Below are 57,671 nucleotides of genomic sequence, written 5' to 3'. Positions count from 1 at the left end.
CGCGCAGCCTGCGCCGCAGCCTGCCGACCACCACCCGCACCTCGCGGGAGGCGCGCACCGCCGAATCGTCGTTCCCGGTTCCCGTCATGCCCCCACGGTAATTTCGACAGCCTGAACTGTCCAGTCCAGACTGTTCAGTTTCGGCTGCGCGACATGCGCGATCAGCCCGAACCGAAACCGACCGCCGCGCGAACTGGTAGAAGGGCGGTATGAGCGAACAGCAGGTGCGGGTGGCCGACCACCCCGAACGCGACCGGTTCGAGATCACCGTCGACGGCGAGCTCGCCGGATTCGCCGACTACCGGCGCACCCCCGGGCACGTCGACCTGGTGCACACCGAGATCGACCCCGCCCACCAGGGAGCCGGGCTCGCCGGGACGCTCGCGAAGACCGCGCTCGACTCGCTGCGCGCCGAAGGGGTCCAGGTCACGCCGTCCTGCTCCTACATCGCCGCCTACATCCGCAAGCACCCCGACTACCTCGACCTGGTGCCCGAATCCGCCCGCGCCGACCTCTGATCGCGCGGGCTACCGTCGTGCCGTGAGCAACACCGAACCGGACCCCGCCGAACGCACCGTCTGCGACGGCCCGCCCACCGGCGCCGCCGAACCCCGCGCGGACCTGCTCGAACCGCGCGACGTGCCGCTGGGCGGGCCGCGGGCGATGCGGGTCCGGCGCACCCTGCCGCACCGGGACCTGCGCATGGTCGGCGCCTGGTGCTTCGTGGACTCCTACGGGCCCACCGACCTCGGCGGCGGGCCCGGCATGCAGGTGCCCCCGCACCCGCACATCGGGTTGCAGACCGTCAGCTGGCTGCTCGACGGCGAGATCCTGCACCAGGACAGCCTCGGCAACGCGCGGCTGGTGCGGCCCGGGCAGCTGAACCTGATGACCGCGGGCCGCGGCATCGCCCACTCCGAACAGACCCCCGTCGAGCACTCCCCGGTGCTGCACGGCGTGCAGCTGTGGATCGCCCAGCCCGAACGGGACCGGCACGGGCCCGCCCACTTCGAGCAGCACGCCGACCTGCCGGTGCTCACCGAGGACGGCGGCCGCATCACCGTGATCAACGGTGAGCTCGGCGGCGCCACCTCACCGGCCCGCGCCTACACCCCGCTGGTCGGCGCCGAGATCGCGCTGCGCCCCGGCGGGCGGATCCGGCTGCCACTGCGCCCGGACTTCGAGCACGCGGTGCTGGCGCTGTCCGACCCGGTCGAGGTCGACGGCACCCGCCTCACCACCGGCGCGCTGCTGCACCTCGGCGACGGGCGCCGCGACGTGCTGCTGACCGCGGAGTCCGCGAGCCGGGCGCTGCTGATCGGCGGGACGCCGTTCGACGAGGAACTGGTCATGTGGTGGAACTTCGTCCCCCGCACCCACGAGGAGGTCCTCGAAGCCCGCCGCGACTGGGAGGCCGAGCGCACCGGCGGCGCCTCAGATCGGTTCGGCTCCGCCGACCGGTTCGGACTCGTGCCCGGCTACGACGGCGCCGCGCTGCCCGCACCCGAACCGCCCCGCGCGCGGCTGCGCGCCCGCCCCAGGTCCCGGCGCCTGGAGCGCTGACCGGCTCATCGATCCCGGTCGGACCAGACGATCTCACCGTCGACGATCGCCGACGTCGGGGACAGGCCCACCGCGCGGGCGACCGCGCTGGACCGCCGGTGCCCGGGATGGATGTGCGCGGTCAGCTCGCCGACGCCCTGCTCGTGCAGCCAGCCGGTCATGGCCAGCGCCGCCTCCCGCGCGTACCCGTGTCCCTGGTGCTCGGTGCCGACGACCCAGGCGAGCGCGGCCCGCAGCAGCTCCGGCTCCGGTCGGGTGAGCGTGGCCTGCACCGTGCCGCGGACCCGCCCGTCGCCGCGGTCGCGCAGGATCCAGTTCAGCCAGCCCTGCTCGCCGTCCGGGGAACGCCCCGCCACCTGCCAGCGGTAGCGCGCCGCGAGCTCGTCGGGGGAACGCGGCGCACCACCGGTCCACTCGTGCAGCCGCACGTCGTCGAGGACCGGCGCGGTCTCCCGCGCGTGCTCGACCCGCAGCGGTTCCAGCCGCAAGCGGACCGTCAGCAGCGGCGCGGCGGCCGGCCAGGCCGCGAGATCGGACACGCCGCGGATCGTAGCCGCGCACGCCACCTCCGGCCGCGCACCCGTCACCAGGGCCCGTCGACCACCGGCTCGGGCCCGGCGGTGCACACGTGGCCGTCGCCGTGCTCGGGCCAGCCCGGATCGCCGGTGGTCGCGAACGACACCCACGCCCCGTGCAGCCGATCCGCCAGCTCCCGGTCCGGAGCCTCGCCCAGCAGCCCGGCCGGGCCGGTGGCGACCGCCAGGTTGTGGAACACGAACGGCAGTTCCAAGCCGTGGCAGGCGCCCAACCGGCCGTCGAACCGCGGGGAGCGCCAGGTGAACTCGGCGACGTGGGTGCGCCCACCGGAATCGCGGTGGCGCGCGGCGAACTCCCGGGCGGGCAGCCGGAACACCAGGTCGGTGAGCGCCGCCGACAGCGCCTCGCCCGCCGGGCGGCTGCCCAGCCCGTAGTCCGCCAGCACCCCCGCCGCATCCGGGTGCGAAGCCGCGAGCACGGCGACGGCCTGCTCATCGGTGGTCGTGTCGACGACGCCGGTGGCGACCAGGTACAGCGCCATCTCCTCCCGGCAGGTGCTCACCAGCACGTCGATCCCGGCCGCGCTGCCCGCGGCGACCGCCTCGCCCGGCGGCACCGGCAGCACGTCGTCGCCGTGCACCGGCAGGAACGCGCTGAGCCCGAACGACGGGTCGTGGCCGTGCTCGTCGCGCAGGTCCGGGCCACCGCCGGGAGCCATGACCGCTGCTTGCGCGGCCAGCAGCTCCCGGGATCCGACCCGCCGGAACGCCTCCGCCGTCGCGGCGATGCCCAGCTGCCGCGCCAGCGCCTCGACCAGCACCCGGCCGAGCCGCCGCTCGCGGGTCATGCCGGGGTGCCCGCTTTGCACGATCGCCCGGTCCACCACGCCGTCCAACAGCGGCGAGCCGAGCAGGTCCGCGATGCTCATCGCCCCGGAGGACTGCCCGCACACGGTCACGTTGCCCGGGTCGCCGCCGAACGCGGCCGCGTTGTCCCGCACCCAGCGCAGCGCGGCGAGCTGGTCGCGCAACCCCACGTTGGTCTCGCCGATCGGCGCGAAGCCCTCCGCACCCAACCGGTGGTTGATCGCGATCAGCACCACCCCGGAGCGGGCGAACGCGGCCCCGTCGTAGAGCGGCGCCGCACCGCTGCCGCTGACGAACGCGCCGCCGTGCACGAACACCAGCACCGGTAGCCCGCCGCCGTCCTGGTCCGGCCGGGTGATCTCGGCGGTCAGGTAGTCCGCGCCGCCGGACCACTCCGGACCGCGCAGCACCGAGGTGTCCAATCCCGGCAGCTCCCGGCTCGCCTGCTGCGGCGCCACCGGCCCGACCCGGTCCGCCGCCCGCACCCCGTCCCAGCGCGGAGCCGGTCGCGGTGCCGCGAACCGCAGGTCACCGGTGGGCGCGGCCGCGTAGGGCACCGCGCGGAAGCGCACCACCCCGTCGCCGCGGATCCCGCGCACGCGGCCCGAAGTGGTGCCGGCGATCGGTTCTCCCACGTCCTGCTCCTGTTCCCGCTCGCCCGATCGAGTCGGACGGATCACGCCTCGATCACCGGCCGTCCCGGCGAGGCCCGCTGATCGAGTCGGTGGACCTCGATACCGTGGCGATCATGACCAACCCCACGTCGTCCTGGGCGGACGGGCCGCTGCTGGCGTTCGACCTCGAAACCACCGGAACCGACACCGGGACCGACCGGATCGTCACCGGCACCCTGATCTCCATCGTGCCCGGCCGCGACCCGCAGGTCCGCACCTGGCTGGCCGACCCCGGCGTGGAGATCCCCGCCGAGGCCGCCGAGGTGCACGGCATCAGCACCGAGCACGCCCGCGAGCACGGCCGCCCCGCCGCGGAGGTCGCCGCCGAGATCGCCGAGTTCCTCACCGACGCCTGGCACCCGACCCGGCCGCTGTGCGTGTTCAACGCACCGTTCGACCTGTCGCTGCTGGACGCCGAGCTGCGCCGCCACCACGGGCGGAAGCTGGAGGTCACCGGGCCGGTGGTCGATCCGCGCTGCCTGGACAAGCACTTCGACCGCTACCGCAAGGGCAAGCGCACCCTCGGCGCCCTGTGCGAGCACTACCGGGTGCGGCTGGATTCCGCGCACGACGCCACCGCCGACGCGCTGGCCTGCGCCCGCCTGGCGTGGCGCCTGGCCAAGAACCACCCGGACGAGATCGGCACCCGCGTCCTCACCGCCCTGCACGAGGACCAGACCGGTTGGCACCGCGACCAGCAGCACGACTTCGCCGGATTCCTGGACCGGCAGGCCGACCGCGCCACCGATACCGCCGAAGCCGACGGGCTCCGCGCCCGCGCGGCCGACGTGCGCGCCCGCGCCGAGCACTGGCCGCTGGCACCGGCCCCCGAACCGGCCTGACGGCGAGTGGGGGAACGGGTGCGGCGGCGGTTGCTGCGCCCGGAGCAGCCGCGCTGTCGGGATCTCGACATCGGGGCCGGGCCGGTTCGGCGCACTCCTACGGTGAGCGCTTTCCCGCAGGTGACGCGGCCGAACGGGCCGCCGAACCGGCTCGCTCCCCGACTCCGAAGGACGTGCTGTGCCAAGCCCCGAGCTCCCCGACACCGACCGCGATCCGCGGTGGCGCCGCCGCGCCGTGATGGCCGCGGCCGCACTCCTGGCCGCGGGCACCGTCGCCGCGGCCACCCCGACCGCCGCGGCCGCGGCGCCCGACGCGCCCGCGGGCGCGCAAACCCCGTTCACTTCGCTGGAAGCCGAGGACGCCGAGACCAACGGCACCGTCCTGGGCCCGGACCTCACCCAGGGCAGCCTCGCCTCCGAGGCGTCCGGGCGGCGGGCGGTGGCCCTGGACGGTCCCGGCCGGTACGTCGAGTTCACCCTCGGCGCCGACGCGAACGCGCTGACCGTCTCCGGCAACGTCCCGGACGGCGTCGAGGGCACGGTGGCGGTCTCGGTCAACGGCGAACGCCTCGACACCCCGCTGCGGGTCACCAGCGAGTACTCCTACCTCGACACCCCGGACATCGACGGGTCGCAGACCCACCACCTGTTCGACCACGCTCGTCTGCTGCTGGACCGCGATCTGCACGCCGGGGACGTGGTGCGGCTCGAACCGGACACGGTGCCGTCCTACGCGGTCGACGTCGCCGACTTCGAACAGGTCGCCCCCGCCCCCGAGGCGCCGCAGGGCTCGGTGTCGGTGCTCGACACCGGCGCCGACCCGACCGGCGCCGAGGACTCCGCGGCCGCGTTCACCACCGCGATCGAGCAGGCCAGGTCCGCGGGCACCGAGGTGTGGGTGCCCGAAGGCCGGTTCCGCGTCGACTCGCCGCTGGCCGTCGAACAGGTCTCGATCATCGGAGCGGGGCCGTGGCGCTCGGTGCTGCTGAGCTCGCACCTGATCGACCAGACGGTGTCCGCCGGCGGGGTGCGGCTGCGCGACTTCGCCGTGCTCGGCGACGTCACCGACCGGGTGGACGACTCCCCGGACAACTTCGCCACCGGCAGCCTCGGCGCGGGCTCCGAGGTCACCGGGCTGTGGCTGCAGCACCTCAAGGTCGGCATGTGGCTGACCGGGAACAACGACGACCTGCTCGTCGAGGGCAACCGCATCCTCGACACCACTGCCGACGGCATCAACCTCAACGGTTCCGCTCGCGGAGTGCGGGTGCGGGACAACTTCCTGCGCAACACCGGCGACGACGCGCTGGCCATGTGGTCGCTGAACGCACCCGACATCGGCAGCTCCTTCACCGGCAACACCGTGATCGCCCCGAACCTCGCCAACGGCATCGCCGTCTACGGCGGCACCGACCTGCAGGTGCGGGACAACCTGGTCGCCGACACCAACGCGCTGGGCAGCGGCATCGCGATCTCCAACCAGGCGTTCGCGGAACCGTTCTTCCCGCTCAGCGGCACGATCGAGGTGACCGGCAACGAGCTGGTGCGCACCGGGGCGATGAACCCGAACCTGCGACACCCGATGGGGGCGCTGCGGGTGGACGCGTACGACTCGCCGATCGAGGCCGAGGTCCGGATCGCGGACACGACCGCCGTCGACAGCCCCTACTCGGTGTTCGAGTTCCTCTCCGGCGGCGGGCAGGGCCACGAGGTCCGCGGCGTCACCGTCGAGGGCGCCGCGCTGCGCGGCGTCGGCACCGTCGTCGTGCAGGCCGAGACCGGCGGCGCCGCCCGGTTCGAGCAGGTCACCGCGGAGTCCGTGGGCGCGGCCGGGGTCTACAACTGTCCGGAGCAGGGGACGTTCACCGTCGACCTGGGCGCGGGCAACAGCGGCTGGGACGGCACCTGGCCGTGCGGGACGTGGCCCGAACCGTGATCCGCGGCGGGGCTCCCCGGACCGGTTTCCGGGGAGACCCGCACACGCAGCGAACAGGGCGGGCCCCTCGCGACGACCGAAACCCCGGGTCATCGACACGGACCGTGAGCACGAAGGTGCCCGATCCGTCCCGCAATGTCGGCACGACCGCTCACGGTCGGCGACCAGTCGCGGGGGTGTGGCGGGGAACGCATCCCGCTTCTGGCCCTAGCTCCCGCACTGATCGCCGCAGCTGAGGACGATGTTCGGCACTGGCCGTGACAGTCCGCGGCGGATCACCCACATTTCGCGCCCACTCGGGTGGTGCTTTACCGGTCCGTTACCGGTAGGGTCTGATCCGCCGGTGGGTCACCCACTGGTGGTACTGGCCGTTTGCTCCCCGCAGAGTCGATACGGATGACACTTCAAGACGATCTAGTTCGCCCCTGGTTCCAGCCGGCGGTCCCGCCCGAGCAGCAGGACCGTTCGCGGCCCGATGCCGGACCGGTGACCACTCGCTTCGTCGGAGAACTGCCCCTCGATGCGGCACCGGCACCGTCCGCCTCCTCCGGCACCGCCCGCCCGGCGGCGCGCCCGGAGGACTTCCTGCCCCGCCCGGACGCACCGGCGCCGCGGCCGGATCGAGTCGAGGTGACCCAGCCCTACATCCCGGCGATCCGGGACGAGCGGCCGGAGTTCGCCAAGCGGCTCAACCCGGACCCGCCGACCGCGCGGGCGGGCACCACCGAGGAGGTGCCCCCGAAGACCCCGTCCGGCACGCTCGCCGACCTCATCCCGGTGACCCCGCCGGAGGCCCCCGCGGCCCCGCCGGTCCCGGACACCGCGGCCGCGCCGCCCGCGAAGGCCCCGGCTCGGCAGCAGCCCGCGAAGCGCCGCAGCCTCGCGCGCAGAGTGGTGCGCCGCATCATCGGTCCGGACCTGTTGCGCAAGGACCCGCCGAAGAAGCGCCGCTGACGCTTTCCCGACGACGCGGCGGCCGAGCCCGATCCCGGTGCTCGGCCGCCGCGTCGTCGCATGTGCGGCCACCGGTCGCCCCCGCTCCCCCGGGACCCGTCCCGCCGCGCACCGCCGGAGGTCACCGTTGAACCAGCCGTCCCCCGCAGACCGGTTCGACCGGGTCGTGGCCCGGTTGCGGGCGGCGGGCTGCGTGTTCGCCGAGGACGAGGCGCGGCTGCTGCTCGCGGCGACCGGCGACCCGGCCGAGCTCGCGGAACTGGTGCGGCGACGCGTCGACGGCCTGCCGTTGGAGCAGGTGCTGGGCTGGGCGGAGTTCCTCGGGCTGCGCATCGTGGTCGAGCCGGGCGTGTTCGTGCCGCGGCGGCGCACCGAACTCCTCGCCCGCGAGGCCATCGCCGCCGCCCGCGAGTCCGGGCCGCGGCCGCTGGTGGTGGACCTGTGCTGCGGTTCCGGCGCGGTGGGTGCGGCCGTGCTGGCCGCCGTGCCCGCCGCGCAGGTGCACGCCGCCGACGTCGACGCGGCCGCGGTGCGCTGCGCCCGGCGCAACCTGCCCGCCGACCGGGTGCACGCCGGGGACCTGGACGAGGCGCTGCCCGCCGCGCTGCGCGGCCGGGTCGACGTGCTGGCCGTCAACGCCCCGTACGTGCCGACCGAGCGGATCCCGCTGATGCCGCCGGAGGCCCGCGAGCACGAGCCGGCGACCGCCCTCGACGGTGGCGCCGACGGGCTCGCCCTGCACCGGCGGGTCGCCGCGGTGGCGCCGGGACTGCTCGCCCCCGGCGGGGTGCTGCTGATCGAGACGAGCACCGAACAGGCCGCCGGGACCGCCGCTGCGCTGCGCGCGCACGGGCTGCTCCCGCGCACCGTCGATGACCCGGACGTGGCGGGCACCGTGGTCCGCGGCACCACCCGCTGACCTCGCCCGATGCGGAAACGCATGCGCATCCGGCAGTCCCGGAATCTGGAAGATGTTGCGCCCCAGGGGGGTCGGCTCAGTAATCTGATCCGATCTTCCCACCGGTCGACGACTATCCACAGAGGACACAGATGCCGTTGATCACCGACCCGGCGACGACGCCGGTGCTCGCCGACAGCGTTCGGCTCGCCGACGACGGTGTGCACCTGCTGGACCGCCGGGTGTTCCCGTTCGAACGCACCTGGGTGCACGCCCGCGACGTCGAGCAGGTCGCCCGCGCCATCGAGGACATGGTCACCCAGTCCAGCGGCCCCTACTTCGCCGCGCTGTGGGGCATGGCGCTGGCCGCCCGCCACGCCGCCGCCGACGCCCCCGACCAGGTCGCCGAACGGGTGCGGGCTGCCGCGGACCGGCTCATCGCCACCCGGCCCACCAACGACCACCAGCGGCTCGCCGCGGACTTCGTCCTCGACGCCGTCGCCGCGGCCCGCGCCCGCGGCGAGGACTCCCCGGACGCGCTCGCCGCCGCCGCGCTCGCCGGAGCCCGCGCGGGCGACGCCGACTACAGGGGGCGCAGCCGCGCCATGGGCGAAGCCGCCGCGCGGCTGCTGCCCGACGGCGCCCGGGTGCTCACCCACTGCTGGGGCGACCTGTACCTGACCGAGACCGTCGCCGCCGCCCAGCGGGCCGGCAAGGAACTCACCTTCTACTGCACCGAGACCCGCCCCTACCTGCAGGGCGCGCGGCTCACCGCCGAGACCCTCGCCGAGATGGGCGTGCCCACCACGCTGATCACCGACGGCATGGGCGCGTCGCTGTTCAGCCGCGGCGAGGTCGACGCGCTGATCACCGCCAGCGACCGGGTCACCCTCGACGGGCACGTCATCAACAAAGTCGGCACCCTGCAGCTCGCCGTCGCCGCGCACGCCTTCGGCGTGCCGTACCACGCGCTGTGCCACGAACCGGACCCGAAGTCCCCCACCGCCGCCGACGTGCCCATCGAGCACCGCGACGGCGACGAAGTGCTGCACACCCTCGGGCAGCGCACCGCCAGCGAACGCGTCCAGGGCCACTACCCCGCGTTCGACGTGACCCCGCCGCGGTTCGTCACCACCGTCGTCACCGACCAGGGCCCGTTCGCCCCCGGCGAGCTCATCGCCTACCAGCACACCAGTCCCGACCAGGGGGAACAGGCATGACCGACCCGGTAACGGCCCGCTGGGTCGTCATCGACATCGAAGGCACGGTCACCCCGACCAGCCAGGTCCACGAGGTCCTCTACGACTACGCCCGGCCTCGGCTCGGCCCGTGGATCGACACCCACCCCGACGACCCCGAGGTCGGGGACGCCGTGGCCGCGGTGCGCGCCGAAGCGGACCTGCCCGCCGACGCCGGAACCGACGCCGTGGTGGCCGTGCTGCACGAGTGGATGGACGCCGACCGCAAGGCCACCCCGCTGAAAACCCTGCAAGGGCTCATCTGGCGGCAGGGCTACGCCGACGCCGAACTGACCACCCAGCTGTTCCCCGACGTCGTCGGCGCCCTGCTGCACTTCCAGGACCAGGGCGCGGGGCTCACGGTGTTCTCCTCCGGATCGGTCGCCGCGCAGATCGCGTCGTTCTCGCACACCGGCGACGGGGACCTGCGGCACCTGTTCCGCCACCACTTCGACACCGCCAACGCCGGGCCCAAGCGGGAGGCGCGGTCCTACCGGGCGATGACCGAAGTCCTCGGCGCCGACCCCGGCGACGTGCTGTTCGCCTCCGACGTGCCCGCCGAGCTCGACGCCGCCGCCGAAGCCGGGTGGCGCACCGTCGGCCTCGCCCGCCCCGGCGAACCGTTCGCCGACGCCGACTTCGGCGACCACCGCAGCGTCACCACCTTCGACGACATCAGCATCGAGGTGCCCGCATGAGCACCCCCGTCACCACCGCCGAACTCGACACCGCCGGAGCGGCGCTCGCCGCCGAATCCGCGCGCTTCGCCGCGCTCGGCTGGATGCGCGGCACCTCCGGGAACCTGTCGGTCACCCTGCGCACCGACCCGCTGCGGCTCGCGGTCACCACCAGCGGCCGCGACAAGGGCGAGCTCACCCCGCAGGACGTGGTCGTCGTCGACGCCGCGGGAGCTGCCGTGCCCGACCAGCCGCGCCCGGACCAGCGGCCCTCCGCCGAAGCGGGCCTGCACGCACGCGTCGCCGCCCGCTCCGGCGCCGGAGCCGTGGTGCACGTGCACATCACCGCCCCGGTCCTCGCCGCCGAGCGCTGGCCCGGCGGGATCGTGCTGCGCGACCTGGAAATGCTCAAAGGACTCGGCCGCGGCGCCCACGACGACGAGGTCACCGTGCCCGTCGTGCCCAACGGCCAGGACATGGCCTGGCTCGGCGACCGCTTCGAGGAGGTCTTCGACCCGGCCACCCCCGCGCTGGTCGTCGCCGGGCACGGCGTGTACGTGTGGGGCGACGACCTCGCCCAGGCGCGGCACCGCACCGAATGCCTGGAATGGCTGACCTCGTACGCCCTCGCCGCGGATCAGCCGCACCACGTGAACAGGAGAACCGCATGACCCTGCTGACCGTCTGGGACGACACCGACCCGAGCACCGCCACCCTGCGCACCGAAGACCCCGCCGAGATCGGTGGCGTCCTCAAGGAGTTCGGCGTCCGCTTCGAACGCTGGCCGCTGCGGGAACTGCCCGCCGAAGCCACCTCCGAGCAGGTCCTCGACGCCTACCGGTCCGAAGTGGACCAGGTCATCGACAGCGAGGGCTACATCAAGGTCGACGCGATCGCGATGAAGCCCTCCGCCGACCCGGAGTGGCCCGCGCAGGCCAAGGCCGCCCGCGAGAAGTTCCTGTCGGAGCACACCCACGACGACGACGAGGACCGGTTCTTCGCCCGCGGCGCCGGGGTGTTCTACCTGCACCTCGACGGCAAGGTGTACGGCGTGCTGTGCGAAGCCGGGGACCTGCTCAGCGTGCCCGCCAACACCACGCACTGGTTCGACATGGGCACCAGCCCCGACTTCGTGTCGATCCGCTTCTTCCACGACGACGACGGGTGGATCGGGGAGTTCCTGAACACCGACACCGCGGAGAAGTTCCCCACCTTCGACGAGCTGATGGCTACCCGCTGAGGAGCGGTTCTCCCGGTTCCTGCTGGGAAGTGGGTCGGGTGGCGGAACCTCAGCGGCGTTCTCGCTGCGGGATCGTTTTCACCGGTGGCTCCGCCACAGGCGAAAACGCTGTCCTCGCGAGAACGCCGCTGAGAACCCGCAGGTGGTCCGGCTGCGTGCGTGGTCTCCGCTCAGCGGCTTCGCCGCTGACAGGAAAGAACGGGGCCGACGGTGCGGAGGTTTCGTGGTGAATGGCCCGGTCGGCCGGGTTTCGGTGGTCTGGTGGGCCATTCACCTCGGGCTCAGCTGCAGGCGTTCTCGATGACGTCCGCTCCTGCGACGGGGCCGCCGGCGGCGGCGATGTCGGCGCGCATGCCGACCAGGTTGGCGCGGATGTCCTCGTCGTCGGCGACGGCCTCCACCGCGGCGAACACGCCCTGCGCGGTCAGCTCCTCCTCGGCCAGCCGACGGCCCAGGCCCAGCTCGGCGACGCGGTCGGCGTTGGCGGCCTGCTCCATCATCTGCGGGACGCCCACCATCGGGACCCCGTAGGTCAGGGCCTCCATCGTCGACCCCATCCCGTTGTGCGTGACGAACGCCGAGGCGCGCCGCAGCACCCCCAGCTGCGGGAACGTGGGCCGCACGTCGAAGTTCGCGGGGATCTCCCCGAGGTCGGCCACGTCCACCACGTCACCGATGGACATCGCGACCTGCCAGCGGGTGCCGCCGAAGGCCTCCAGGAACGTGCGGTACAGGTCGGGCCGGTCGTTGAACCCGGTGCCCAGCGAGATGAACAGCAGCGGCGCCTGCTCGTCGGCCGGGGTGTAGTCCTCCTGCGCGCGGCTGCCCAGGCACGGGCCGACGAAGTGGAAGTTGTCGCCGAAGGTCTCGCCACCGAACTGGAACGACTTCGGCAGGAACACCACGCTGTCCGCCCCGGGGACCGGGCGCATCGGGAATTGGTCGCCGGAGAGCCCGTACTCCTCGCCGAGTTCCTGGAACAGCGCCGCCGCCTTCGCCAGCGACGGGTGCTGCGGGTCGAAGTCCGCCGGCATCGACCGCTGCTGCAGCGACACCTGGTCGTTGCCCGCGAAGCTGGGCAGCAGCGACACCACCGGCACGTCCAGCTTCTGCGCGAGCATCCGTCCCACCGGGGTGAGCATGTCGAAGCACACCACGTCGGGCCGGTCCTGCTCGAACCGCTCCAGCAGCACCGGCAGCGCGTTGCGGGCCTCCCCGTGCAGGTACTCCAGCATCCCGGCCATCACGTCGACGGTCATCTGCATGCCGGGCTTGACCGTCGGCAGCGTCGAGGGGAGTTCGACCCCGGCGGCTCCGGCGGCCTCGACCTTCTCCATCATGATCTGCCCGGTGGCGTAGCTGACCCGGTTGCCGCGCCGCGTGAGTTCCTCCACCAGCGGCAGGGTCGGATTGATGTGCCCGTGTCCCGGCACGGTGACCACGGCGATGTGCTTGTTCACGATTCCCCTAGCTATCGGTATCGGCCGTTCGGCCCACACCCGTCCAGTCTGCCCCTCCCCGTTCGGCGAGGTGCGCGCGGAGGCGTGCGGTGATCCTCACACCGCCCGTGCCCTGGACAGCACCCACGGTCACTGCTCCGCCGGTCAGCCCTTGACGCAGACGACCTGCTTGAGGTGGGCGACGACCTCGACGAGGTCGGTCTGGGCTCGGATCACCTCGTTGATGTCCTTGTACGCGGACGGGATCTCGTCGACCACGCCCGCGTCCTTGCGGCACTCCACCCCTGCGGTCTGCGTGGCGAGGTCGGCGGCGGTGAACGTCTTGCGCGCCTTCGACCGGGACATCGCCCGCCCGGCGCCGTGCGAGGCGGAGGTGAACGATTCCGGGTTGCCGAGGCCGCGCACGATGAACGATCCGGTGCCCATGCTGCCCGGGATGATCCCCAGCTCCCCGCTGCCCGCGCGGATGGCGCCCTTGCGGGTCACCAGCAGGTCCACCCCGTCGTAGGTCTCCTCCGCCACGTAGTTGTGGTGGCAGGAGATCGGCTCGTCGAACCGGGTGCGCCACACCGCCTCGGACACCGCCCGCTGCACCAGCGCCACCATGACCGCCCGGTTGCGCCGCGCGTACTCCTGCGCCCAGAACAGGTCGCGCCGGTAGGCCGCCATCTGCGGGGTGCCCGCCACGAACACCGCCAGGTCCGGGTCGGGCAGGTCGGCGTTGTGCGGCAGCGACCTGGCCACCTCGACGTGCCGTTCGGCGAGCTCCTTGCCGATGTTGCGCGACCCGGAGTGCAGCATCAGCCACACCCGGCCCTCGTCGGCGCCGCCCTGCTCCAGGCACACCTCGATGAAGTGGTTCCCGCCGCCGAGGCTGCCCAGCTGCCGCAGCGCCCGCTGCCGCCTGCCGCGCACCCCGCGGTGCAGCTCGTCGAACCGGCCCCAGAACCCGTCCCAGCCCGATTCGCCGGGCACCCGCGCGGGATCGACCGGTTCGTCGTGCATCGAGAACCCGACCGGCACCGCCGCTTCGATGCGCCGCCGCAGCCTGCCGAGGTCGGCGGGCAGATCGGAGGCGCGCAGCGAGGTGCGCACCGCGCTCATCCCGCAGCCGATGTCCACCCCGACCGCGGCCGGGGACACCGCGTCGCGCATCGCGATCACGCTGCCGACGGTCGCGCCCTTGCCCAGGTGCACGTCCGGCATCACCGCCAGCCCGTGCACCCACGGCAGGTCGGCGATGTTGCGCAGCTGCGCCATCGCCGCGTCCTCCACCCGGGCCGGGTCCGCCCACATCCGGATCGGCACCCGGCTGCCCGGCACCACGCTGACCACCACGACCTCCTCGGAAGAACCGCCACCGGACCCGGCGGGGCTCCGGTGCACGACGAACGGGTACGAGACGAGCCGGTGCGGGATGCGGAAGTACCCGGCTGCTCGGGCTCGGGCACCAGCACGCGACGACGGGCGTCAGCGGGCACGCCGCCGCACGGGCGGGCCGGGCCACCGGCGGCTTCGCCGCCGAACCGGCTCCACGCGACCGCTTTCCACGCGATCGCCACCGCTCTCGAACGACGCGTCGATCATGCGGTCCGGCCGCGGCGGGCCGCAACCGGATTTCCGCGGCCGGGCCTTACGCCCGGCTGAAGTCGGTGGTCAAGACGTGGCCCTTCGCCGGCCCCGCCACGTGCCACCGCTGCCACCAGGAGTCGGGGCCGTGCACCGCGAACTCGCCGCGGTACAGGTCGGCCCGGCACGGGTGCTCCACCAGCCAGCGCCCGGATCGCAGGTCCAGGTCGTGGAAGAAGCCGCCGTGGTCGAAGTGCACCGCCGCGGTCGCCGGATCCGCCAGGCGGTAGTGCAGCGTCCGGTGCGCCGGGCCGCGGTGGGCGCCCAGCTCCAGCTCCCCGGTCTCGCGGTACACGAGCTCGCCCGCGTCGGCGGTGAACACCGCCTCGCCCGCGAATCCGCCCAGCCGCGCTCCCGCGTCGTCGACGATGTCGCGCCGCAGCACCCAGCTGCCGGTGAGGTACCGCGCCAGGTCCGGGACCGGGAACAGGGCCGCATCGGAGCCCCGGACCGGATCGGGTGCCAGGGCCGGATCGGGCGCCGAGACCGGCTCAGTCACGCCGAGGCGCCGGTGGAACCGCCCACCACCGCGTCCGAGGACGCGGCCTCCTTCGGCGGCAGCAGCCCGGACACGTCCGAACCGGTGTCGTTGATCTTGAGCACGAACGGGCGGGTCTCGGTGTAGCGCACCACGCTGATCGAGCACGGGTCGACCACGATCCGCTGGAACCCGTCCAGGTGCACGCCCAGCGCGTCCGCCAGCACCGACTTGATCACGTCGCCGTGCGAGCACACCACCCACACCGCGTTCGGCCCGAACTCCGCCGACACGCGCGCGTCGTGCTCGCGGATCGCCGCGACCGCCCGCGCCTGCACGTGCGCGAGGCCCTCACCGCCGGGGAACACCGCCGCGGACGGGTGCTGCTGCACCACCGACCAGAGCGATTCGCCGGTCAGCTCCGAGACCTTCCGGCCGGTCCACTCGCCGTAGTCCACTTCGGACACCCGCTCGTCCACGACCGGGTCGAGGCCGCGGACCGCGGCGAACTCCCGCACCGTCTCCTCGCAGCGCTGCAGCGGGGAGCGCACCAGCGAGGAGATCGGGACCTCCGCGAGCCGCCCGGCCAGGCCCGCGGCCTGCTCGTTGCCCGTGGGGTCCAGCCCCACTCCCGGGCTGCGCCCGGCCAGGACCCCCGAACCGTTCGCCGCCGATCGTGCGTGCCTGAGCAGGATGAGTGTCGCCACGGAAACCGAGGGTAGGCCCCGCCCCGGCGGGCGCCGAACCCCACCCGAGAACGACGGTGGCCCGGCGCCGCGCGGGCACCGGGCCACCTGGGCCGAGCACGATCAGGGCTGCATGACGCCGAGCCCGAGCAGGGCGAACACCAGCAGGCCCAGCCCGATCCGGTACCACACGAACAGGTACACGCTGTGGTGCTCCACGAACCGCAGCAGCCAGGCGATGCACGCGTAGCCGACCAGGCCCGCCACCAGCGTCGCCACGATCATCTGCACGCCCGAGGGCTGCAGGCCCGGCCCGCCGCCCTCGAACACGTGCGGGATCTCCGAGAGCCCGGCCGCGAACACCGCCGGGATCGCCAGCAGGAACGAGAACCGCACCGCGGTCGGCCGGGTCAGGCCCAGCGACAACCCGGCGGTGATCGTGCCGCCGGACCGGGACACCCCGGGGATCAGCGCCAGCGCCTGCGCCAGGCCCATCAGCACGCCGTCGCGCAGCGTCAGCCCGTCCTGCGCCCGCTGCTGCCTGCCGAACCGCTCCGCCAGCCCCAGCAGCACGCCGAAGACGATCAGCATCGCGCCGGTCACCCACAGGCTGCGCAGCGCGCCGCGGATGTAGTCCTGGAACAGCAGGCCCAGCACGCCGATCGGGATGCTGCCCACGATCACGTACCACGCCAGCCGGTAGTCCTGGGTGCGCCGCACCTCGGCGTCGACCAGGCCGCGGAACCACGTGCCGATCAACCGCACGATGTCCTTGATGAAGAAGATGACCACGGCCAGTTCGGTACCGATCTGCGTCACCGCCGTGAACGAGGCGCCCGCGTCATCGCCGAAGAACAACTCCGAGACGATCCGCAGGTGCCCCGACGACGAGATCGGCAGGAACTCGGTCAGACCCTGGACCACGGCGAGCACCATGGCCTGCAACCACGACAACTGAACCCACTCCAGTGCTGTGAGAGATGAATCGGGCCCGCACCGGTTCCGCGACCAGGGCGACGCCTCGTCCTGAGCGCAAATCTTGCATCACCGCCCGCACCTGCCACGTCCCGCCCCACCGCAGCGGCCACCAGCGACGACCCGCCCGCCGAGCCCCGGCGCCGCCCCCGCAGGCGGAGACGAACTCTCGGCGAACGCGTCGTGAACGCCACCGGCGCCGGACGGGGCCTGGCCCACCGCCGGTGACCGGTGCGATGCTGGGTGGTCACCCGGGGGTGGGCGGCCGAGCACCACGGCAAATCAGGGATCCTGGAAGGGTCACCGCCCGAACCACGGGCGCACGCACCTGGAGGGCCCCTTGCGCCGACTGGTCGCCGCCTGCCTCACCGCCACCGTGCTCACCGGCTGCGGTGGTGTCGGCGCCGACGATCCGCTGCAGGTCACCGACACGCTCACCGCGGCGGAACCGGCGCGCGCCCCCGACGCGTCCGCGCGGCCCGCGGGAACCGTGGTGCCCGCGCCGCCGACCGCGGTGACCGCGTTCCTGCCCGGCGCATCGATCCTGGCGACCGCGCACGAGCGCACCGTGTCCCTCTACGACGCCCGCGACCTGCGCCGCGCGCCCCGCCAGGTGGAGCTGCCCGCCGCACCGGCGACGCTGCGCGCCACCCCGGACGGGAAGCTGCTGGCCGCGCAGCCGGACGCGGACCTGGTCGCCCGCATCGATCCGGCGACCGGCGCCGCCGAGCAGCTGCGCTACCCGGGTCGCCCGCTGGACGCGGCCGCCGTGCCCGGCGGGCTCGCGGTGGGGCTGGAGGCGACCGGCAGCGTGGCGCTGCCCGGCGGGAAGCAGGCCACCGGGTTCAAGCGGCCGGCGCAGCTGGTCGAGGTCGGCGGGCGGTTGCACGTGCTGGACGCGCTGGAGACCTCGTTGACGCCGATCGACCCGGCCACCGGGGAGAAGGAGCCCGCGCTGCGGGCGGGTACCGGCGCCACCCGCGCGGTCGCCGACCGCTACGACCGGGTGCTGAGCGTGGACACCCGCGGGCAGGAGCTGCTGGCCTTCGCCACCGATCCGCTGATCATGAAGCAGCGCTTCCCGGTGCCCGGCGCGCCCTACGGCCTGGCCTACGACCCCGCTCGGGACCTGGCGTGGGTCACGCTGACGGCGAGCAACGAGCTCGTCGGCTACGACGTCGCGGGCGGGGAACCCCGCGAGGTGCACCGGGTGCCGACCGTGCGGCAGCCGAACTCCGCGGCCGTCGACCCCGCTACCGGTGCAGTGTTCGTCGCCTCGGCAACCGGGGCAGGAGTGCAGGTGGTGACGCCATGAGCGAGGACCGGGACCCCGAGACCTCTTCCGTGCCCGCCCCCGCAGGCAGCGGGGCGCGGGAGAACGGCTTCTCCGACGAGAAGTGGGACTACCGGCCGCTGCGGCTGCCGCCGGGCATCACCCGGCTCAGCGCCGCCACCCAGCTGAGCATCCACGCCGAGTTCTCCGGGTGGGAGCTGTCCCGCGTGCTGCTCTACTCCGACGGCACCCGCAAGGTGTGGCTGCGCCGCCGCCGGAGCACCCCGGGAGTGCCGGAGCTGCGCACCTGATCGGTCGCCCGGCGGGTGGGTGAGCCGGTATCGGCGGCCTCCGGTCCTTGCGGGTTCCTGGCGGGTTCCTGATGCGTCGGCCGTGCCGTGTGGCGGGTCCGTTCCGGTGGACTGAAGATATCGACGGCGTGGTGGGAGTGCGATCTGCACCACTCCCCAGGACCATCGGCCATACCCTCCCGACACCCGACGAACAGGAGCACGACGTGGAACCCGCCGAGCACAACCCGGCCGACCAGTTCGACTCACCGCGCGCGAGCGTGCAGACCCTGCTGCCCGAGGCCGCCGTTCCCGGCCAGCACCGCATGCCGTGGCCCGGCGAACTCGACGACACCGACGAGAGCCACCTGATCCGCGGCTACGACTGAACGAGCCCGGTTCCCGGCCCGGGATGCCCGGCGCGGGCTAGGCGGGTGCACTCCCCACCCGCTCGTCCAGCGCGGTGCCGAGAGTTCCGGGCCAGGTCGCGGCCATGCCGCGCACCCCGTCGAGCGCCGCGTGCAGCCTGCCGCGCGCGTCGAGCTCGGCGCCGCTCTTGAGCCATTCCCGCAGCACCTGGTTGTGCGCGGCGACCACCGCGGCCGCCGCCACCGCCGCGCGCAGCGCCGCGTCCGGTTCGCCGTGGTAGCGGCCGCGCAGGTAGCGGGTGAACGCCCGCTGGTAGTCGTCGGTGCTGGCGATCTCCTTGGCCCGCAGCGACGGGACCTGCCTGGTCAGCGCGAAGCGCTGCAGCGACACCGCGGGATCGGCCAGGTAGGTCTCCAGCACCGCTTCGGCGGCCCGGCACACCGCGGGCAGCGGTTCGGCGTCGCCGGCCCGCTCCAGCAGTTCGGCCACGTCGGCCAGCCGTTCCTCGTGGTCGCCGAACACGGCGTCCTCCTTGGAGCGGAAGTACCGGAAGAACGTGCGCCTGCCGACCCCGGCGGCTTCGGCGATCTGGTCGACGGTGGTGGCCTCGAACCCGTTCGCGGCGAACAGGTCCAGCGCGGCCAGCGAGACGGTGCCGCGGATCCGGCGGCGGCCCTGCGGGGTGCGGCCTGCGCGCGGCCGCGGCTGCTCGGACATGGCCGAAATATACCCACCCGATTGAGAGTGGCACTCGGTGCCGTTAGGATTCCGTCGACCGAGGGCGCGGCACACGCCCGCACCCGGATCCGGCGATCACCACGGCCCCAGCGCAACGCTGGAGACGGGAGGCAGCAGTGAACCCGAACTTCGAGACCTACCGGCTCAACGAGGAGCACGACGCCCTGCGCGAGGCGGTGCGCGCCCTCGCGGAGAAGGAGATCGCCCCGCACGCCGCCGAGGTCGACGAGCAGGAGCGCTACCCGCAGGAAGCGCTCGACGCCCTGGTCAAGGCCGGGTTCGCCGCCGTGCACGTGCCCGAGGCCTACGGCGGCGAAGGCGCCGACTCGGTCGCCACCTGCATCGTCATCGAAGAGGTCGCCCGCGTCTGCGCCTCCTCCTCGCTGATCCCCGCGGTGAACAAGCTCGGCACCATGCCGATCATCCTGTCCGGGTCGGAGGACCTGAAGAAGAAGGTGCTCGGCGACCTCGCCGCGGGCACCGCCACCGCCTCCTACGCGCTGTCCGAGCGCGAAGCCGGTTCCGACGCCGCCGCCATGAAGACCCGTGCGCACCGCTCCGGCGACGACTGGGTCCTCAACGGCAGCAAGTGCTGGATCACCAACGGCGGCGTGTCCAGCTGGTACACCGTCATGGCCGTCACCGACCCGGAGAAGAAGGCCAGCGGCATCAGCGCGTTCGCCGTGCACAAGGACGACCCGGGCTTCGTCGTCGGTCCCAAGGAGAAGAAGCTCGGCATCAAGGGCTCGCCCACCGTCGAGCTCTACTTCGAGGACGCCACCATCCCGGGCGACCGGATCATCGGCGAGCCCGGCACCGGCTTCAAGACCGCCCTGGCCACCCTCGACCACACCCGGCCCACCATCGGTGCGCAGGCGGTCGGCATCGCCCAGGGCGCCCTCGACCAGGCGCTGGCCTACGTCAAGGAGCGCAAGCAGTTCGGCAAGTCCATCAGCGACTTCCAGGGCGTCCAGTTCATGCTCGCCGACATGGCCATGAAGGTCGAAGCCGCCCGCCACATGGTCTACGTCTCCGCGGCCCGCGCCGAGCGCGGCGAGGGCAACCTCGGGTTCATCTCCGCGGCCGCCAAGTGCTTCGCCTCCGACGTCGCCATGGAGGTCACCACCGACGCCGTGCAGCTGTTCGGCGGCGCCGGCTACACCCGCGACTTCCCGGTGGAGCGCATGATGCGCGACGCCAAGATCACCCAGATCTACGAGGGCACCAACCAGATCCAGCGCATGGTGATGTCCCGCGCCCTGCTCAAGGGCTGACCGCCCCCGCCCGTGGCCCCCGGTTCCGCGCCGGGGGCCACGGCTCGCTCACCCCTCGTCCGGGTCTTCGGCCTCGCGAGCCAGCTGGTTGCCCGCCTCCGCGTACAGGCTGGTCAGCAGCCACGCCCCCACCCCGATGTCATCGGTGATGCCCACCAGCGGCAGCAGGTCCGGCACGAAGTCCAGCGGCCAGATCACGTACAGCAGCCCCGCCAGCCACAGCACCGTCTGGTAGCGCGGCACCGCCGCGGGCCGCCCGCGCCACGGCGCCGCGACCATCGACGGCACCACCCGCAGCCGCTGCACCGGGCCACCGGTACCCGGTGCCGACCGCGCCGCCCGGTGCACCCGGCGCACCGGGGCGAGCCTGCGCCGCACCGCCGCGACCAGCCCGGCGACCACCACCCCCGCGCCCGCCGCGAGCAAGCCGCCCGGAACCAGCCAGCCCGACCCGCTCCAGTCCCCCACCACCAGCGCCACCAGCCCGGCCAGCACGAGCACTCCGCCAACGGCGATCATCACGACACCTCTCACGAACGCGGGAATCCGCACCAGCCTGCCACGGGCCGCCGCGCGCACCGGCCCGGACCGACCGGCACGCGAGCCACCCCGATCCGTGCCACAGTCGCCGAGGGCCGGGCGGACAGCAGGGGGACACCGTGGTCGAACAGGCCGAACCGACACGTCGGCAACCATCGCTGGCCCGCGCGGGCGGCACCATGGCCGTGGCCACCATCGTCAGCCGGATCACCGGGCTCGCCTCGAAGGTCGTGCTCGTCGCCGTCCTCGGCCTCGGCATGGTCAACGACTCCTACACGGTCGCCAACACGCTGCCGACCGTCGTCAACGAGCTGCTGCTCGGCGGCGTGCTCACCAGCGTCGCCGTCCCGCTGCTGGTGCGCGCCCAGCAGCGCGGCGAACGGGACGGCGAGCAGTACGCCCAATGGCTGATCACCACGGGTGGGGTGCTGATGGCGGGTGCGACCGTCCTCGCCGTCGCCGCCGCACCGCTGCTGACCGCGCTCTACCTCGGCGCTCACACCCGCGCGAACACCGCGCTGACCACCGCTTTCGCCTACCTGCTGCTACCGGCGATCCTGTTCTACGGCCTGTCCGCGCTGCTGTCGGCGGTGCTCAACGCGCGCCACGTGTTCGGCCCGCCCGCCTGGGCGCCGGTGGTGAACAACGTCGTCGTGCTCACCACGGCCGGGGTGTTCGTGCTGCTGCCCGGCACCATCACCCTCGACCCGGTGCGCATGGGGGAACCGAAGCTGCTCGTGCTCGGCATCGGCACCGCGCTCGGCATCGTCGCGCAGGCGCTCGTGGTCGCCGTGTCGCTGCGCCGCACCGGGTTCCGCTACCGGTGGCGGTGGGGCTGGGACCACCGGCTCGGCGAGTTCGCCTCGCTCGCCGGCTGGGTCGTGCTCTACACGCTGATCAGCCAGTTCGGTATGATCGTCACCACCCGCGTCGGCGCGCAGGGCACCGAGGGCAGCGTCGCCACCTTCACCTACGCGTGGCTGCTGTCCCAGGTGCCCTACGGGGTGCTCGGGGTGTCGCTGCTGACCGCGCTCATGCCGCGCATCAGCCGCTCCGCCACCGATCCGGACCGGCGCGCGTTCGTCGCCGACCTGTCGCTGGGCACCCGGATGAGCGGGGTGCTGCTGCTGCCGATCAGCGCGCTCATGGTCGTGGCCGGGGGTTCGCTGGGCATCGCGTTCTTCTCGCTCGGCAACAACGGCATCGCCGCCGCGGACCGGCTCGGCGCCACCATCGGGGTGTGCGCGCTGGGCATCGTGCCGTTCGCGATCACCATGCTGCAGCTGCGGGCCTTCTACGCGATGAAGGACGCCCGCACGCCCACCCTCATCAACCTGATCATGGTCGGGTTCCGGTCCGGGCTGTGCTACCTGTTCCTGGCCACCAGCGATCCGGCGGACCTCGTCGTCGGCGTCGCGCTGGCCATGTCGCTGAGCTTCGTGCTCGGCGCCCTGGTCGGGCAGCTGTGGCTGCGGGCCCGCATCGGCCGCGTCGACAGCCGCCGCACCGCGGGGAGCCTGTTGCGGGCGCTCGCGGTCACCGCCGCGGCCTGCGGCTGCGCGCTCGCCGCCGACCAGGCCGTGCGCGCCGCGCTCGGCGACACCGGCCCGATCGCCGGGGCTTGGACCAGCCTCGTCGTCCACGGCGTCGTGGTGCTCACCGCGAGCTTCGGCGGCCTGCTGCTGGTCCGCGCCCCCGAGGTGCAACCGGTGCGCGACGCGCTGCGCCGCCGCTGATCACTTCGGGTTGCGCGCCCGCACCCGGGTGCGCTCCACCCGCAGCGCCGCCAGCTCTTCCGGTTCCGCGATCGGCTGCAGCGGTGCTCCGACGGCCCACTCCAGCAGCAGGTCGGCCAGCGCCGGGTTCCGCGCCAGGATCGGCCCGTGCAGGTAGGTGCACACCACGTGGCCCCGCACCGCGCCCTCCGCGCGGTCGTGGCCGTTGCCGGTGCCGCGGGTGACCCGCGCCAGCGGCACCGAACCGGCACCGAGCCTGGTGCGGCCCAGGTGGTTCTCGAACCCGGTCAGCATCCCGACGCCGGCCAGCACCGAGTTCGCGGTGACCTCGCCGATCGCGCGTTCCGGCGCGGGTTCGGTGGTCGCGTCGACCAGCCCGAGGCCTTCGTGGCGGACCCCGTCACCGGTGGTGAACTCGGTGCCCAGCAGTTGCAGGCCGCCGCAGATCCCCAGCACCGGCACGCCGCGCGCCACCGCCCGTTGCAGCCCGGGCGAGCGGGACAGCACCCGCATGGCGGCGGTCTGCGCCACGTCCTCACCACCGCCGAGCAGGTACACGTCGCAGGACTCCGGCACCTCCGGTGCGGACGCCAGCACCGTCACCGTCTCGCTCGGGATGCCGCGCCACGCCAGCCGCTGTTCGAGCACCAGCACGTTCCCGCGGTCGCCGTAGGTGCCCAGCAGGTCCGGTAGCAGCAGCGCGATCCGCACGCCGCCGCTCATCGGGTCACGCTCCGGGCCAGCAGGTCGCGGAAAGCGGTGTAGTTCGCGATCACGTCCGGTTCGGCGCCGCTGCGGCCCAGCGCCTCCTGCGCGGTGCCCACCACGTCGCAGCGCACCCCCGCGTACCGCAGGCGCACCGCCAGGTCCAGGCCTCGTTCTCCGGTCACCAGCACCGACCTCCCGCGCAGCGAGTCGAAGTCCACGTCCCAGAGCCAGGAGACGTCGTAGCCGTCGGCTTCCCGGCTGTTGACCGCCAGCACCAGCGGCCGGTCGTGCCCGGAGACCAGGTCGAGCATCTCCAGCCAGCTCGCCGGGTTCTTCGCCAGCAGCAGCCGCACCACCCGGTCGTCCAGCAGCACGGTCGCGTAGCGGCCGCTGGCCTGGCGCAAGTCGGTGATCCGCGTCAGCACCCGGTCCGGGTCGCAGCCGAGTTCGGCGGCCGCGGCGACCGCGAAGGTGGCGTTGATCCGGTTGACGTGCCCGGGCAGCTGCAGGCTCAGCTCGCGCGCCCGGCCGTCGGGGCCGAGCACGGCGTCCGCGGTGACCGTCCAGTCCGCTTCCGGGCGGGCGAGCCCGCAGGTGCAGCGCCACGGCCCGTCGAGGTCGGCGATGTGCGCGCCGCAGCGCGGGCAGTTCAGCGAGTCGTGCATCCAGCGCGCCCCGCCGGACACCCAGGTCACGGCGGGGTGGTCGGCGGCGACGGAGACGATGTTCGGGTCGTCGCGGTTGGCGACGACGCGGGTGTGCGGCACCCGTTCCAGCGCGGCGCGCAGGCTGCGCTGCACGGTGCGGATCTCCCCGACCCGGTCCATCTGGTCCCGACTGAGGTTGAGCAGCACGATCACCGACGGCGCGAATTCGGCGGTGACCTGGGCGAGGTGGAGCTCGTCGACCTCAAGGGCGGCGAACGGTGCGGACAGGTCGGTCATCAGCGCGGCGACGTGGCCGTCGAGCATGTTGGCGCCGGTGACGTTGCTGGTGGCGGTGCCGCGGCTGCGCAGCGCTTCGGCGACGAGAGCCGTGGTGGTGGTCTTGCCGTTGGTGCCGGTGATCATGACGATGCGCCTGCCCGCGGCGAGGCGGCCGAGCAGTCCGGGTTGCAGGCTCAGCGCGAGCCTGCCGCCGATCATGCCGCCGCTGCCCAGGCGCAGCCGCCGGGACATGCCCGCGACGGCGCGGCCGGCGCCAACGGCCAGCGTGGTGCGCAGCGGTCTGCCGGTGGCCGGTGCGCCGATGTGCGGCGGGGCGATCGTCCGCCAAGGCGTGGCCGCGGCCGGGTCGTCCGGCGTGGCGTCCGATGCGGTGCGGGGCGGCGGCGGGCTCCCCTGGCCCGCCGCCGCCCGCTCGCCGTCGGGCTCCGCGGTCTCGTCCTGCCGGCCGTCCCTTCTGGTTCCGGTCATTCGTCACTCCCCCTTGACGAACAGCGGGTGCGGTGGCCGGTGCCCGGCTCACCTCACTGCCGCGGGACCAGGGGATCGACCAGGTCCGGCCTGCTCACCGCCCTCGCCCGCCGCTTCGACAGTGTGGCCCGGCGCCGCCGATACAGCGCGACGAATCCGAGCAGGCCACCGGCGGTGAGGGTCAGCGCACCGACCTGTCCGTGGGTCTGCAGCGATTCGGCGAGGACCACGTGATGTGCGGGGAACACGACTCCTGGGCACCTCCTTCCCCGTGTCGGCTGAGCCGGGTCTCCGGCGCGGCCTCCCATCCTCGGAGAGGGGTGGTCACGGACCGGTGCCGACATGCCGGGGCGTCACCCGGCCGAGCTGCTCGTTCCGGTCGTGCGCGCTGATCTCGGTGCGGCCGGTTCGCCCGGCGATCAGGGTTCGCGGCCGCCTAGGGTCGGCGGCGCGTCCGGTGCCGAGACCGCTGGATGTGGTGACCCGCGGGAGCGGGTCCCGGCGTGGGCTGGGTCGTGGACTGGGGAGTCGTGCGATGACCGAGTACTGGGTGCTGTTCGTGCTGGGCGCGGTGGCGTTCGGCGGGGTGTGGTGGACGGCGTGGGACATCCGTTCCGACCTCCGCCGCAGACGCCTGAAGTGAACGGTTCGCCTGCCGGACACCCCGGACGGCGAACCCCCGTTCCCCCACCATCGCCCCCGCGGAGCGCCCCTGACCTTCTTCCTGTCAGCGGCGAAGCCGCTGAGCAGCGACCCAGCACGCAGCGGGACCACCCGCGGGTTCTCAGCGGTGTCCTCGCGAGGACGGCGTTTTCGCATGTGGCGGAGCCACCTGTGAAAACGATCCCGCAGCGAGGGCGCCGCTGAGGTTCCGCCACCCGCCCCACCGAGCAAGAGAACCAGGCGATCTACTCAGCATGAAGACCTGTGGTGTTCATGGCCTTGGTCAGGGCTGGTGCGGTCAGAGCGGTGACGACCAGCACCGAGACCGCCGCGAAGCCGACCACGGCGGCGGCGCCGGGCAGGTCCAGGGCGGGCAGGTCGCCGTCGGTGGCGTAGATGAGGGCGCCGAGCCCGTACCCGGCGGGCACCGCGATCGCGGTGGCCAGCAGCATGGGCACGGCGTTCTGCAGGAAGGCGGACCAGACGAGGGTGCTGCGTTTGGCGCCGACGGCTCCGAGGACGGCCATCGGCCGGGATCGTTCCTGGATCTGTTCGACGGCGGTGACCAGGAGGCTGCAGCCGATCAGCGAGAACACCACCATCGCGGCCAGCAGCAAGCAGGTCTTGATCAGGCGGAGCTTGGCGAGGGACCTCTCGTAGGCGTCCGTCGGGGCGATCTCGACGACGCTGCCACCCTCCAGGTTCGCTTCGGCGAGGTTGCGGATGCGTTCGACGACGTCGGGCGGTGCGGTCGCCGCCAGCGCGAGGTCGATGTCGACGCTGCGCAGCTCGATCGGGATGCTCGCGGCCGCGGCGGGGGTGATCACGAGGCTCGCGAAGGGGATGATGCCGCTTTCGGCGCGGTCCGGTTCGCTCTGGCGCAGCGCCGGGATCGGGAAGGGCGCCCGGCCGCGGCCCGGTCCGGCGTCGGCGAACCAGGTTTCGCCGGTGCGCGGCGGATCGCCCTTGACGGCTCCTCCGCCGGGCGGGGCGAAGGTGTCTCCGTCGCGGCAGTCGGTGGCCAGCCGGGTGCGGAGGATCAGGTCGCAGTCCGCGATCACCGCGAAGCTCGTGCGGTCCGGTTCGCCTTCGACGGTGATCCGGTGGTAGCCGCGCACGTCGTCCACCCCGGGCATGGTCGCGAGTTCGGTGCGCAGGTGTTGCAGCTCGTTCCGGTCGGGCCGGTCCTCGTTGCCGGAGATGGTGGCCGTCCGGTCGCCGACCGCGCTGCCCGCGAGCTGCTGTTCGAGCGAGCCGATCATGGTCTGCAGCGCGATCACCCCGGTGGCCACGACGGCGATGGCGCTGACGGAGCGGGCGGCGGTGCCGCTGGTCAGGTGCAGCCGGCGTAGCGCGAGCTGCCAGGCGAGCGGTCCGCGCCCTGCGTTCCGGGTGGCGGTTTCGACGACCCACGGCAGCAGCAGCGGCACCGACAGCAGCAGCAGCGTGACGGAGAGGACGACCAGCCCGCCCCAGACGGTGGTGCTCAGGTCCAGTGGCAGCCGGGACACCAGGAGGCCGGTGATGCCCAGCGCCATCGACGCGGCGCGCGGCCACCACCGGCGGCGGGCGGGTGTCGACCGGCGCACCGAGCCGAGCGGGTCGTGCACGGCGCCGCGCAGGGCGGCCAGCGAGATCAGCACGGTCAGCGCCGGTACCCCGATGGTGATCAGTACCGCGATCCACCACACGGGGGTGAGGTCGGCGACGAACACGGCCACGAACGAGGTTTCGAACCGGGAGAGCGCGAGGTGTGCACCGCCGAACAGGGCCCATCCGGCGAGGACTCCGGCGAGGGCGCCGATGAGGGTTTCGCCGGAGGCGATGCGCCGTACTTGCCAGGCGCTGGCGCCGACGAGGCGCAGTGCGGCGAGCCTGCGTTGCCGGGCCGCTTCGGCGAGCCTGGTCGTGCTGATGACGAACACGACCACCGGCAGCAGCAGCGCGGTCGCTCCCACCGGCACCAGCACCCAGTTGCCCGCGTCCGCGTCCGGCTCGGCGGTTTCGCCGTAGTGGTCGACGACGCGGGATTCCGCGGTCTGCTCGGTGAGTTCCGCTGTGCCGCCGTAGTAGTACAGCTCGGCGGGGGTGACCAGTCCGTCGTCGCCGATGGTGCCGACGATGGTGCCGGGCAGCCGTTCCCGCAGCAGTGCCGAGTCGGGCCGGGCGAGCAGTTCGCGCAGTGCCGGGGACACGACCAGTTCGCCCGGTGCCGGGTAGTGGTCGAGCCCGGTGGGCAGGGGCGCGTCGGGGCGCTGCGGCTGGAGCAACCGCCCGTTGATGTACTGCCCTTGGAAGATCGTGGAGCGCTGGACGCCGAGGACGGCGGCGGGCGGTCCGGCTTCGGCGGCGTCGTAGGTCATCTGCCTGCCCGCGGCGCGTTCTCCCTGGTGCTCGATCCAGGTCGGCGTGCTGGCGCTGATCAGCAGCACCAGCACACCGGCACCGACGCCGACGGTGATCAGGGCGAGTCTGCCCCAGGGGGTGTTGCGGTCGCCGACGGCGAGGCGGACCCCCCAGCACCAGGTCGGTGGTCCAGGTGCGAATCCTGCTCATCGTGCGCGGTCTCCTCGGCATCGGCGCGGCTACTCGGTGTGGAGGCCCGCGCTGCCCATGGCCTTGGACAGGGCGGGGGCGGTGAGGGCGGTGACGACCAGTACCGACACGGCGGCGAAGGCCAGCACGACCGCCGTCCCCGCCAGGTCCGGGGAGACCAGGTCCTCGGACGACGTCGCCACGACCAGCAGTCCGGTGGCGTAGCCGATGGGCACCGCGGGCACCAGCGCGAGCAGCATCGGTACGGCGTTCTGCAGGAACGCGGACCAGACGAGGGTGCTGCGCTTCGCGCCGACGGCACCGAGCACGGCCATCGGCCGGGAGCGTTCCTGGATCTGCTCGACCGCGGTGACGAGCAGGCTGCAGCCGATCAGGGAGAACACGACCATCGCGCCCAGCAGCAGCCCGTACTTGACCAGCCGGATCATCTCCTCCGATTCGGCGTCGCCGGTCCGGACGTCCGCGCCGACGGCGGGATTCGGCAGGTTCGCCGCGGCCGCGTTGCGGATGCGCTCGACCAACTCGGGTGGCGCGGTGGCGTCGAGGTCGATGCCCAGCAGCGCGTTGCGCGCCTCCATCGGGATCGCGGTGGCCGCGGCCGGGGTCAGGGCCAGGTCGTAGCCGGTGAACTCGCCGGTGCCCCGGCCGGCGGAGCGCACGGGCGGAACGGGCCAGCCCACCACCTCCGGGCCGGTGCCCGCCGCGTTCGGGCGCGGGGTGGTGATCTGCCACTGGCGGCCTTCCTGCGCGCGGACGTCGACGCGATCGAGGTCGCCGGGGATGTCGAGGAGGAACGCGTCGCCGTCGTGGCACTCGCCCACCCGGGCGAAGCGGGTGATCATGGTGCAGTCGGCGATGCCGATCGTCACCATCGAGTCGGCGTCCGGGCTGACGTGGACGCTGTGCAGCGCGGTCACCGCTCGCACCCCGGGCATCGCCGCGATCTCGGCCGCGGTGGCGCTCATCGCGTCGCGGCCGGTCGGGTCCTCGCTCGCGTAGATGTGCATCGAGTGCGCGTTGCCGGCGTCCGCGGAGCGCCGCGCGTGCTGCGCCTCGGTGGAGGCGATCATGGTCTGGAGGGCGATGACGCCGGTGACGACGACGGCGATGGCGCTGACGGAGCGGGCGGCGGTGCCGCTGGTCAGGTGCAGTCGGCGCAGCGCGAGCTGCCAGGCGAGCGGCCCGCCGCGAGCCCGCTCGGCGAGGAACTCGACGCCCCACGGCAGCAGCAGCGGCACCGACAGCAGGATCAGCGCGATCGAGACGACCAGGCAGGACATCCACCAGTTCGGGCCCCAGCCCGGCCAGCGGGCGCCCACGACGCCGAGGACCCCGACCACCAGCGGCACGCACCGCGGCCACAACCGGCGGCGGGCGGGCGTGGCCCGGCGCACCGAGCCGAGCGGGTCGTGCACGGCGCCGCGCAGCGCGACCAGCGAGATCAGCACGGTCCCGACCGGCACCCCGAACGTGACCGCCGCGGCGATCCACCACTGCGGGGTGAGGTCGGCGACGAACACCGACGCGTAGGGCGTCTCGATGCTGGCGAGCGCGAGGTGTGCGCCGCCGAACAGGGCCCATCCGGCGAGGACTCCGGCGAGGGCGCCGACGAGGGTCTCTCCGGAGGCGATGCGGCGGACTTGCCAGGCGCTGGCGCCGACGAGGCGCAGCGCGGCGAGCCTGCGTTGGCGGGCGGCTTCGGCGAGCCGTGTCGTGCTGATGACGAACACGACCACCGGCAGCAGCAGCGCGCACCCGCCTCCCGCCCACAGCAGCAGGATGTCCTGCTGCGAGGTCATGCCCGTGTAGCGCTCGCCGAAGTGGTCGTCGACGCGGTAGTCCGAGTTCCACTCGGTCAACCCGGTGGTGCCCGCGTAGTAGTGCAGCTCCCCGGGCATGACCAGCCCGTCGTCGCGGATGGTGCCGACGGCGGTGCCGGGCAGGCGTTCCCGCAGCAGCGCCGAGCCGGGCCGGGCGAGCAGGTCACCCAGCGCCGGGGACACGATCAGCTCGCCCGGTGCCGGGTAGCGGTCCAGTCCGGCGGGCAGCGGGGCGTCCGGGCGCCGCGGTTCGACCAGCACGCCGGAGATGCCCTGCTCGCGGAACGTGGTGTGGCTGCCCACGCCGAGCACCGCGGCCGGGACGTGCGCGCGCTCGGAGGTCGCGTAGGCCATGTCGCGGGCGGCGGAGCGCTGGTCCCAGGCGGCGGTCCAGGTCGGGAGGGCGGCGCTGGTCAGCAGCACCAGGACGCCGATGCCGATGCCGGTGGTCATCAGGGCGAGCCGGCCCCAGGGGGTGTTGCGGTCGCCGACGGCGAGGCGCACGCCCAGCACCAGGTCCGCGATCCAGCTGCGGATCCTTGTCATCGCCCTGCCTCCTCGGCGGCGTTCGGTTCTCGGTTCGGGACGGTCTCCGGTCCCGGGGTTGATCGTGCCGGTGGCGGCGGGACGGGGTGCGGGCGGGATCACCGGGCCTATTCGGTGTGCAGCCCGTCGGAGCTCATGGCCTTGGACAGGGCGGGTGCGGTCAGGGCGGTCACCACCAGCACCGAGACCGCGGCGAAGCCCAGCACCGCGGCGGCGCCCGGCAGGTCCGGCACGGGCACGTACCGGTAGCTGCCCGCCGTGATCACACAGCCGAGGGCGAAGCCGATCGGGATGGCGAGCAGCAGGGCCAGCAGCATGGGTACGGCGTTCTGCAGGAAGGCGGACCACATGAGGGTGCTGCGCTTGGCGCCGACGGCTCCGAGCACGGCCATCGGCCGGGATCGTTCGTGGATCTGCTCGACGGCGGTGACCAGCAGGCTGCAGCCGATCAGCGAGAACACCACCAGAGCACCCAGCAGCAGCCCGTACTTGACCGCGGTCAAGGCGGTGCGCGGATCCGACGTCGCGGTGTAGCTCTCGTAGACCTCCGGGTTCGGCAGGTGCTGCCACGCCGCGGTGCGGATCCGGTCGAGCAGTTCCGGGGGCGCCTGTTCGGCGCGCTCCACGACGATGTCCGCTCGGCGGACCTCCATCGGTATCCCGGCGGCCGCGGCGGGAGTCAGCACCAGGTCCGCGGTCACCTCGAACTCGGACGCGGGGGGCCCGACGGCGCGCACCGGCGGGATGGTCCACGTGAGGGTGCTCGGCCCGGTGGCGTTCGTGCCGCGCGCGTCGACCTCCCACAGCTCCCCGGCTCGCAGCGGCCGTTCGGGCAGGTTCGGGGTGGTCTCGCGGGTGGGCGCGGGCAGGAACGCGTCGCCGTCCCGGCACTCCCCGTCGATCTGGAGGGTCCGGCTGATCGTGGCGCAGTCGGCGATCACCACCGCGGCCTGGGAGCGCTCGCCGGAGCGCAGGGACGCGGTGTGCCGGGCCGTCACCGAGCGCACCCCGGGAAGCGCGGCGATCTCGTCCCGCGTGGCGCTCGTCCCGTCCCGGCCGGTCAAGTCCTCCTGCCCGTAGACGTGCACCTCCGGGGCGGCGCTCGTCCGGGTGGTCGACTTCTCGTACCGCTGTTCCAGGGTGGTGATCATGGTCTGGAGGGCGATGACGCCGGTGACGACGACGGCGATGGCGCTGACGGAGCGGGCGGCGGTGCCGCTGGTCAGGTGCAGGCGGCGCAGTGCGAGCTGCCAGGCCACCGGTCCCCCGCGCACTCGTCGGGCGACAGCTTCCACGATCCACGGCAGCAGCAGCGTCACCGCCACCAGCACCAGCGCCACCGCGGCGACCGGCACCCCGATCTGCAGGTTCGAGGAGTCCAGCTCCGCCCAAGGCGACACCACCCCCGCCACGCCCAGCACGAGCGGCACCAGCCGCGGCCACAACCTGCGGCGCACGGGCATCGCCTGGCGCACCGAACCGAGCGGATCGCCCACCGCGCCGCGCAGCGCGGCCAGCGAGATCAGCACGGTGAGCAGCGGAACGCCGAGGGTGATCAGCACCGCCGGCCACCACGCGGGCGTGAAGTCGGCGACGAACACCGAGACGCCCGCCACCTCGAGCCGGTCGGTCGCCGAACGGCACGCCGCGAACAGCACCCAGCCCGCGAGGACGCCCGTGGTGGCGCCGACGAGGGTCTCCCCGGAGGCGATGCGGCGGACTTGCCAGGCGCTGGCGCCGACCAGGCGCAGTGCGGCGAGCCTGCGCTGCCGGGCGGCCTCGGCCAGTCTCGTCGTGCTGATCACGAACACGACGACCGGCAGCAGCAGCGCGCAGGCACCCATCGCCCACAGCAGCAGCGCTTCCTGGGTCCAGGGCGACGCGCGGTCGTCGGCCTCGCCGAAGTGGTCGTCGATGCGGTAGTCGGCGTTCCACTCGGTCAGCCCGGTGGTGCCCGCGTAGTAGTACAGCTCGCCGGGCGAGAGCAGCCCGTCGTCGCCGATGGTGCCGACGACGGTGCCGGGCAGCCGTTGGCGCAGCAGCTCGACATCGGGCCGGGCCAGCAGGTCGGCCAGCGCCTGGGACGTGATGAGCTCGCCCGGCCCGGGGTAGCGGTCCAGCCCGGCGGGCAGTGGCGCGTCCGGGCGCATCGGCTGGACCAGCTTGCCGTTCACCGCCGCGTGGTCGAACTCGGTCCCGCCGTCCATGCCGAGCACCGCGGCCGGGACGTGCGAGCGTTCGGCCGTCGCGTAGGCCATGTCGCGCGCGGCGACGCGCTCGTCGCGGGCGTCCAGCCAGGTCGGGAGGGCGGCGCTGATCAGCAGCACCAGCACGCCGATCCCGATGCCGGTGGTCATCAGGGCGAGCCGGCCCCACGGGGTGTTGCGGTCACCGATGGCGAGGCGCACGCCCAGTCCCAGGTCGGTGCTCCAGGTGCGCATCCGGTTCATCCGGGCTCCTCGGCGGTGTTCGGTTCTCAGCGTGCGCTCGGTTCCTGCCGGGTGCGGCCTATTCGGTGTGCAGCCCGTCGGAGCTCATGGCCTTGGACAGGGCGGGTGCGGTCAGGGCGGTCACCACCAGCACCGAGACCGCGGCGAAGGACAGCACCGCGCCCATGCCGGGCAGGTCCGGGACGGGCGGCTCCGCGAACAGCGACACCATGATCAGCCCGCCGAGCAGGCAACCGAGGGGTACCGCGAGCAGCAGGGCCAGCAGCATCGGTACGGCGTTCTGCAGGAACGCGGACCACACGAGGGTGCTGCGCTTGGCGCCGACGGCTCCGAGCACGGCCATCGGCCGGGTTCGCTCCTGGATCTGCTCGACGGCGGTGACCAGCAGGCTGCAGCCGATCAGCGTGAACACGACCATCGCGCCCAGCAGCAGCCCGTACTCGACCATCCGCAGCTCGGCGGACGAGTCCGTCAACGCCACGCTCCGGTGGACGGCCGGGAACGGCAGGTGTGCCCCGGCCACGGTGCGGACCTGCTCCTCGAGGTCCGGTGGCGCCTGCGCGGTGGGGTCGACCTCGATGCGCACGCTGCGGATCTCCATCGGGATTCCGGCGGCCGCGGCCGGGGTCAGCACCAGTTCCGCGGTGTTCGACGAATCGGTGGAGGGCCCGATGTGCCGCAGGGGTGGGATGGTCCAGGCGATGGTGCCCGCACCGGTGGCGTTGGAGCCGGTCGTCAGGATCTCCCACTGCTGCCCTGCGGAGATGGGCAACTGCTCGTCGGTCCCTGCGGTGTGTTCGGGCAGGAACGCGTCGCCGTCCCGGCACTCCCCCACGGGGAAGGAGGCTGCGGCGGTGGCGCAGTCGACGATCACGACCCGGGCGACGGATCGCCCCGACTGCAGGGAGATCGAGTGATGCGGGCTCACCGAGCTCACCCCGGGCAGTGCCGCGACCTCGGCGGCCGTGGCGCTCATTCCGTCGTGGCCGGTCCGATCCTCCTCGCCACCGATGCTGATCTGAGCTGGAGCGGCGCCTGCCCGCCCGGCCAGCCGCAGGGCTTGGTGCTCCAAGGACGCGAACATCGTCTGCAGGGCGATGACGCCGGTGACGACGACGGCGATGGCGCTGACGGAGCGGGCGGCGGTGCCGCTGGTCAGGTGCAGCCGGCGCAGCGCCAGCTGCCAGGCGACCGGTCCGCCGTGCCATCGCCGGGCGATGGTCTCGACGATCCAAAGCAGCAGCAGCGGCACCGAGACCAGCACCAGCGCGACCGAGGCGGCCGGTATCGCGAGGCGCACGGCGTTCGATGAGTACACCTGCGGCCACGGGAACACCGCGCCCGCCAGGCCGAGCACGAGCGGCACCAGCCGCGGCCACAACCGGCGGCGGATGGGTGTGGCCTGGCGCACCGAGCGCAGCGGGTCGTGCACGGCGCCGCGCAAGGCGGCAAGGGAGATCAGCACGGTGGTCAGCGGAACGCCGAGGGTGACCAGCACCGCCGCCCACCACGCGGGGGCGAGGTCGGCGGCGAACATCGATTCGTCGGCCACGTCGACCCGGTCCGCCACCACGTGGCAGGCGCCGAACAGGGCCCACCCGGCGAGCACGCCGGTGATCGTGCCGACGAGCGTTTCTCCGGAGGCGATGCGGCGGATCTGCCAGGCGCTGGCGCCGACGAGGCGTAGTGCGGCGAGTCTGCGTTGGCGGGCGGCTTCGGCGAGGCGGGTCGTGCTGATGACGAACACGACCACCGGCAGCAGCAGCACGGTGGCGCCGAGCGTCCACAACGTCAGCGTGTCCACCGACGTCGCGGTCGTCGAGGCGGCGTGCTCGCCGAAGTGGTCGTCGATGCGGTAGTCGGCGTTCCACTCGGTCAGCCCGGTGGCCGCGCCGTAGTAGTACAGCTCGGCGGGGGTGGTCAGTCCGTCGTCGCGGATGGTGCCGACGACGGTGCCGGGCAGCCGTTGGCGCAACAGCTCGGATCCGGGGTCGGCGAGCAGGTCGGCCAGTGCCGGGGACACGATCAGCTCGCCCGGCGCCGGATACCGGCCCAGTCCGGCAGGCGGCGGCGCGTCCGGGCGCATCGGCTGGAGCAACTTGCCGAAAACGTGGTCCCCGCGGAACTCGGTGTCGCCCGAGGCCCCGAGCACGGCGGCCGGGATGTGCGCGTTCCCGGCGGAGACCGCGGTCATCGTCCTGGCCACGGTGCGCTCGTGCTGGGCCTGCAGCGAGTTCGGCAGGGCGGTGCTGATCAGCAGTACGAGGACGCCGATGCCGATGCCGATGGTCATCAGGGCGAGCCTGCCCCAGGGGGTGTTGCGATCGCCGACGGCGAGACGGACCCCCAGCACCAGGTCGGCGAGCCAGGTGCGGGCCCGGCTCATCGGGCGGCCTCCTCCGTCTCCGCGGTGCGCCCGTCGCGGATGACCACTTCGCGGTGCGCGTAGGCGGCCACCGCCGGTTCGTGGGTCACGAGCACCACGGCGCTGCCCGCTTCGGAAGCGGTTTCGGTGAGCAGCTGCATCACCTCGCGGCCACCGGTGGAGTCGAGGGCGCCGGTGGGTTCGTCGGCGAAGATCACCGAGGGATCGGCGACGAGAGCACGGGCGAGCGCGGCCCGCTGGCCCTGGCCACCGGAGATCTCCCCGGGGCGCTTGTCGAGCTGGGCGGTGACGCCGAGCTTGTCGGCCCAGTCGCGGGCGCGGGTCTCGGACTTGCCGCGGGCGGCGCCGTTGAGCCGCAGCGGCAGCGCGATGTTCTCCAGCACGCTGAGCTCGGGCACGAGCTGGCCGAACTGGAACACGAAGCCGAACTCGGAGCGGCGCAGCGCGCTGCGCTCGTCGTCGGACATGGCGGTGACGTCGCGGCCGCGGAACCGGACCGTGCCGGATTCGGGGGCGACGACGCCTGCCATGCAGTGCAGCAGCGTGGACTTGCCCGAGCCGGAGGCGCCGACGACGGCGACGACCTCGCCGGAATCGACGGCGAGGTCCGCGCCGCGCAGCGCCGGGGTGGCGCCGAAGGAGCAGACCAGGCCGGTTCCGGTGAGCATCGATTCGGTGCCGGACCTGGACGCGGTCATGCGTGGTTCTCCTTCTGGGCGCTGCGGGTGCGGGAGCCGGTGGTATCCGGTCGCGCGCGATTCTCGAGGTGGCGCGGCGCGGCGCGTGCGGCGGGTGCGCGTTCCGGGCGAGGTCGTGGCGTCGCGCGGGGCCGGTCGTCCGGGCCCGGCCGATCATGCATGGCCGGAACCCTACACGGCCGGGTGAACCGCCCAGTCGGCTTTCGCGAAGATCATTCTTCGTCCTGCCGGGCGGCCGGAGATCCGGTGCGGCCCTCGAGGCGTTCCCGCTGGGGGATGACGGTGTAGCGGGGGTCGCGGGCGGTGACCCGGCCCGCTTCGAAGATCCCGAAGCGGGTGGCGGCTCCGCCGGCGGCCAGGCACAGTCCGGCGGCCGCCGCGATCGTCCGGTTCCGCCCGGCCAGGCCCGATGCGGCGGCGCCGACCCAGGTCAGGGCGCGGGCGGCGCGCAGCAGCCTGCCGGGGGTGCCGGTGTCGTAGGCCTCGGCGACGAGCCCGGCGCGGCGCAGCATCCGGTGCTCGGCGGCCAGTTCGACGACCGCGCCGGTGATCGCCATCCGCCGTGCCGGGCCGGCTTCGGCGACCGGGGTGGTGAGCAGGGCGACGCCGCCCGCGCTGGAGACGGCACTGCCCGCGAACAGGAACGGCAGCTCGCGGTGCACCTCGTGCCAGCCGGGCACGGCGGTGTCGGCGAGCAGCACCGCGGTGTAGGTGGTCATGGCGGGTGCGAGGACCGCGGCGGCTGCTCCGGCGAGCCTGCCGGGCCCGGGCAGCAGCCCGGACAGCTCGCCGGCGGCCGCGGCGGCGGTGAGCCCGGAGAACGGGGCGAGGATCCAGGAGCCGACGCTCAGCGGCGAGGTCGGTTTCAGCACCCGCAGCATGTTCAGGAACCGCAGCGGCCGCCCCAGGTCGTGCACGAGCGCGAGCACGCTGGCTCCGGCACCGGCCGCGGCGGCGATGCGCCCGGTGCGGCGCAGCGCGGGCCGCCCGGTGAGGTCGGCCAGCCCGGCCATCGCCGCCGACCCCCCGGCGAGCCCGCCGAGGAACAGGTAGAGGGGCACATCGGGGACCTTCCAGGTGGGGCTCTTGATGATCTGGCGGCCGTAGTAGGAGCGGAACTCGGCGTCGGGCACGATCGATTCGCCGCGGCGCGGGCTCATCGCCGCCGCCCGGCGAAGCAGGCCGCGATGAGCGCGGCGGCGGTACCGGCGGCGGCCGCGGCGTGCCGCCACATCGACGGCAGGTCGCGGGTGGTGACGACCGGGTCGGGTGGCAGCCCGTAGACCTCGGGTTCGTCGAGCAGCAGGAAGAACGCGGAATCGCCGCCGACGCCGTCCTCGGGGTCGTGGCCGTAGAGGCGGGCGCCGGTCTCGCCGCGTTCGTGGAGTTCGTCGACGCGGCGGGCGGCGCGGGCGCGGAGTTCGTCGAGGGGTCCGTACTGGATGGACTCGGTGGGGCACGCGGTGGCGCAGGCGGGGGCGAGCCCGGCGCCGAGCCGGTCCTGGCAGAGGGTGCACTTGAACGCGCCGCCGTCGCCGGGCCGGATGTCGATGACCCCGTAGGGGCAGGCGGGCACGCAGTAGCCGCAGCCGTTGCACACGTCGTCCTGCACGAGCACGGTGCCGTGCTCGGTGCGGATGAGCGCTCCGGTGGGGCACACGTCGAGGCAGGCGGCGTGGGTGCAGTGCTTGCACACGTCGGAGGACATCAGCCACCGCACCCCGCCTCCCCCGCCGTCGGACGGGTCGCCGGGTGGTCCGATCCCTGGCATGCCCAGGTCGGTGGCGGGCAGTTCCTGTTCGACGAAGGCGACGTGGCGCCAGGTGCCGGCGCCGAGGTCGCCGGTGTTGTCGTAGGACATGCCGGTGAGCTCCAAGCCGTCCTCGGGCAGCAGGTTCCACTCCTTGCAGGCCACTTCGCAGGCCTTGCAGCCGATGCAGATGCTGGTGTCGGTGAAGAACCCGACGCGTTCGGGGTGCCCGGTGTAGCCGGCGTCGGCGGCCGGGTCGGCCAGCGGCCCGCTGAAGCTGGTGTGTTCGGCCACTGCTGGCTCCTTCATCGTCCGGTGTCGCGGGGGTCGTCGGCGTGTTCGGTTCCGGTGCGCTCGGTGATGCCGGCGCGCCTGCGGTGCTCGGCGACGAGTGCGGCGAGCGCGGGGCCCCGCGGGCGGCGGCCGGGCCGGATGTCGCAGGTCCCGGCCTTGGTCTCCATGATGTGCACGTTCGGGTCCAGGGACACGCCGATCAGTTCGTTGGCGGCGTCGCCGGTGCTCAGCCCGTTCGGCCCCCAGTGCCAGGGCAGCCCGATCTGGTGCAGGGTGCGGTCGCCGAGCCGCAGCGGCCGGAGGCGGCGGGTGATCAGCACGCGGGCTTCGATGGCGCTGCGGGCGGTGATGATGGTGGCCCAGCCGAGGTGGTGCAGGCCGCGTTCGGCGGCCAGTTCCGGGGAGATCTCGGCGAACATGGCGGGGGCGAGTTCGGACAGGTGGTGCAGCCAGCGGCTCATGCCGCCCGCGGTGTGGTGCTCGGTGAGGCGGAACGTGGTGAACGCGTACGGGTAGACCTCGGCGCCGGGTTCGTGCCCGCTGGGCTGGTAGCGGTTCTCGGGGCGGGAGAGGGTCTGGCGGGCGGGGTTGCGCTGCTGGTGGTCGTGCAGCGGGTTCGCCAGCGGTGATTCCTGCGGTTCGTAGTGCGCGGGCAGCGGCCCGTCGACGAGCCCGGCGGGCACGTAGAGCCAGCCGCGGCCGTCGCTCTGCATGATGAACGGGTCGGTGCCTGCGAGTCCGGCGGGCCCGGTGGCGCCCTCGGGCGGCCGGTAGCCGGGGTGCTTGCCGATGTCGAAGTCGGGGACGTCGTGGCCTTGCCAGCGCCCGGCGCCCTCGTCCCACCACACGTAGGCCTTGCGGTCGCTCCACGGTTCGCCCTGCGGGTCGGCGGAGGCTCGGTTGTAGAGGGTGCGGCGGTTCGCCGGCCACGCCCAGCCCCAGTCGGGGGCGACCCAGGACTGCTCGTGGCCGGGTGTGCGGCGGGCGGCCTGGTTGGTCTCGTCGGCGTGCACGCCGCTGTAGATCCAGCAGCCGCAGGAGGTGCTGCCGTCGGCGCGCAGTTCGGTGTAGCCGGACAGGGTGGTGCCGTCGGGTCCGGTGCCGCTGATCTCGCGGAGCACGGCCTCGGCGCTGGGTTCGGCGATGTCGCCTTCGGTCGGGTAGTCCCAGGTGAGGTCGAGCAGGGCGCGGTCGTTCGCCTGCTGCTCGGGGGTGCGCCGGTGGCGGCGGTCGGTGAGCTTGTCCCGGAGCCTGCGGCCGAGGTGGTAGTAGAACCACAGGTCGCTGCGCCGGTCGCCGCGGGGTTCGACGGCCTTGTGGTGCCACTGCAGCAGCCGGTGGGTGTTGGTGAACGAGCCGTCCTTCTCGGTGTGGGCGGCGGCGGGCAGGAAGAACACCTCGGTGCCGATGTCCGATGTGGACAGTTCGCCGTTCTGCACTTCGGGCCCGTCGCGCCAGAACGTGGCGGTCTCGATCATGTTGAGGTCGCGGACGACGAGCCAGTCCAGGTTGGCCAGCCCGAGGCGCTGCTGCCGGGAGTTCGCGGTGCCCACGGCCGGGTTCTCCCCGATCACGAAGTAGCCGTGGACGGTGCCGTCGATCTGGTCGGCGACGGTCTGGAAGGTGCCGTGGTCGCCGGTCAGGCGCGGCAGGTTGCCGAAGGCGTAGTCGTTCTCGGCGGTCGCCGCCTCCCCCCACCACGCCTTGAGCAGGCTCACGACGTAGGAGCGCATGTTCGCCCAGTACCCGCGGGCGTGCTCGTCGTCGGCGACGAACGCGTCGAGGTCGTGGTCGGTCCGGGCCTGCGGCATCGGGATGTAGCCGGGCAGCAGGTTGAACAGCGTGGGGATGTCGGTGGAGCCCTGGATGCTGGCGTGCCCGCGCAGCGCGAGGATGCCCGCGCCGGGGCGGCCGATGTTGCCCAGCAGCAGCTGCAGGATGGAGGCGGCGCGGATGTACTGCACGCCGACGGTGTGGTGGGTCCAGCCGACGGCGTAGGCGATGGTGGTGGTGCGCTCGCGCCCCGAGTTGGCGATCAGCGCGTCGGCGACGCGCAGGAACTCGGCGCGCGGCACGCCGCAGGTCTGCTCCACCGCTTCCGGGGTGTAGCGGGCGAAGTGCCGTTTGAGCAGCTGGAACACGCAGCGCGGGTGTTGCAGCGTCGGGTCGGTCTCGGGGGTGCCGTGGTAGACGGGCCCGCCGGAGCCTGCCCGTTCGGGGCGGCTGCCTGCGCGTTCCCGGCCGTGCGGGCTGGCGGGCCGGTCGGCGCGCAGCGGTTCCTCCCAGGACACCGCGGAGAGCGCGTCGGCGCCTTCGTACTGCCAGCTGCTCGGGTCGTAGGCGCCTTCGGCGGGGTCGAATCCGGAGAACACGCCGTCGAGGTCCTCGGTGTCGGCGAACTCCTCCCTGATGATCATGGCGGCGTTGGTGTAGTGCACCACGTAGTCGTGGAAGTGCGCGTCGCGTTCGAGCACCTGGTGGATCAGCCCGCCGAGGAACGCGATGTCGCTGCCCGCGCGCAGCGGCACGTGGTGGTCGGCGACCGCGGAGGTGCGGGTGAAGCGCGGGTCGACGTGGATGACGGTGGCGCCGCGCGCCTTCGCCTCCATCACCCACTGGAAGCCGACCGGGTGGGCTTCGGCCATGTTGGAGCCCTGGATGAGGATGCAGTCGGCGTTGGCCAGGTCCTGCAGGAAGGTCGTGGCCCCTCCGCGCCCGAACGAGGTCCCCAGACCGGGAACCGTGGAGGAGTGTCAAATGCGGGCCTGGTTCTCCACCTGGATGGCGCCCATGGCGGTGTAGAGCTTCTTCATGAGGTAGTTCTCCTCGTTGTCGAGGGTCGCTCCTCCGAGGCTCGCGATGCCCATGGTGCGCCGCAGCGGCCTGCCTTCCTCATCGGCCTGCTGCCAGGTGGCGTCCCGCGTGGCCAGCACGCGGTCGGCGATCATGTCGAGTGCGGTGTCGAGGTCGAGGTCCTCCCACTCGGTGCCGTGCGGGCGCCGGTAGCGGACCCGGTCCTGGCGGGTGGGGGCGGTGACGAGTTCGCGGCTGGCGGAGCCCTTGGGGCAGAGCCTGCCGCGGCTGATCGGCGAGTCCGGGTCGCCTTCGATCTGGGTGATCTCGCCGTCGCGCACGAACACCTGCTGCCCGCAGCCGACGGCGCAGTACGGGCACACCGAGCGCACGACGCGGTCGGCGTCCTCGGTGCGGGCGCGGAGGGCGTCGGTGCGGCGGCTGCGGGCGGCGGTGCCGCGCCCGAGCGGGTCGGGTCCGGTGAGCTGGCGGACCAGCGGCCAGTTCAGCCACTGCGGCATCCGGCGGCCTCCTTCCCGCGAACGACGACGGCGGGTGTCCGATTTCCCTCGGACACCCGCCGCGGCACCGGGGCAAGCCGGTGGTGGTCCCGGGTCAGCCGCTGATGTTCTCGGCGGGCCGGTCGTCGTCGCGTTCGGCGGCGGTGCCGGTGGCCGGGGCCGGATCGGTCTCGGCACCGATCTCCTCGGTGCCGGTCGTGCCGGTCGCGTCCGCGGCCTGGGGTGCCGGGGTGCCGGCCTGGGTGGCGGTGCGCGGCATCCAGATCCAGGCGATGAGCGCGGCGAGCAGGATCAGCGCGGCACCGGCGAGGTTGGCGAAGCGCATCCCGCCCATCCAGGCGACCACGACCTGCTGGGCCAGGGCTTGGCCCTGCTCCCCGAGGGAGGCGGCGACCTGCAGGCCGCCGGGCAGCGATTCCTTCGCGACGTCCTGCGCCTGCGCGGGCAGCCCCGCCAGGGCCGGGCCGAGCTGGGTGGAGTAGGCGCTGCCGAGCACGCTGCCCAGCACCGCGACGCCCAGCGAGGCGCCGACCTCGCGGGTGACGTCGTTGGTGGCCGAGCCCATGCCGGCGCGGGCGCGCGGCACGTTCGCCATCAGCTGGTCGGTGGCCGGGGCCATCGCCAGCGACATGCCGCCGGAGGTCAGCGCCAGCGGCAGCAGCAGGTGCAGGTAGCCGGAGTCGGCGGTCAGGGTGCTCAGCCCGGCCATGCCGCACGCGGCCAGCACCAGGCCGGCGGCGATGGTGGTGCGCGGCCCGAACCGGCCGACGATGCGCCCGACCTGCGGGGCGACCAGCACCATCATCACCGACATCGGGAGCATGGCCACCGAGGAGCCCAGCGGCGAGTACCCGAACACCAGGATCAGCGTCTGGCTCAGCGAGAAGAACACGCCGATCATCGCGAAGAACACCAGCGTCAGCGCGACCGCGGAGGCGGAGAACCCGGCGTTGCGGAACAGGTCCATGTCCAGCATCGGGTCCTTGACCCGCCGTTCCCAGGCGACGAACGCGCCGACGAGCAGCAGCCCCACCACGACCATGATCAGCGTGCGGGGCGCGGTCCAGCCGACGTGCTGGGCGTCGATGAGGCCGTAGACGACGACGGTGATGCCGACGGTGGACAGGATCGCGCCGCCGATGTCGATGCCGCCGTGGCCGCCTTCGACGGGTGCGTGACTGCCCGCGTTCTTCGGCACGTAGCGGATGCTGGCGATGACGGCCACGACCACGACGGGCACGTTGATGGCGAACACCGCGTGCCAGGTGCTGACCTCCAGCAGCAGCCCGGCGATGACCGGGCCCAGCGCGGTGCCCGCGCCGGAGACCGCGGCCCACACCCCGACCGCCTTGGTGCGCTCGGAGCTGGGGAACACGCTGGTGAGGATGGACAGCGTCACCGGCATGATCATCGATCCGCCGAGGCCGAGCAGTCCGCGCGCGACGATGAGTTCGGCGCTGGAGCCGACGAAGAAGCACACGTACAGCGACACCGCGCCGAACAGCACCAGCCCGGCCTGCAGCATCAGCTTGCGCCCGTAGCGGTCGGCGAGGGTGGAGGTGGTGAACAGCAGCCCGGCGAACACCAGCGCGTAGGCGTTGCTGAACCACTGCTGGTCCGACAGGGAGGAGCCGAGGTCCTGGGACAGGAACGGCAGGGCGACGCCGAGCGAGGTGTTCGCCAGCATCGTCGCCGACAGCGCCAGGCACAGGACCAGCAGCGTGGTCCAGCGGCGGCGATAGACCCCCAGGTCGATGCCGTCGGCGACGGCGCGGCGCTCGCCTTCGGTGTTCGGGCCTTCGGTGGCGTGCGCACCGCCCGAAGCCGACTCGGGGTGGGTACCGGACACGAGGTCTCCTCATTTCGCGTGCGACAGGATGCCCACCCACGTTATGTCATGACTGCCATTTGTCACTCATGACATCAGTCACCGTTGACGGAACGTGCACAGCGGGTGAACCTGGGTCGCATGACCGCCGCACCCGTCGAATCCGCCGAGCCCGTCGACCGCAGGCGGCGCCGCACCGCCCGCACCCGGGCGGGCATCGAGGAGGCGGCGCTGCGGTTGTTCACCGAGCAGGGCTTCGACAACACCACCGTCGAGCAGATCGCCGAGGCCGCCGACATCGCGCCGCGCACGTTCTTCCGCCACTTCCCCAGCAAGGACGCGGTGCTGTTCGGCGATTCGCTGCGCGAGCAGGAGCGGATGCGCGAGGTGCTGGCCGCCCGTCCCGCGGGCGAGCACCCGCTGCGCAAGCTGGCCGCGGCCATGTTCGACACGGCCACCCGGGTGCAGGCCGACCGCCCCCAGCACCTGATGCGGGCGCAGCTGCTGGAGTCTCTGGAGGCCGGGGGCGACTACGAGTCGCACCTGATGCACCGGCGCTGGGTGCACGAGGTGGCTAGCAGCCTCGCCGAGCACTGCGGTGGCGGCGAACCCGATCCGCGGCTGTACACGTGGTCGATGCTGCTGATGACGTGCTTCGGTTCGGCGATGCGGGAGTGGCTGGTGCGCACCGACGGCGCGACGTTGCCCGACATCCTCGCCGCGCTGCTCGCCGACACGACCGCGGGCCTGCGCGAGGTCACCGACGACCCGATCGGCCGCCCCCTGCGGTGACGCGCGGGCGTCAGGGGTGCAGGCCGAGGCCCTTGCACACCTTGTCGACCTGGTTGCGTCCGTCGTGCAGCGCGATGCCGACCAGGTCGAGGCCGGCGGTGGGCACGGCCCGCACCACGGCCCGGTTGGCCTCGTCGTCGCCGGTGGTGAACATCTGCGCGGTGTAGATCGCCGGGCGCATCCCCCGGTCCAGCGCCTTGCGGTGCACCTGCCGCAGCCGTTCGGCGTCGGCGGTGTAGACGAGGACGGGCCTGCCCAGCAGCGGCAGGTAGCCGACGTCGTCGGCGTCGGCGTAGGGCTCGCCCACGAGCTCGGGGTGGGCGGCGGTGATGCCGCTGCTGAGGAACGCGGTCACGTTGAGCCGCTGCCAACCGGCGAGGTCGTCCCGGACCACGACGGCGATCTTCGTCTGAGCCATGGCGGCATCCTGCGGCGGTGCACCGCGGGCGGTCTTGAACGCTGGTGCGCGGGCCCGCGACCGGGCGCGCGGACAATGGCGTGGTGCGAGACGAATGGATCCGGTACCGGCGCTGCCCGGAGATGTCGCTGGAGGCGATGCACGCGTTCTTCCGCGACCACACCTACGAGCGCCACAGCCACGACGCCTACTCGTTCGGGGTGACCGAGACCGGCGCGCAGACGTTCCGCTGCCGGGGCGCGTCGCGGGTCAGCGCGGCGGGGATGGTGATGGCGTTCAACCCGGAGGAGACCCACGACGGGCATTCGGCGATCGCGGAGGGCTTCACCTACCGCATCGTGCACCTGGGCCCGCGGGTCGTCGCGGAGGTCCTGGCGGACGCGGCGGGCGAGCCCGGCGGGCAGCGGGCGCTGCCGCTGTTCGCGGAGCCGGTGCTGCACGATCCGGTGCTGGCGCGGGCGGTGCGCGAGCTGAACCGGGCGCTGCTGGAGCAGGACAGCGCGCTGCTGCGGGACGAGGCGCTGCGCCGCACGGTGTACGCGATGGTGCGGCGCGGTTCGGTGCGGGCACCGCTGATCGAGTGGGAACCGGCGGTGCGCCCGATTCCGGCCGGGGTGCGGGCGGTGCGCGAGCACCTGCACGCCCACGCGGCCGAGGAGGTCTCGGCGCGGCACCTCGCCGAGATCGCCGGGTGCAGCCGGTTCGCGCTGCACCGGGCGTTCACCGCGGCGCACGGGCTGGCGCCGGGCGCCTACCAGCGGCAGCTGCGGCTGCGGGAGGCCCGCCGCGCGCTCGGCGCGGGGGCGAGCGCGGCGGAGGCCGCCGCCCGGGCCGGGTTCGCCGACCAGGCGCACCTGACCCGCTGGTTCCGCCGCTGCTACGGCATCACCCCCGGCACCTTCCGCGCCGGGTCGTGACCGGCCGTCCCTTCTGCTTCGCAAGCGTTCGGGCGGTGGAACCTCGGCGGCTTCGTCGCCGCCCCGCGGGCTGGTTCCGCAGACCTCGCCGCGGAACGGGAGTACGGGCGGGCGGCGCGGGGTCAGCGGACGGTGATGAGGTGTTCGCCGCGCGGGACGAGTTCGCCGATGACGGGTGCGCCGGGGATCTCCCCGGCCACCAGCAGCCCGCCGGAGGTCTGGGCGTCGGCCAGCAGCAGCGCCTCCCCCTCGCTGACCGCGGCGAGGCAGCAGTGCGGGCGCACCCAGTCGAGGTTGCGGTGGGTGCCGCCGCTGACGTGTCCGTCGCGCAGCGCGTCCCGCGCCCCGTCCAGGTAGGGGACGGCGGCGGAGTCGAGGATGGCGGAGACCCCGCTGGCGCGCACCAGCTTCAGCAGGTGCCCGAGCAGCCCGAACCCGGTGACGTCGGTGGCGCAGCGCACCCCGGCGGCGAGCGCGGCGGCCGAGGCGTCGGCGTTGAGCTCGGTCATGGCGGCCACGGCCTGCTCGAACACCTCGCCGGTGGCCTTGTGCCGGGTGTTGAGCACGCCGATGCCGAGGGGTTTGGTCAGCGACAGCGGCACTCCGGCCCGTCCGGCGTCGTTGCGCAGCAGCGCTCCGGGCTCGGCGGTGCCGGTGGCGGCCATGCCGTACTTCGGTTCGGGGTCGTCGACGCTGTGCCCACCGGCGACGGGGCACCCGGCGGCGCGGCCGACGTCGAGGCCGCCGCGCAGCACTTCGCGGGCCAGTTCGAGCGGGAGCCGCTCGCGGGGCCAGCACAGCAGGTTGATCGCCAGCACCGGGCGGGCGCCCATCGCGTAGAGGTCGGACAGGGCGTTGGTGGCCGCGATGCGCCCCCAGTCGTAGGCGTCGTCGACGACGGGGGTGAAGAAGTCGGCGGTGCTCACCACCGCCTGCCCGGCCGGGTCGACGCGGACCGCGGCGGCGTCGTCGCCGTCGTCGAGGCCGACCAGCAGCGCCGGGTCGGGCACGCCGCGCAGGTCGGCGACGACCTCCTCCAGCTCACCCGGCGGGATCTTGCAGGCGCAGCCGCCGCCGTGGGCGTACTGGGTGAGCCGGTACCGGGTGGGCACGTCGAGTTCCGTCACGTCACCGACGGTATCCACCGGCCTCCGCCGCCGCCGGATTTCCCGTGGTGAACGACCCGTTCGCCCCTCGCGGCGGCGTGGGTGGCCCGTGCACCCACCGTCGCGGCGCGGTCAGAACCGGACGACGGTGGACAGGTCGGGGACGGTGCCGGTGAGCTCGTGGCGTCCGATGTAGACGTTCTTGGCGTCGACGGGGTCGTGGGAGGCGAAGGTGCGGGCGTTGCGCCAGAACCGGTCGTAGCCGTGGGTGTTGGAGGTGCTGCGGGCGCCGGTGATCTCGTGGATCTCGGCGGCGGCGTCGAGGGAGGACTCGACGGCGGTGACCTTGGCGCGGAAGCAGTCCACGGCGATCTCGTCGGGGTCGTCGGCACCGGTTTCGAGCCGGTCGGCGGCGGTGTGCAGCAGGGCGCGGGAGGCGGCGAGCCTGCTGGAGGTGGCACCGATGCGGCGCAGCACCAGCGGGTCGTCGGCGGGCCCGTCGAAGCGGGGCAGCGAGGCGCGGGTCATGGTGCGGGCGTGCCCGAGTAGCGCGTCGAGGGCGCCTTCGCCGATGCCCTGCAGCAGTGCGGCGTGCAGCAGCATGACTCCGCCGAGGAACGTCGGGGACGGTTCGGTGGCCGCGGGCCGGTGGCGCCCGTCGGGGGCGACGACGTCCCGGTAGGTGAGGGTGCGGCTGCGGGTGCCGCGCTGGCCCATGTTGTCCCAGTCGTCGCGGGTCTCGATCCGCGGGTCGTCGAGGTCGACGAGCGCTTGGTGCGGGGCGCCGTCGAGCAGGCAGCGCACCACCGCGACACCCCCGCCGCCGCTGTTGGAGTTGAAGGTCTTGGTGCCGGTGACCGCGATTCCGCCGTCGACGCGGCGGGCGGTGACCTTGCCGGTGGTGCCGGTTTCGGCGACGGAGGAGACGAACCGCAGCCCGTCGTGCAGCACCCGCCGGGCCAGCTCGGCGCGGGTGTCGGCGGGCAGGCCGTTGCCGGGGCCGAACAGCTCGCGGGAGACCAGGGCGGTGGTCAGCCAGTTCTGCCCGGTGGGCCCGTCGCCCGCGCTGATCTCGCGGACGGCGCGGATGAGGGTGCCCCAGCCGCCGCGTTCGGTGCCGTCCCAGAGGCCGCCGTGCTCGGCGGGCAGCGCGAGCCGGGCGGCGCCGAGGTCGGCGAGCAGCGCGAGGTTGCCCGCGGGGTCGGCGTGGTCGCGGTCGGCGGTGAAGCCGCCTGCGGCGAGCCGGGGGCGCTGCTGCCGGATGGCGTGCAGCAGCGCGGTGCCCTCGTCCTGGGATGTCGGCATGGCGGCCCTCCAAATGCGAACGCGAATTCTCGTTCTCGAATATAGCGGGGTGCGGGCCCCGCTCGTCAAGTACGAACCCGCCGATCAGCGCCGATACGATGCGGCCATGACCGACGAGCCGGACCCCCGGGCGCACTACCGGCAACCCCTCCAGGCCCGCAGCGCCGCCACCCTGGCGCGCGTGCTGGAAGCCGCCGAGGAACTCGCCTTCGACATCGGCCTCGAACAGCTCACGGTCAGCGGCGTCGCCGAGCGCGCCGGAGTCTCCGTCGGCTCCATCTACCGCCGCTTCGACGGCAAGGACCAGCTGCTGGCCGCCCTCACCGACCGGATGCTGCACCAGCGCGAAGCCGACCTCGCCGAAGCGCTGCGCACCGCCGAACCGACCCTGCCGGGCGTGCTGCACGCCTACACCGAGGCGCTGCTGCGCTCGTTCACCTCGACCCGCTCGCTGTTCCCCTACCTGCTGCGCACCGGCGAGATCGACGTCCTCGACCGGGGTGCCCGCACCATCACCGAGGTGCACCGGCTGCTGCTGGACGCCGCCGCCCCGCACACCGCCGAGATCCGCCGCGACGACCCGCGCGCCGCCCTCGACGCCGTGGCACGCGCACTGCTGGGCGCCTGCTTCCACAACTCGGTGCGCCCCGACCGGCCCGCCGACGAGCAGGCCCTGCACCGCTACGCCGACGAGCTCGCCGAGATGGGCCTCGCCTACCTGTCCACCCCGGACCGCCGCCGTCCCGCGCGCGACCCGGACCCGGCGTAGGTTCGGGCGCGCGGCAGAGGAGGCGTCAGGGCGCCTGGTGGCCCCCGCGGTCTTCAACACCGACGTGGCCGAGCACCTCGGTCAGGCGGGTTCGATTCCCGTCCGCCTCCGCCGCACCAGGCCCGCGCCGGCCCGGCACCGACCGGGCGCGGCCACGGCGGCGACTAGGATCCCCGTCGTGGCGATCGAGCGTCCCGGCCCTCTGCGGTGGCTGTACTACCAGTACGGCGGCACGCTGCCCGCCGCCTACCGGGAGTGGGTGCTGCGGGACGCGACCTGCTCGACGTGGGTGCTGCGGGTGTGCGTGCGCGGCCTGCTGCACGTGCTGCCGCTGATCGCGCTGGTCTTCGCGGTGCTGTGGTGGGCCGGTGGTTCCTGGCCGATCGCGCTGGGCTCGGTGCTGCTCGGGGTGCTGGTGGTGCTGCGGATCGTGCTGACCAGTTCGGTGGAGAGCGTCGACGCGCGACTGGCCCGGCACGGCTTCCCGCCCGGCCACGGCTCCGCCGTCCGCTCCCGCATGGACGCCGAAGCCGCAGCCCGCTACCGAGCCACCTGGCGCGGCGAACAACCCTGACACTTCCCGCGATCCAGCGGTTCTCCCGTCAGCGGCGCAGCCGCTGAGCCGTCGACCACCCGAGCACCCGGCACCGCAGCGGGTTCTCAGCGGTGTCTCGCGAGGACGGCGTTGTCGCTTGTGGCGGAGCCACCGGTGAAAACGATCCCGCAGCGACGAGGACGCTGAGGTTCCGCCCCCACGCGACAGAAGTCGAGCGCCCCCGAAGCGCTGCTCCTAGGCTGCGGTTCATGGACTTGCGGCGCCGGATCCCCGCCACGGACCAGGTCCTCGACGACCCGCTGCTGAGCAGCGCCGCCGACCGGCTCGGCCGCGACGTGGTGCGCCAAGCGGTCCGCGACGCCCAGCAGCAGGCCCGCCTCGGGCACCTGCCACCCGAGCAGGTCACCGCCGCCGCCCGCGCCGCGCTGCCCGACACCGCCTGCCGGATGCGGCGCGTCCTCAACGCCAGCGGGGTGCTGCTGCACACCAACCTCGGCCGCGCCCCGCTCTCCGACGCCGCGCTCGAGGCCGTCCGCGCCGCCGCGGGCACCACCGACGTCGAACTCGACCTCGCGACCGGCGCCCGCGGACCCCGCGGCCGCAGCACCCGCGACGCCCTGCTGGCCGCGGTGCCCGCCGCCGAGGACGCGCACGTGGTCAACAACGGGGCCGCCGCACTCGCCCTGGCGGCCACCGCGCTCGCCGCCGGCCGCGAGATCGTGCTCGCCCGCGGAGAGCTCGTCGAAATCGGCGACGGGTTCCGCATCCCCGATCTGCTCACCGCCACCGGCGCGCGGCTGCGGGAAGTCGGCACCACCAACCGCGTCCACCTCGACGACTACCGGGACGCGATCGGCCCCGACACCGGGTTCGTGCTCAAAGTGCACCCGTCGAACTTCCGCATCACCGGCTTCACCTCCCAGGTCCCCGTCGCCGACCTGCACGCGCTGCCGGTGCCGGTGGTCACCGACATCGGATCCGGGCTGCTGCACGCCCACCCCCGGCTGCCCACCGAACCGGACGCGCAACGCACCCTCGCCGCCGGGGCCGACCTGGTCACCGCCAGCGGCGACAAACTCCTCGGCGGCCCCCAAGCCGGACTGCTGCTGGGCACCACCGACCTGATCACCCGGCTGCGGCGGCACCCGCTGGCCCGCGCGCTGCGCGTCGACAAGCTCACCCTCGCCGCCCTCGAAGCCACCGTCCGCGGACCCGCCACCCCCACCGCCCGCGCCCTCGACCGCACCCAGGACGAGCTGCTCGCCCGCGCCCACCGCATCGCCGCCGCCCTGCGCGCGCACGGCATCGACGCGGACACCTGCCGCAGCACCGGCACCGTCGGCGGCGGCGGCGCACCCGGCGTCGACCTGCCCAGCGCCGCGATCACCCTGCCCGCCCGGTGCGCCACCGCCCTGCGCACCGCCCCCACCCCGGTGCTCGCCCGCGTCGAACAGGACCGCTGCCTGCTCGACCTGCTCGCCATCGCCCCTGCCGACGACGACCTGCTCGTCGAGACCACCACGGCGGCCACCGGATGCACGTGATCGCGACCGCCGGGCACGTCGACCACGGCAAGACCACGCTGCTGCGGCTGCTCACCGGCATGGAACCCGACCGGCTGGTGCAGGAACGCGACCGCGGCATGACCATCGACCTCGGCTTCGCCTGGACCACCCTCGGCGCGCGGACCCTCGCGTTCGTCGACGTCCCCGGCCACGAACGGTTCGTGCCCACCATGCTCGCCGGCGCCGGATCCGCACCCGCGGTGCTGTTCGTCGTCGCCGCCGACGAAGGCTGGCGACCGCAATCCGGCGAACACCTCGCCGCGCTGCACGCCCTCGGCGTCCGCCACGCCCTGCTGGCCATCACCCGCACCGACCTCGCCGACCCCAGCACCGCCGAAACCCAGGCGCGCGAGCACCTCGCCGGCACCGCGCTCGGCACCCCACCGGCCGTGCACGTCAGCGGCCGCACCGGCACCGGCCTGGCCGCCCTGCGCACCGCGCTGGCCGCGCTCACCGACTCGCTGCCCACCCCCGACACCACCACCCCGGTGCGGCTGTGGATCGACCGGGCCTTCACCCTCCGCGGCGCAGGCACCATCGTCACCGGCACCCTCACCGCAGGCGCCCTGCGCACCGGCGACCGGCTGCTGCTGCACCCCGGCGGACGCGACGTCGCGGTGCGCGGACTGCACACCCTCGGCGAACCCCGCAGCCGGATCACCGCCACCGCCCGCGTCGCCGTGAACCTGCGCGGCATCCCCCTCGACCAGGTGCGCCGCGGGCACGCCCTGCTCACCCCGCACAGCGGACTCGGCAGCGACCTGCTCGACGTGCGCCTGCCGGACACCGACCCCGTCGACCTGCCCCGGCACCTCGTGCTGCACCTCGGCTCCGCCGCCGTACCCGCCCGCATCCGCCCGCTCGGCCCCCGCACCGCCCGCCTCGCCCTCCGCGCACCGCTGCCGGTGCGCATCGGCGACCGGATCCTGCTGCGCGACCCCGGAGGCCACCACATCCACGGCGCCGACCTGCTCGACGTGCGCCCCCCACCGCTGCGCCGCCGCGGCGCGGCCCGCGACCGCGCCCGCGAACTCGACACCCTGCCCACCACCCCCGACGGCACCGGCGAACTGCGGCGCCGCAAGCTGGTCCGCCGCGACGAACTGCGCGCCATGGGCGCCGAACCACCCGCCGACGCACCCACCGCCCACGGCTGGCTGCTCGACCCCGCCCACCGCGACACCCTCGCCGAACACCTCGTGCACCTGCTGCACGACCACCGCGACCAGCACCCCCTCGACGCGGGCCTCAGCCTCGAAGCCGCCCGCCGCGCCCTGCACCTGCCCGACCCCGCCCTGCTCGAACCGGTCCTGCACACCCCCGCCGCCCGCGACGTGCACCGCGGCGACGGCAGGCTGCACCTGGGCCCCGCACCGTGGCCCCCCGAAATCGCCGCCGCGCTGCGCGCCCTGCGCACCGCGCTGCACGCCGACCCGTTCACCGCGCCCACCGCCGCCGAACTCCACGACCTCGGCCTCGGACCGGCCGCCCTGGCCGCCGCCGCCCGCGCAGGCGAACTGCTGCGCCTGGCCCCCGGCGTGGTGCTCTCCGCAGGCGCCGACCACCGCGCCCTCGACGTCCTCGCCACCCTCCCCCAACCGTTCACCCCCGCCGAGGCGCGCCGCGCCCTGCGCACCACCCGCCGCGTCGCCCTGCCCCTGCTGGAACTGCTCGCCCGCGACCGCCGCACCGAACGCCTCCCCGACGGCACCCACCGGCTGCGCTGACCCCGCGGCTCCGTGCGATCAGCCCGACCGCGGCGCATCGTGGGAGACGTGGCGGGCCGGGTCGCCCGGCAGCGAGGGAGGCACGTCATGGCGCGCAAGATCTGGACCGGTTCGATCAACTTCGGCCTGGTGACCATCCCGGTCGGCCTCTACGCCGCCACCGAGGACCACAGCCCCTCCTTCCACCAGTACCAACGCGGCACCACCGACCGCGTCCGCTACAAGCGCGTCAACGAACGCACCGGCGACGAGGTCGACTACGGCGAAATCGTGAAGGGCCGCGAAGTCGACGGCGCCCTGATCACCGTCGACCAGGACGAGCTCGACGAGATCGCCCCCGGCCGCTCCCGCACCATCGACATCACCTCCTTCGTCGACCTCGACGAGATCGACCCGGTGTACTTCCAGCGCACCTACTGGCTGGCCCCCAACGCCAAGGAGAACCACCGGCCCTACGACCTGCTGCGCCGCGCCATGGAGCAGACCAACCAGGTCGGCATCGCCACCTTCGTGCTGCGCGGCAAGGAGTACCTCACCGCCGTGCGCGCCGACGACACCGCACTCGCCCTCAACACGCTGTTCTTCGCCGACGAGATCCGCGACCCCGGCGAGATCATCGACGACACCGCGGGCACCGCGCCCTCCGACAAGGAGATCGAGATGGCCGAGACCGTCATCGAGTCCATGACCGGCGCATGGCACCCCGAGGACTACGAGGACACCTACACCGACCGCGTCGAACGACTGCTCGCCGACAAGGCCCGCGGCGTCGAACCCGCCGCCGAGGCCGAGCCCGCCACCGACAGCGGCGTCATCGACCTCACCGACGCGCTGCGCCGCAGCGTCGAACAAGCCCGCGGCACCCGCGGACGCGGCGGCGCGCGCGCAGACGAGCTGGGCGACCTCACCAAGGGCGACCTCGACAAGCGCGCCAAGGAACTCGGCATCCGCGGCCGCTCCAAGATGAACCGCGCCGCACTCGAAGACGCCGTCCGCGACGCCACCCACGGCTCGCGCGCCGCGTCCTGACCGGGACCGCCACCGTGGGACGAGTGACCGTGCGGGTCCAGGACCGCGAACTCACCCTGTCCAACCTGGACAAGGTCCTCTACCCGGCCTGCGGGTACCGCAAGGGCGACGTCATCGACTACTACCGGCGCATCTCCCCCGTGCTGCTGCCGCACCTGCGCGACCGCGCCACCACCCTCATCCGCTACCCCGACGGCGTCGACGCCGGCTCGTTCTACGAGAAGAACGTCTCCCGCCACGCCCCCGACTGGGTGCCCACCGCCCGCCTCGTCAGCGGTGCCGACGGCACCGGCCGCGCCGTCAACCACCACGTGCTCATCGACTCCCTGCCCACCCTGGTGTGGACCGCGAACCTCGCCGCACTCGAACTGCACGTGCCGCAGTGGACCGTCGGCGAACACGACACCCGCCACACCCCCGACCTGCTCGTGTTCGACCTCGACCCCGGACCGCCCGCCACCATCGTCGAGTGCTGCCGCGCCGCCGAACTCCTGCACGAGCGGCTGCGCGCCGACGGGCTGCGCACCTACCCGAAGACCAGCGGCGCCAAGGGGATGCAGCTGTACTGCCCGGTGCGCACCGACCGCTCCGACCGCACCTCCGCCTACGCCAAGCGGCTCGCCCGGCAACTCGCCGCCGAACATCCCGACGCGCTGCTGGCGAAGATGGACCGCGCCGCCCGCACCGGCAAGGTCTTCCTCGACTGGAGCCAGAACAACCCCGCCAAGACCACCGTCGCCCCCTACTCGCTGCGCGCCCGCGCCCGGCCCACCGCCTCCACCCCCCTCACCTGGGACGAGGTGCACGCCTGCCGCGAACCCGAACAGCTGCGCTTCACCGCCGACGACGTCCTCGACCGGGTCGAACGCCACGGCGACCTCCTCGCCGACCTGCACACCGACCCGCACCCGCTATGAACCCCACCGGACGCCTGTGGGATGGCGCACCCGGCGGAATCCCGCCGCGGGACGGGCGTGTTTGAGCCGAGCAGACCCGCGGGAAGACAACGAGGAGTTTCACGGCACGAGAGAGGTGACCATGACCGGCTTCTTCGGCACCGGAGGGTTCGGTTCGAGCCCGTTCGACGACTTCCTGGCCCGCTACCTCTCCGGTGGCGACGGCCCGAACCAGCCGCAACGAGTCGACCTCACCCGCCTGATGAGCAGGCACGCCCAAGACCTCGTGGCCGCCGCCGCCCGCCTCGCCGTCGAACACGGCGGCCGCGACCTCGACACCCACCACCTGCTGTGGGCCGCGACCCGCTCCGAGACCACCCGGGCCATGCTGGAGCGCGCGGGCGCCGACCCCGACTCGCTGGCGCAGCGCATCGAACAGCAGCTGCCCGGCGGCGACGCCGTCGAACAACCCCCGGCGCTCACCCCCGCCGCCAAGCGCACCCTGCTCGAATCGCACCAGATCGCCCGCGCCGTCGGCGCCTCCTACATCGGCCCCGACCACCTGCTGCTGGCCCTGGCCGCCAACCCCGACTCCCAAGCCGGGAGGTTGCTCGCCGCAGCCCACGTCACCCTCGAATCGCTGCAGACCGGCCCCACCGACACCGCTCATCCCAGGCCCGACACCGCAGAGACCAGCAGCAGCACCCCCACCCTCGAACAGTTCGGCCAAGACCTCACCGCCAAGGCCCGCGACGGCGGCCTCGACCCCGTCATCGGCCGCGACGACGAGATCGAGCAGACCATCGAAGTGCTCTCCCGCCGCACCAAGAACAACCCGGTGCTCATCGGCGAAGCAGGCGTCGGCAAGACCTCCGTCGTCGAAGGACTCGCCCAGCGCGTCGTCGACGGCCAGGTCCCCGACGTGCTCAAGGACAAGCGCGTCGTCCAGCTCGACCTCGCGGGCGTCGTCGCGGGCACCCGCTACCGTGGCGACTTCGAAGAGCGCATGAACAAGCTCCTCGACGAGATCAGCAGGCACCGCGACCAGCTGATCATCTTCATCGACGAGCTGCACACCGTCGTCGGCGCAGGCGGATCCGACGGCGCCGTCGACGCGGGCAACATGCTCAAACCCAAGCTCGCCCGCGGCGAACTGCACGTCGTCGGCGCCACCACCCTCGACGAATACCGCACCAACATCGAGAAGGACGCCGCGCTGGAACGCCGCTTCCAGCCCATCACCGTCGACGAACCCAGCGTCGCCGACACCCAGCGGATCCTCTGCGGCCTCCGCGACCGCTACGAAGCCCACCACCAGGTCCGGTTCCACGACGACGCCATCCGCGCCGCCGCCGAACTCGCCGACCGCTACATCACCGACCGGTTCCTGCCCGACAAGGCCATCGACCTCATCGACCAGGCAGGCGCCCGCAAACGGCTGCGCACCGGCACCCCCGACACCGACCTGCGCGAACTCGAACAGCACTACGACGAACTGGCCCGCGACAAAGCCCAGGCCATCGCCGAGGAGGACTACGAGCGCGCCGCGAACCTGCGCGACGAACTCGGCTCGGTCCGCGACCGCATCCGCTCCCAACGCCAAGGCGAAGGCGACATCCCCGTCGTCGGCCGCGAGGAGATCGCCGACGTCGTCTCCCGCGCCACCGGCATCCCCGCCACCCAGCTCACCGAGCAGGAGAAGACCCGGCTGCTCAACCTCGAAGACCAGCTGCACAAGCGCGTCGTCGGCCAGGACGAAGCCGTGCACGCCATCGCCCGCGCCGTCCGCCGCTCCCGCACCGGCATGGGCGACCCGAACCGGCCCGTCGGCACCTTCCTGTTCCTCGGCCCCACCGGCGTCGGCAAGACCGAACTCGCCCGCGCCCTGGCCGAATCCCTCTTCGGCGACCAGGACCGCATGGTGCGCCTGGACATGAGCGAATTCCAAGAAGCCCACACCGCCAGCCGCATGGTCGGCTCCCCACCCGGCTACGTCGGCTACGGCGAAGCCGGCCAGCTCACCGAAGCGGTGCGGCGCCGCCCCTACTCGGTGATCCTGCTCGACGAGATCGAGAAGGCCCACCCCGACGTGTTCAACACCCTGCTGCAAGTCCTCGACGACGGGCGGCTCACCGACGGGCAGGGCCGCACCGTCGACTTCAGCAACACCGTGCTGATCATGACCAGCAACCTCGGGTCCGACATCATCTCGCAGCGCTCCGGAGTCCTCGGCTTCTCCAGCCGCGACCAGGAACGAGCCGACGAACCCGCCCGCGACCGGCTCATGGCCCGCCTCCGCGACGCGTTCCGCCCCGAATTCCTCAACCGCATCGACGAAGTCGTCGTGTTCCGCAGGCTCGAAACCGACCAGCTGCACCGCATCACCGAACTGCTGCTCGGCGACACCCGCGAACGCCTCGGCACCCAGGACATCGAAGTGGACTTCAGCAACGCCGCCGTCGACTGGATCACCGAACACGGCCACCAGCCCGACTACGGCGCCCGCCCGCTGCGGCGCACCATCCAGCGCGAAGTCGACGACTCCCTGTCCGAACTGCTGCTGGAAGGCAGGCTCGGCGAAGGCCAGCGCGTCGAAGTCGACACCTCCGGCGACCAGCTGACCTTCGAGATCAGGCCCGCCCTCGAAACCGGCGCCGGAACCTCCTGACCACCACCCGAAGGCGGAGGCAACCGAAAACATCGGCACGGAGGGTGACTAATCGGCTCCGGTGAGTTACGCTGGTGATCGCCGCCGCACCTCCCCCTCGTGCGGCGAAGGACGCCCAGGGCTTGGACCCCCAGCAAGCCCTGGGCGTCACTCACACCAGCAGCGGCTCACTCCACCAGCCGCGCCGGGAAACCACCCGTGGCGATCGGACCCCACGACTCGATCGACACCCGGATCAGCGACTTGCCCTGCTCGCGCATCGCCTCCCGGTACTCGTCCCAATCCGGATGCTCCCCCGAAATGCACCGGAAGTACTCCACCAGCGGCTCCACGCTCTCCGGCGGATCCACCACCTCCGCCGACCCGTCCACCTGCACCCACGGGCCGTTGAACTCGTCCGAGAGCACACACACCGACACCCGCCCCGACCGGCGGACGTTCACCGCCTTCGCCCGCTCCGGATACGTCGACACCACGATCCGCCCCTGCCCGTCCACCCCGCACGTCACCGGCGAGATCTGCGGACGACCCGACGCCCGCTCCGTCACCAGCAGCGCACGATGCCGCGGACGCAGGAACTCGAGCAGCTCCGGGAGCTCGACCCGATCATTGGTAGCGATGC

50 protein-coding genes and 1 tRNA gene (2 of these 51 only partly in view) are annotated in these 57,671 nt (G+C 73.4%); 25 read left to right on the top strand and 26 right to left on the bottom strand.

Translation table 11 applies throughout. From position 1 onward, the window contains the following. Positions 1-88, bottom strand: partial view of a MarR family winged helix-turn-helix transcriptional regulator gene (locus AC29IT_RS01820; RefSeq protein WP_488217594.1) — the beginning only. 356 nt of this gene lie to the left of the window's left edge; only the first 88 of its 444 coding nucleotides appear in the window; its start codon is at positions 86-88; its stop codon lies off the left edge, out of view. A gap of 121 nt (positions 89-209) precedes the next feature. On the opposite strand from AC29IT_RS01820, the gene AC29IT_RS01815 reads away from it, so the two are divergent. Beyond that, positions 210-518 (top strand): GNAT family N-acetyltransferase, encoded by a 309-nt coding sequence (locus AC29IT_RS01815; protein ID WP_488217593.1) that lies wholly within the window; start codon positions 210-212, stop codon positions 516-518. Positions 519-540: 22 nt separating this feature from the next. Continuing rightward, entirely contained in the window at positions 541-1,563 is a 1,023-nt protein-coding gene (locus AC29IT_RS01810) for a pirin family protein (protein ID WP_488217592.1), read from the top strand. A 5-nt stretch (positions 1,564-1,568) separates the two neighbouring features. Here the strand turns inward: AC29IT_RS01810 and AC29IT_RS01805 are convergent, their stop codons facing one another. Both AC29IT_RS01805 and AC29IT_RS01800 read right to left on the bottom strand, forming a co-directional pair. After that, positions 1,569-2,102, bottom strand: a complete 534-nt coding sequence (locus AC29IT_RS01805; RefSeq protein WP_358444651.1) for a GNAT family N-acetyltransferase — start codon at positions 2,100-2,102, stop codon at positions 1,569-1,571. Positions 2,103-2,146: 44 nt separating this feature from the next. Beyond that, positions 2,147-3,601 (bottom strand): carboxylesterase/lipase family protein, encoded by a 1,455-nt coding sequence (locus AC29IT_RS01800; RefSeq protein WP_488217591.1) that lies wholly within the window; start codon positions 3,599-3,601, stop codon positions 2,147-2,149. A gap of 113 nt (positions 3,602-3,714) precedes the next feature. Here AC29IT_RS01800 and AC29IT_RS01795 point away from each other — a divergent pair, with 113 nt between their 5' ends. The 8 genes from AC29IT_RS01795 (at position 3,715) to AC29IT_RS01760 (ending at position 11,425) form a co-directional block, all read left to right on the top strand. Beyond that, on the top strand, positions 3,715-4,482 hold the full coding sequence (locus tag AC29IT_RS01795; RefSeq protein WP_488217590.1) for an exonuclease domain-containing protein: 768 nt from the start codon (positions 3,715-3,717) through the stop codon (positions 4,480-4,482). A 178-nt stretch (positions 4,483-4,660) separates the two neighbouring features. Further along, on the top strand, positions 4,661-6,418 hold the full coding sequence (locus AC29IT_RS01790) for a glycosyl hydrolase family 28-related protein (RefSeq protein WP_488217589.1): 1,758 nt from the start codon (positions 4,661-4,663) through the stop codon (positions 6,416-6,418). 486 nt (positions 6,419-6,904) lie between these two features. Further along, entirely contained in the window at positions 6,905-7,372 is a 468-nt protein-coding gene (locus AC29IT_RS01785; RefSeq protein ID WP_358444662.1) for a hypothetical protein, read from the top strand. 127 nt (positions 7,373-7,499) lie between these two features. Then, complete coding sequence (locus AC29IT_RS01780; protein ID WP_488217588.1) at positions 7,500-8,291, top strand: putative protein N(5)-glutamine methyltransferase; 792 nt, start codon at positions 7,500-7,502, stop codon at positions 8,289-8,291. Between the two features lie 131 nt (positions 8,292-8,422). Next, positions 8,423-9,490 carry a s-methyl-5-thioribose-1-phosphate isomerase gene (locus AC29IT_RS01775; protein WP_488217587.1) on the top strand — a complete coding sequence of 356 codons (1,068 nt, stop codon included), beginning with the start codon at positions 8,423-8,425 and terminating at the stop codon, positions 9,488-9,490. Further along, positions 9,487-10,206 (top strand): acireductone synthase, encoded by a 720-nt coding sequence (gene mtnC / locus AC29IT_RS01770; RefSeq protein WP_488217586.1) that lies wholly within the window; start codon positions 9,487-9,489, stop codon positions 10,204-10,206. The genes AC29IT_RS01775 and mtnC overlap by 4 nt, the downstream gene beginning before the upstream one ends. Continuing rightward, on the top strand, positions 10,203-10,856 hold the full coding sequence (gene mtnB / locus AC29IT_RS01765) for a methylthioribulose 1-phosphate dehydratase (RefSeq protein WP_488217585.1): 654 nt from the start codon (positions 10,203-10,205) through the stop codon (positions 10,854-10,856). Before mtnC ends, mtnB begins: the two co-directional genes overlap by 4 nt. Beyond that, positions 10,853-11,425 carry a 1,2-dihydroxy-3-keto-5-methylthiopentene dioxygenase gene (locus AC29IT_RS01760; RefSeq protein WP_488217584.1) on the top strand — a complete coding sequence of 191 codons (573 nt, stop codon included), beginning with the start codon at positions 10,853-10,855 and terminating at the stop codon, positions 11,423-11,425. Before mtnB ends, AC29IT_RS01760 begins: the two co-directional genes overlap by 4 nt. Positions 11,426-11,706: 281 nt before the next feature. Here the strand turns inward: AC29IT_RS01760 and AC29IT_RS01755 are convergent, their stop codons facing one another. The 5 genes from AC29IT_RS01755 to AC29IT_RS01735 form a co-directional block, all read right to left on the bottom strand. Then, positions 11,707-12,885: a macrolide family glycosyltransferase gene (locus tag AC29IT_RS01755; RefSeq protein ID WP_488217583.1), complete on the bottom strand. Its 1,179-nt coding sequence runs from the start codon at positions 12,883-12,885 to the stop codon at positions 11,707-11,709. 144 nt (positions 12,886-13,029) lie between these two features. Then, on the bottom strand, positions 13,030-14,181 hold the full coding sequence (locus AC29IT_RS01750; RefSeq protein ID WP_488217907.1) for an RtcB family protein: 1,152 nt from the start codon (positions 14,179-14,181) through the stop codon (positions 13,030-13,032). Between the two features lie 337 nt (positions 14,182-14,518). Next, positions 14,519-15,013, bottom strand: a complete 495-nt coding sequence (locus AC29IT_RS01745; RefSeq protein WP_488217582.1) for a DUF6314 family protein — start codon at positions 15,011-15,013, stop codon at positions 14,519-14,521. Beyond that, complete coding sequence (locus AC29IT_RS01740) at positions 15,010-15,699, bottom strand: histidine phosphatase family protein (RefSeq protein ID WP_488217581.1); 690 nt, start codon at positions 15,697-15,699, stop codon at positions 15,010-15,012. Before AC29IT_RS01740 ends, AC29IT_RS01745 begins: the two co-directional genes overlap by 4 nt. 102 nt (positions 15,700-15,801) lie before the next feature. Beyond that, positions 15,802-16,632, bottom strand: a complete 831-nt coding sequence (locus AC29IT_RS01735; RefSeq protein ID WP_224962634.1) for an undecaprenyl-diphosphate phosphatase — start codon at positions 16,630-16,632, stop codon at positions 15,802-15,804. A 361-nt stretch (positions 16,633-16,993) separates the two neighbouring features. On the opposite strand from AC29IT_RS01735, the gene AC29IT_RS01730 reads away from it, so the two are divergent. From AC29IT_RS01730 to AC29IT_RS01720, 3 genes are all read left to right on the top strand, one after another. Further along, positions 16,994-17,968 carry a YncE family protein gene (locus tag AC29IT_RS01730; RefSeq protein WP_358446380.1) on the top strand — a complete coding sequence of 325 codons (975 nt, stop codon included), beginning with the start codon at positions 16,994-16,996 and terminating at the stop codon, positions 17,966-17,968. Beyond that, positions 17,965-18,237, top strand: a complete 273-nt coding sequence (locus AC29IT_RS01725) for a DUF5703 family protein (RefSeq protein ID WP_358446382.1) — start codon at positions 17,965-17,967, stop codon at positions 18,235-18,237. The genes AC29IT_RS01730 and AC29IT_RS01725 overlap by 4 nt, the downstream gene beginning before the upstream one ends. A gap of 206 nt (positions 18,238-18,443) precedes the next feature. Then, complete coding sequence (locus AC29IT_RS01720; RefSeq protein WP_358446385.1) at positions 18,444-18,605, top strand: hypothetical protein; 162 nt, start codon at positions 18,444-18,446, stop codon at positions 18,603-18,605. A gap of 37 nt (positions 18,606-18,642) precedes the next feature. Here the strand turns inward: AC29IT_RS01720 and AC29IT_RS01715 are convergent, their stop codons facing one another. Further along, entirely contained in the window at positions 18,643-19,302 is a 660-nt protein-coding gene (locus AC29IT_RS01715; protein ID WP_488217580.1) for a TetR family transcriptional regulator, read from the bottom strand. 137 nt (positions 19,303-19,439) lie between these two features. Here AC29IT_RS01715 and AC29IT_RS01710 point away from each other — a divergent pair, with 137 nt between their 5' ends. Continuing rightward, positions 19,440-20,597 carry an acyl-CoA dehydrogenase gene (locus AC29IT_RS01710; protein WP_488217579.1) on the top strand — a complete coding sequence of 386 codons (1,158 nt, stop codon included), beginning with the start codon at positions 19,440-19,442 and terminating at the stop codon, positions 20,595-20,597. Between the two features lie 48 nt (positions 20,598-20,645). Here AC29IT_RS01710 and AC29IT_RS01705 read toward each other — a convergent pair whose 3' ends face one another. Further along, the gene (locus AC29IT_RS01705; protein ID WP_358446393.1) at positions 20,646-21,116 is read right to left on the bottom strand and encodes a YkvA family protein; all 471 of its coding nucleotides are present in this window, start codon (positions 21,114-21,116) and stop codon (positions 20,646-20,648) included. A 140-nt stretch (positions 21,117-21,256) separates the two neighbouring features. On the opposite strand from AC29IT_RS01705, the gene murJ reads away from it, so the two are divergent. Next, positions 21,257-22,873, top strand: a complete 1,617-nt coding sequence (gene murJ, locus AC29IT_RS01700) for a murein biosynthesis integral membrane protein MurJ (RefSeq protein WP_358446396.1) — start codon at positions 21,257-21,259, stop codon at positions 22,871-22,873. Here murJ and AC29IT_RS01695 read toward each other — a convergent pair whose 3' ends face one another. From AC29IT_RS01695 to AC29IT_RS01640, 12 genes are all read right to left on the bottom strand, one after another. Further along, positions 22,874-23,596 carry a type 1 glutamine amidotransferase gene (locus tag AC29IT_RS01695; RefSeq protein WP_358446399.1) on the bottom strand — a complete coding sequence of 241 codons (723 nt, stop codon included), beginning with the start codon at positions 23,594-23,596 and terminating at the stop codon, positions 22,874-22,876. Next, positions 23,593-24,996, bottom strand: coding sequence for a DUF1727 domain-containing protein (locus AC29IT_RS01690; RefSeq protein ID WP_488217578.1), 1,404 nt, complete (start codon positions 24,994-24,996; stop codon positions 23,593-23,595). Before AC29IT_RS01690 ends, AC29IT_RS01695 begins: the two co-directional genes overlap by 4 nt. A gap of 53 nt (positions 24,997-25,049) precedes the next feature. Continuing rightward, entirely contained in the window at positions 25,050-25,244 is a 195-nt protein-coding gene (locus AC29IT_RS01685; protein WP_358446404.1) for a hypothetical protein, read from the bottom strand. A 660-nt stretch (positions 25,245-25,904) separates the two neighbouring features. After that, positions 25,905-28,097 carry an ABC transporter permease gene (locus AC29IT_RS01680; protein WP_488217577.1) on the bottom strand — a complete coding sequence of 731 codons (2,193 nt, stop codon included), beginning with the start codon at positions 28,095-28,097 and terminating at the stop codon, positions 25,905-25,907. 147 nt (positions 28,098-28,244) lie between these two features. Continuing rightward, positions 28,245-30,581 carry an FtsX-like permease family protein gene (locus AC29IT_RS01675; protein WP_488217576.1) on the bottom strand — a complete coding sequence of 779 codons (2,337 nt, stop codon included), beginning with the start codon at positions 30,579-30,581 and terminating at the stop codon, positions 28,245-28,247. A 107-nt stretch (positions 30,582-30,688) separates the two neighbouring features. Further along, positions 30,689-33,031 (bottom strand): ABC transporter permease, encoded by a 2,343-nt coding sequence (locus tag AC29IT_RS01670; protein WP_488217575.1) that lies wholly within the window; start codon positions 33,029-33,031, stop codon positions 30,689-30,691. Positions 33,032-33,089: 58 nt separating this feature from the next. Beyond that, positions 33,090-35,417 (bottom strand): FtsX-like permease family protein, encoded by a 2,328-nt coding sequence (locus AC29IT_RS01665; protein ID WP_488217574.1) that lies wholly within the window; start codon positions 35,415-35,417, stop codon positions 33,090-33,092. Next, positions 35,414-36,115, bottom strand: coding sequence for an ABC transporter ATP-binding protein (locus tag AC29IT_RS01660; RefSeq protein ID WP_488217573.1), 702 nt, complete (start codon positions 36,113-36,115; stop codon positions 35,414-35,416). Before AC29IT_RS01660 ends, AC29IT_RS01665 begins: the two co-directional genes overlap by 4 nt. A 212-nt stretch (positions 36,116-36,327) precedes the next feature. Next, positions 36,328-37,275: an NrfD/PsrC family molybdoenzyme membrane anchor subunit gene (gene nrfD, locus AC29IT_RS01655; protein WP_488217572.1), complete on the bottom strand. Its 948-nt coding sequence runs from the start codon at positions 37,273-37,275 to the stop codon at positions 36,328-36,330. Then, positions 37,272-38,159, bottom strand: a complete 888-nt coding sequence (locus tag AC29IT_RS01650; protein ID WP_488217571.1) for a 4Fe-4S dicluster domain-containing protein — start codon at positions 38,157-38,159, stop codon at positions 37,272-37,274. Before AC29IT_RS01650 ends, nrfD begins: the two co-directional genes overlap by 4 nt. A gap of 11 nt (positions 38,160-38,170) precedes the next feature. Further along, the gene (gene fdh, locus AC29IT_RS01645) at positions 38,171-41,473 is read right to left on the bottom strand and encodes a formate dehydrogenase (RefSeq protein ID WP_488217570.1); all 3,303 of its coding nucleotides are present in this window, start codon (positions 41,471-41,473) and stop codon (positions 38,171-38,173) included. Between the two features lie 94 nt (positions 41,474-41,567). Then, positions 41,568-43,322: an MFS transporter gene (locus tag AC29IT_RS01640; RefSeq protein WP_488217569.1), complete on the bottom strand. Its 1,755-nt coding sequence runs from the start codon at positions 43,320-43,322 to the stop codon at positions 41,568-41,570. Positions 43,323-43,442: 120 nt separating this feature from the next. Between AC29IT_RS01640 and AC29IT_RS01635 the strand changes: the two genes are divergently transcribed. After that, on the top strand, positions 43,443-44,093 hold the full coding sequence (locus AC29IT_RS01635) for a TetR family transcriptional regulator (RefSeq protein WP_358443591.1): 651 nt from the start codon (positions 43,443-43,445) through the stop codon (positions 44,091-44,093). Between the two features lie 10 nt (positions 44,094-44,103). On the opposite strand, the gene AC29IT_RS01630 is transcribed toward AC29IT_RS01635, so the two are convergent. Next, positions 44,104-44,511 carry a DUF2000 family protein gene (locus AC29IT_RS01630; RefSeq protein WP_488217568.1) on the bottom strand — a complete coding sequence of 136 codons (408 nt, stop codon included), beginning with the start codon at positions 44,509-44,511 and terminating at the stop codon, positions 44,104-44,106. Positions 44,512-44,594: 83 nt separating this feature from the next. Between AC29IT_RS01630 and AC29IT_RS01625 the strand changes: the two genes are divergently transcribed. Continuing rightward, on the top strand, positions 44,595-45,428 hold the full coding sequence (locus tag AC29IT_RS01625) for an AraC family transcriptional regulator (RefSeq protein WP_488217567.1): 834 nt from the start codon (positions 44,595-44,597) through the stop codon (positions 45,426-45,428). 122 nt (positions 45,429-45,550) lie between these two features. Here AC29IT_RS01625 and selD read toward each other — a convergent pair whose 3' ends face one another. Continuing rightward, on the bottom strand, positions 45,551-46,540 hold the full coding sequence (selD, locus tag AC29IT_RS01620; RefSeq protein WP_488217906.1) for a selenide, water dikinase SelD: 990 nt from the start codon (positions 46,538-46,540) through the stop codon (positions 45,551-45,553). A gap of 126 nt (positions 46,541-46,666) precedes the next feature. Continuing rightward, on the bottom strand, positions 46,667-47,839 hold the full coding sequence (locus AC29IT_RS01615; protein WP_488217566.1) for an acyl-CoA dehydrogenase family protein: 1,173 nt from the start codon (positions 47,837-47,839) through the stop codon (positions 46,667-46,669). Positions 47,840-47,945: 106 nt separating this feature from the next. On the opposite strand from AC29IT_RS01615, the gene AC29IT_RS01610 reads away from it, so the two are divergent. The 8 genes from AC29IT_RS01610 (at position 47,946) to AC29IT_RS01575 (ending at position 57,049) form a co-directional block, all read left to right on the top strand. Further along, positions 47,946-48,608 carry a TetR/AcrR family transcriptional regulator gene (locus tag AC29IT_RS01610; RefSeq protein WP_358443577.1) on the top strand — a complete coding sequence of 221 codons (663 nt, stop codon included), beginning with the start codon at positions 47,946-47,948 and terminating at the stop codon, positions 48,606-48,608. 18 nt (positions 48,609-48,626) lie between these two features. After that, positions 48,627-48,719 (top strand) — tRNA-Sec (locus AC29IT_RS01605). 67 nt (positions 48,720-48,786) lie between these two features. Then, the gene (locus tag AC29IT_RS01600) at positions 48,787-49,182 is read left to right on the top strand and encodes a DUF5313 family protein (protein ID WP_358443575.1); all 396 of its coding nucleotides are present in this window, start codon (positions 48,787-48,789) and stop codon (positions 49,180-49,182) included. A 230-nt stretch (positions 49,183-49,412) separates the two neighbouring features. Then, entirely contained in the window at positions 49,413-50,708 is a 1,296-nt protein-coding gene (gene selA / locus AC29IT_RS01595; protein WP_488217565.1) for an L-seryl-tRNA(Sec) selenium transferase, read from the top strand. Further along, the gene (selB, locus tag AC29IT_RS01590) at positions 50,699-52,456 is read left to right on the top strand and encodes a selenocysteine-specific translation elongation factor (RefSeq protein ID WP_488217564.1); all 1,758 of its coding nucleotides are present in this window, start codon (positions 50,699-50,701) and stop codon (positions 52,454-52,456) included. Before selA ends, selB begins: the two co-directional genes overlap by 10 nt. A gap of 87 nt (positions 52,457-52,543) precedes the next feature. Next, a complete protein-coding gene (ku, locus tag AC29IT_RS01585; protein WP_358443566.1) occupies positions 52,544-53,485 on the top strand; it encodes a non-homologous end joining protein Ku in 942 nt (313 codons plus the stop codon). A gap of 14 nt (positions 53,486-53,499) precedes the next feature. Next, positions 53,500-54,402 carry a non-homologous end-joining DNA ligase gene (ligD, locus tag AC29IT_RS01580; protein ID WP_488217563.1) on the top strand — a complete coding sequence of 301 codons (903 nt, stop codon included), beginning with the start codon at positions 53,500-53,502 and terminating at the stop codon, positions 54,400-54,402. Positions 54,403-54,523: 121 nt separating this feature from the next. Further along, positions 54,524-57,049, top strand: a complete 2,526-nt coding sequence (locus AC29IT_RS01575; protein WP_488217562.1) for an ATP-dependent Clp protease ATP-binding subunit — start codon at positions 54,524-54,526, stop codon at positions 57,047-57,049. Positions 57,050-57,216: 167 nt separating this feature from the next. Here AC29IT_RS01575 and AC29IT_RS01570 read toward each other — a convergent pair whose 3' ends face one another. Beyond that, a protein-coding gene (locus AC29IT_RS01570) for a PPOX class F420-dependent oxidoreductase (RefSeq protein WP_358443558.1) crosses the window boundary here: on the bottom strand, positions 57,217-57,671 show its 3' portion. Its footprint extends 10 nt past the window's final position; only the last 455 of its 465 coding nucleotides appear in the window; its start codon lies off the right edge, out of view; it ends in the stop codon at positions 57,217-57,219.

This window comes from Saccharopolyspora sp. MMCC62, from assembly GCF_057736575.1.
Note: the sequence above shows the minus strand (reverse complement) of the source record. Positions and strands in the feature narration are given on the sequence as shown.

Excerpts from the sequence above, each read along its gene's own strand:
- AC29IT_RS01815 (WP_488217593.1), top strand. The coding sequence starts at position 210 with ATGAGCGAACAGCAGGTGCGGGTGGCCGACCACCCCGAACGCGACCGG.
- AC29IT_RS01795 (WP_488217590.1), top strand. The coding sequence starts at position 3,715 with ATGACCAACCCCACGTCGTCCTGGGCGGACGGGCCGCTGCTGGCGTTC.
- AC29IT_RS01775 (WP_488217587.1), top strand. The coding sequence starts at position 8,423 with ATGCCGTTGATCACCGACCCGGCGACGACGCCGGTGCTCGCCGACAGC.
- mtnC (WP_488217586.1), top strand. The coding sequence starts at position 9,487 with ATGACCGACCCGGTAACGGCCCGCTGGGTCGTCATCGACATCGAAGGC.
- mtnB (WP_488217585.1), top strand. The coding sequence starts at position 10,203 with ATGAGCACCCCCGTCACCACCGCCGAACTCGACACCGCCGGAGCGGCG.
- AC29IT_RS01760 (WP_488217584.1), top strand. The coding sequence starts at position 10,853 with ATGACCCTGCTGACCGTCTGGGACGACACCGACCCGAGCACCGCCACC.
- AC29IT_RS01750 (WP_488217907.1), bottom strand. The coding sequence starts at position 14,181 with ATGTGGGCGGACCCGGCCCGGGTGGAGGACGCGGCGATGGCGCAGCTG.
- AC29IT_RS01725 (WP_358446382.1), top strand. The coding sequence starts at position 17,965 with ATGAGCGAGGACCGGGACCCCGAGACCTCTTCCGTGCCCGCCCCCGCA.
- AC29IT_RS01715 (WP_488217580.1), bottom strand. The coding sequence starts at position 19,302 with ATGTCCGAGCAGCCGCGGCCGCGCGCAGGCCGCACCCCGCAGGGCCGC.
- AC29IT_RS01705 (WP_358446393.1), bottom strand. The coding sequence starts at position 21,116 with ATGATCGCCGTTGGCGGAGTGCTCGTGCTGGCCGGGCTGGTGGCGCTG.
- AC29IT_RS01695 (WP_358446399.1), bottom strand. The coding sequence starts at position 23,596 with ATGAGCGGCGGCGTGCGGATCGCGCTGCTGCTACCGGACCTGCTGGGC.
- AC29IT_RS01690 (WP_488217578.1), bottom strand. The coding sequence starts at position 24,996 with ATGACCGGAACCAGAAGGGACGGCCGGCAGGACGAGACCGCGGAGCCC.
- AC29IT_RS01675 (WP_488217576.1), bottom strand. The coding sequence starts at position 30,581 with ATGACAAGGATCCGCAGCTGGATCGCGGACCTGGTGCTGGGCGTGCGC.
- AC29IT_RS01670 (WP_488217575.1), bottom strand. The coding sequence starts at position 33,031 with ATGAACCGGATGCGCACCTGGAGCACCGACCTGGGACTGGGCGTGCGC.
- AC29IT_RS01665 (WP_488217574.1), bottom strand. The coding sequence starts at position 35,417 with ATGAGCCGGGCCCGCACCTGGCTCGCCGACCTGGTGCTGGGGGTCCGT.
- AC29IT_RS01660 (WP_488217573.1), bottom strand. The coding sequence starts at position 36,115 with ATGACCGCGTCCAGGTCCGGCACCGAATCGATGCTCACCGGAACCGGC.
- nrfD (WP_488217572.1), bottom strand. The coding sequence starts at position 37,275 with ATGAGCCCGCGCCGCGGCGAATCGATCGTGCCCGACGCCGAGTTCCGC.
- AC29IT_RS01635 (WP_358443591.1), top strand. The coding sequence starts at position 43,443 with ATGACCGCCGCACCCGTCGAATCCGCCGAGCCCGTCGACCGCAGGCGG.
- AC29IT_RS01630 (WP_488217568.1), bottom strand. The coding sequence starts at position 44,511 with ATGGCTCAGACGAAGATCGCCGTCGTGGTCCGGGACGACCTCGCCGGT.
- AC29IT_RS01615 (WP_488217566.1), bottom strand. The coding sequence starts at position 47,839 with ATGCCGACATCCCAGGACGAGGGCACCGCGCTGCTGCACGCCATCCGG.
- AC29IT_RS01610 (WP_358443577.1), top strand. The coding sequence starts at position 47,946 with ATGACCGACGAGCCGGACCCCCGGGCGCACTACCGGCAACCCCTCCAG.
- selA (WP_488217565.1), top strand. The coding sequence starts at position 49,413 with ATGGACTTGCGGCGCCGGATCCCCGCCACGGACCAGGTCCTCGACGAC.
- selB (WP_488217564.1), top strand. The coding sequence starts at position 50,699 with ATGCACGTGATCGCGACCGCCGGGCACGTCGACCACGGCAAGACCACG.
- ku (WP_358443566.1), top strand. The coding sequence starts at position 52,544 with ATGGCGCGCAAGATCTGGACCGGTTCGATCAACTTCGGCCTGGTGACC.
- AC29IT_RS01575 (WP_488217562.1), top strand. The coding sequence starts at position 54,524 with ATGACCGGCTTCTTCGGCACCGGAGGGTTCGGTTCGAGCCCGTTCGAC.